General features: G+C 38.3%; 44 protein-coding genes and 3 pseudogenes. 30 read left to right on the top strand and 17 right to left on the bottom strand.

Annotated features, from left to right (window positions below; genetic code table 11):
• Positions 1 to 183: 183 nt before the first annotated feature.
• From PING_RS16155 to PING_RS16145, 3 genes and pseudogenes are all read right to left on the bottom strand, one after another.
• Complete coding sequence (locus PING_RS16155; protein WP_232279377.1) at positions 184 to 477, bottom strand: YfcL family protein; 294 nt, start codon at positions 475 to 477, stop codon at positions 184 to 186.
• 153 nt (positions 478 to 630) lie between these two features.
• Positions 631 to 1,763 (bottom strand): annotated as a pseudogene (locus PING_RS16150) (ATP-NAD kinase family protein).
• The gene (locus tag PING_RS16145) at positions 1,760 to 2,344 is read right to left on the bottom strand and encodes an elongation factor P hydroxylase (protein WP_011771382.1); all 585 of its coding nucleotides are present in this window, start codon (positions 2,342 to 2,344) and stop codon (positions 1,760 to 1,762) included. The pseudogene PING_RS16150 and the gene PING_RS16145 overlap by 4 nt, the downstream one beginning before the upstream one ends.
• A 129-nt stretch (positions 2,345 to 2,473) precedes the next feature.
• Between PING_RS16145 and PING_RS21495 the strand changes: the two are divergent.
• The 3 genes and pseudogenes from PING_RS21495 to PING_RS16130 all read left to right on the top strand — a co-directional run.
• Positions 2,474 to 2,656: pseudogene (locus PING_RS21495) on the top strand (acyl-CoA thioesterase); the annotation flags it as partial.
• A 95-nt stretch (positions 2,657 to 2,751) separates the two neighbouring features.
• Positions 2,752 to 2,973, top strand: coding sequence for a hypothetical protein (locus tag PING_RS16135; protein WP_041766619.1), 222 nt, complete (start codon positions 2,752 to 2,754; stop codon positions 2,971 to 2,973).
• Positions 2,974 to 3,209: 236 nt separating this feature from the next.
• The gene (locus tag PING_RS16130) at positions 3,210 to 3,713 is read left to right on the top strand and encodes a peptide-methionine (S)-S-oxide reductase (RefSeq protein ID WP_011771381.1); all 504 of its coding nucleotides are present in this window, start codon (positions 3,210 to 3,212) and stop codon (positions 3,711 to 3,713) included.
• Positions 3,714 to 3,756: 43 nt separating this feature from the next.
• Here the strand turns inward: PING_RS16130 and PING_RS16125 are convergent, their stop codons facing one another.
• Positions 3,757 to 4,635, bottom strand: a complete 879-nt coding sequence (locus PING_RS16125; RefSeq protein WP_011771380.1) for an EamA family transporter — start codon at positions 4,633 to 4,635, stop codon at positions 3,757 to 3,759.
• A 162-nt stretch (positions 4,636 to 4,797) separates the two neighbouring features.
• On the opposite strand from PING_RS16125, the pseudogene PING_RS21490 reads away from it, so the two are divergent.
• From PING_RS21490 to PING_RS16110, 3 genes and pseudogenes are all read left to right on the top strand, one after another.
• A pseudogene (locus PING_RS21490) lies at positions 4,798 to 5,196 on the top strand (hypothetical protein); the annotation flags it as partial.
• Positions 5,197 to 5,592: 396 nt separating this feature from the next.
• Complete coding sequence (locus tag PING_RS21645) at positions 5,593 to 5,814, top strand: cytochrome P450 (protein WP_157035469.1); 222 nt, start codon at positions 5,593 to 5,595, stop codon at positions 5,812 to 5,814.
• Positions 5,815 to 5,874: 60 nt separating this feature from the next.
• Positions 5,875 to 6,195 carry a 2Fe-2S iron-sulfur cluster-binding protein gene (locus tag PING_RS16110; protein WP_011771379.1) on the top strand — a complete coding sequence of 107 codons (321 nt, stop codon included), beginning with the start codon at positions 5,875 to 5,877 and terminating at the stop codon, positions 6,193 to 6,195.
• Between the two features lie 845 nt (positions 6,196 to 7,040).
• On the opposite strand, the gene PING_RS21485 is transcribed toward PING_RS16110, so the two are convergent.
• From PING_RS21485 to PING_RS16095, 4 genes are all read right to left on the bottom strand, one after another.
• Positions 7,041 to 7,196 (bottom strand): IS110 family transposase, encoded by a 156-nt coding sequence (locus tag PING_RS21485; protein WP_232279376.1) that lies wholly within the window; start codon positions 7,194 to 7,196, stop codon positions 7,041 to 7,043.
• 72 nt (positions 7,197 to 7,268) lie between these two features.
• Complete coding sequence (locus PING_RS21480; RefSeq protein WP_232279375.1) at positions 7,269 to 7,865, bottom strand: IS110 family transposase; 597 nt, start codon at positions 7,863 to 7,865, stop codon at positions 7,269 to 7,271.
• A gap of 430 nt (positions 7,866 to 8,295) precedes the next feature.
• Positions 8,296 to 10,629 (bottom strand): sensor domain-containing protein, encoded by a 2,334-nt coding sequence (locus PING_RS16100; protein WP_011771378.1) that lies wholly within the window; start codon positions 10,627 to 10,629, stop codon positions 8,296 to 8,298.
• Positions 10,626 to 13,148: a chemotaxis protein CheB gene (locus PING_RS16095; RefSeq protein ID WP_011771377.1), complete on the bottom strand. Its 2,523-nt coding sequence runs from the start codon at positions 13,146 to 13,148 to the stop codon at positions 10,626 to 10,628. The genes PING_RS16100 and PING_RS16095 overlap by 4 nt, the downstream gene beginning before the upstream one ends.
• Before the next feature lie 427 nt (positions 13,149 to 13,575).
• Here PING_RS16095 and PING_RS16090 point away from each other — a divergent pair, with 427 nt between their 5' ends.
• Positions 13,576 to 14,610, top strand: a complete 1,035-nt coding sequence (locus PING_RS16090; protein ID WP_011771376.1) for an IS110 family RNA-guided transposase — start codon at positions 13,576 to 13,578, stop codon at positions 14,608 to 14,610.
• A 660-nt stretch (positions 14,611 to 15,270) separates the two neighbouring features.
• Here PING_RS16090 and PING_RS16085 read toward each other — a convergent pair.
• The 3 genes from PING_RS16085 to PING_RS21120 form a co-directional block, all read right to left on the bottom strand.
• Positions 15,271 to 16,008, bottom strand: coding sequence for a hypothetical protein (locus tag PING_RS16085; RefSeq protein ID WP_332248859.1), 738 nt, complete (start codon positions 16,006 to 16,008; stop codon positions 15,271 to 15,273).
• A gap of 797 nt (positions 16,009 to 16,805) precedes the next feature.
• On the bottom strand, positions 16,806 to 18,134 hold the full coding sequence (locus tag PING_RS16080; protein ID WP_011771375.1) for an ATP-binding protein: 1,329 nt from the start codon (positions 18,132 to 18,134) through the stop codon (positions 16,806 to 16,808).
• A gap of 259 nt (positions 18,135 to 18,393) precedes the next feature.
• Positions 18,394 to 18,609: a hypothetical protein gene (locus PING_RS21120; RefSeq protein ID WP_049752995.1), complete on the bottom strand. Its 216-nt coding sequence runs from the start codon at positions 18,607 to 18,609 to the stop codon at positions 18,394 to 18,396.
• Between the two features lie 307 nt (positions 18,610 to 18,916).
• Between PING_RS21120 and dusA the strand changes: the two genes are divergently transcribed.
• Both dusA and PING_RS16065 read left to right on the top strand, forming a co-directional pair.
• Positions 18,917 to 19,909: a tRNA dihydrouridine(20/20a) synthase DusA gene (gene dusA / locus PING_RS16070; RefSeq protein ID WP_011771374.1), complete on the top strand. Its 993-nt coding sequence runs from the start codon at positions 18,917 to 18,919 to the stop codon at positions 19,907 to 19,909.
• 17 nt (positions 19,910 to 19,926) lie between these two features.
• A complete protein-coding gene (locus PING_RS16065) occupies positions 19,927 to 20,535 on the top strand; it encodes a DUF4136 domain-containing protein (protein WP_011771373.1) in 609 nt (202 codons plus the stop codon).
• Between the two features lie 90 nt (positions 20,536 to 20,625).
• Here the strand turns inward: PING_RS16065 and aroQ are convergent, their stop codons facing one another.
• Together aroQ and acs are read right to left on the bottom strand one after the other, a co-directional pair.
• Complete coding sequence (aroQ, locus tag PING_RS16060) at positions 20,626 to 21,075, bottom strand: type II 3-dehydroquinate dehydratase (protein WP_011771372.1); 450 nt, start codon at positions 21,073 to 21,075, stop codon at positions 20,626 to 20,628.
• An 87-nt stretch (positions 21,076 to 21,162) separates the two neighbouring features.
• Positions 21,163 to 23,112 carry an acetate--CoA ligase gene (gene acs, locus PING_RS16055; RefSeq protein ID WP_011771371.1) on the bottom strand — a complete coding sequence of 650 codons (1,950 nt, stop codon included), beginning with the start codon at positions 23,110 to 23,112 and terminating at the stop codon, positions 21,163 to 21,165.
• Positions 23,113 to 23,721: 609 nt separating this feature from the next.
• Between acs and PING_RS16050 the strand changes: the two genes are divergently transcribed.
• On the top strand, positions 23,722 to 25,074 hold the full coding sequence (locus PING_RS16050; protein ID WP_011771370.1) for a hypothetical protein: 1,353 nt from the start codon (positions 23,722 to 23,724) through the stop codon (positions 25,072 to 25,074).
• The gene (locus tag PING_RS16045) at positions 25,074 to 25,721 is read left to right on the top strand and encodes a type IV pilus modification PilV family protein (RefSeq protein ID WP_011771369.1); all 648 of its coding nucleotides are present in this window, start codon (positions 25,074 to 25,076) and stop codon (positions 25,719 to 25,721) included. The genes PING_RS16050 and PING_RS16045 overlap by 1 nt, the downstream gene beginning before the upstream one ends.
• Before the next feature lie 67 nt (positions 25,722 to 25,788).
• Here PING_RS16045 and PING_RS16040 read toward each other — a convergent pair whose 3' ends face one another.
• Positions 25,789 to 25,998 carry a SlyX family protein gene (locus tag PING_RS16040; RefSeq protein WP_011771368.1) on the bottom strand — a complete coding sequence of 70 codons (210 nt, stop codon included), beginning with the start codon at positions 25,996 to 25,998 and terminating at the stop codon, positions 25,789 to 25,791.
• Between the two features lie 504 nt (positions 25,999 to 26,502).
• Between PING_RS16040 and fkpA the strand changes: the two genes are divergently transcribed.
• The 13 genes from fkpA to PING_RS15975 all read left to right on the top strand — a co-directional run bounded on the left by fkpA (position 26,503) and on the right by PING_RS15975 (position 46,642).
• Positions 26,503 to 27,285 (top strand): FKBP-type peptidyl-prolyl cis-trans isomerase, encoded by a 783-nt coding sequence (fkpA, locus tag PING_RS16035; protein WP_011771367.1) that lies wholly within the window; start codon positions 26,503 to 26,505, stop codon positions 27,283 to 27,285.
• Between the two features lie 456 nt (positions 27,286 to 27,741).
• Entirely contained in the window at positions 27,742 to 28,944 is a 1,203-nt protein-coding gene (locus tag PING_RS16030) for a BaiN/RdsA family NAD(P)/FAD-dependent oxidoreductase (RefSeq protein WP_011771366.1), read from the top strand.
• 592 nt (positions 28,945 to 29,536) lie between these two features.
• Complete coding sequence (locus tag PING_RS16025) at positions 29,537 to 30,574, top strand: ComEC/Rec2 family competence protein (RefSeq protein ID WP_011771365.1); 1,038 nt, start codon at positions 29,537 to 29,539, stop codon at positions 30,572 to 30,574.
• A complete protein-coding gene (locus PING_RS16020; protein WP_011771364.1) occupies positions 30,558 to 32,063 on the top strand; it encodes a HamA C-terminal domain-containing protein in 1,506 nt (501 codons plus the stop codon). Before PING_RS16025 ends, PING_RS16020 begins: the two co-directional genes overlap by 17 nt.
• Positions 32,064 to 32,066: 3 nt before the next feature.
• Positions 32,067 to 34,553, top strand: coding sequence for a DEAD/DEAH box helicase (locus tag PING_RS16015; protein WP_011771363.1), 2,487 nt, complete (start codon positions 32,067 to 32,069; stop codon positions 34,551 to 34,553).
• A 555-nt stretch (positions 34,554 to 35,108) separates the two neighbouring features.
• The gene (locus PING_RS16010) at positions 35,109 to 37,250 is read left to right on the top strand and encodes a hypothetical protein (RefSeq protein WP_011771362.1); all 2,142 of its coding nucleotides are present in this window, start codon (positions 35,109 to 35,111) and stop codon (positions 37,248 to 37,250) included.
• A gap of 136 nt (positions 37,251 to 37,386) precedes the next feature.
• Positions 37,387 to 38,760, top strand: a complete 1,374-nt coding sequence (locus tag PING_RS16005) for an HNH endonuclease (protein ID WP_011771361.1) — start codon at positions 37,387 to 37,389, stop codon at positions 38,758 to 38,760.
• 630 nt (positions 38,761 to 39,390) lie between these two features.
• The gene (locus PING_RS16000; RefSeq protein WP_083761775.1) at positions 39,391 to 40,212 is read left to right on the top strand and encodes a TnsA endonuclease N-terminal domain-containing protein; all 822 of its coding nucleotides are present in this window, start codon (positions 39,391 to 39,393) and stop codon (positions 40,210 to 40,212) included.
• Positions 40,213 to 40,408: 196 nt separating this feature from the next.
• On the top strand, positions 40,409 to 42,409 hold the full coding sequence (locus tag PING_RS15995) for a hypothetical protein (RefSeq protein WP_157035388.1): 2,001 nt from the start codon (positions 40,409 to 40,411) through the stop codon (positions 42,407 to 42,409).
• Complete coding sequence (locus tag PING_RS15990) at positions 42,409 to 43,881, top strand: TniB family NTP-binding protein (protein WP_011771358.1); 1,473 nt, start codon at positions 42,409 to 42,411, stop codon at positions 43,879 to 43,881. Before PING_RS15995 ends, PING_RS15990 begins: the two co-directional genes overlap by 1 nt.
• Before the next feature lie 5 nt (positions 43,882 to 43,886).
• Positions 43,887 to 44,780 (top strand): TniQ family protein, encoded by an 894-nt coding sequence (locus PING_RS15985; protein ID WP_198134714.1) that lies wholly within the window; start codon positions 43,887 to 43,889, stop codon positions 44,778 to 44,780.
• Positions 44,777 to 46,384 (top strand): TnsD family Tn7-like transposition protein, encoded by a 1,608-nt coding sequence (locus PING_RS15980; protein WP_011771356.1) that lies wholly within the window; start codon positions 44,777 to 44,779, stop codon positions 46,382 to 46,384. The genes PING_RS15985 and PING_RS15980 overlap by 4 nt, the downstream gene beginning before the upstream one ends.
• 21 nt (positions 46,385 to 46,405) lie before the next feature.
• Entirely contained in the window at positions 46,406 to 46,642 is a 237-nt protein-coding gene (locus PING_RS15975) for an MbcA/ParS/Xre antitoxin family protein (protein WP_041766613.1), read from the top strand.
• Positions 46,643 to 46,683: 41 nt separating this feature from the next.
• Here the strand turns inward: PING_RS15975 and PING_RS15970 are convergent, their stop codons facing one another.
• Together PING_RS15970 and PING_RS15965 are read right to left on the bottom strand one after the other, a co-directional pair.
• Positions 46,684 to 47,157, bottom strand: a complete 474-nt coding sequence (locus PING_RS15970) for a hypothetical protein (protein WP_041766610.1) — start codon at positions 47,155 to 47,157, stop codon at positions 46,684 to 46,686.
• Positions 47,158 to 47,241: 84 nt separating this feature from the next.
• The gene (locus PING_RS15965) at positions 47,242 to 47,541 is read right to left on the bottom strand and encodes a hypothetical protein (protein ID WP_011771355.1); all 300 of its coding nucleotides are present in this window, start codon (positions 47,539 to 47,541) and stop codon (positions 47,242 to 47,244) included.
• Positions 47,542 to 47,907: 366 nt separating this feature from the next.
• Between PING_RS15965 and PING_RS20735 the strand changes: the two genes are divergently transcribed.
• Both PING_RS20735 and PING_RS15960 read left to right on the top strand, forming a co-directional pair.
• Entirely contained in the window at positions 47,908 to 48,057 is a 150-nt protein-coding gene (locus PING_RS20735; protein ID WP_157035387.1) for a hypothetical protein, read from the top strand.
• Positions 48,058 to 48,146: 89 nt separating this feature from the next.
• Complete coding sequence (locus PING_RS15960; protein WP_041766608.1) at positions 48,147 to 49,358, top strand: GIY-YIG nuclease family protein; 1,212 nt, start codon at positions 48,147 to 48,149, stop codon at positions 49,356 to 49,358.
• Between the two features lie 123 nt (positions 49,359 to 49,481).
• Here PING_RS15960 and PING_RS15955 read toward each other — a convergent pair whose 3' ends face one another.
• Positions 49,482 to 49,805, bottom strand: coding sequence for a hypothetical protein (locus tag PING_RS15955; protein ID WP_011771353.1), 324 nt, complete (start codon positions 49,803 to 49,805; stop codon positions 49,482 to 49,484).
• Between the two features lie 437 nt (positions 49,806 to 50,242).
• Between PING_RS15955 and PING_RS15950 the strand changes: the two genes are divergently transcribed.
• The 4 genes from PING_RS15950 to PING_RS21475 all read left to right on the top strand — a co-directional run bounded on the left by PING_RS15950 (position 50,243) and on the right by PING_RS21475 (position 57,502).
• Positions 50,243 to 50,392 (top strand): hypothetical protein, encoded by a 150-nt coding sequence (locus tag PING_RS15950; RefSeq protein ID WP_041766606.1) that lies wholly within the window; start codon positions 50,243 to 50,245, stop codon positions 50,390 to 50,392.
• Between the two features lie 173 nt (positions 50,393 to 50,565).
• The gene (locus PING_RS15945; RefSeq protein WP_011771352.1) at positions 50,566 to 51,498 is read left to right on the top strand and encodes a hypothetical protein; all 933 of its coding nucleotides are present in this window, start codon (positions 50,566 to 50,568) and stop codon (positions 51,496 to 51,498) included.
• A 1,476-nt stretch (positions 51,499 to 52,974) separates the two neighbouring features.
• Complete coding sequence (locus PING_RS15940; protein WP_011771351.1) at positions 52,975 to 56,271, top strand: tetratricopeptide repeat protein; 3,297 nt, start codon at positions 52,975 to 52,977, stop codon at positions 56,269 to 56,271.
• Between the two features lie 919 nt (positions 56,272 to 57,190).
• Complete coding sequence (locus PING_RS21475; RefSeq protein ID WP_232279374.1) at positions 57,191 to 57,502, top strand: hypothetical protein; 312 nt, start codon at positions 57,191 to 57,193, stop codon at positions 57,500 to 57,502.
• Positions 57,503 to 57,671: the final 169 nt, after the last annotated feature.

Here is a 57,671-nt window from a genome sequence, read left to right as displayed (position 1 = left end):
TTGGACTGACCATCGAACAACCAGACAAACTGAGTAGCAATAACAAGCTGAGAAGAAAAACAGCATAAGATGCAAATAAATTTTTCAAAACAATTTCTCACAAAGTGGCAAACTCTTGTATTTGCATGAAGGTTTGCAAGAAGAGTTCCACTTTGCAGAAATTTATTTCATCGTTGATAAAAATTATAATATGAATAGAGAATTAAACAATGCGGTAACTTGTCCAGCATCTTCAGTGCTGAGTTCGTTATTATCGAACGCTTCTTGTAATTGTGCATCAAGCGTCGCTTGTAAAGTCGAAATCGGGCTAGCTTCACCCCTTTCAATCAATTTTTCAACATTCGCAACCGCAACATCAAAATGACCATGTAAATAACTTGCTATAAACAGCTCATGATCACTACCATCAGCGATGAATGAATTCAAATGTGCCTGCATTTTGTTGGATTTTTCGATGAAAATCGAATCTTTACTCAAACCTTTCTCCTTTTTGTATTAACGAATGTTGTGAATAAATACATAGTGTCTATTAACTATTATCAGAACTGGCTGAAACTCATTACAACGAAAACATGTTCTCGCATCAAGTATCAAACCGCAATGGACAATCGCAAAGTATCTTTTGTTCTCTTAAACAGACCCAACTGAATATAATACTAAGTCATGAAAACCCATAATGACCGGAATTGGGCCTACTAACATATCATCTAACGCAGCGTCGCCAGAGTCAGAAACTAAAGGCCTACCATCTAAACTCTATAATTTTGATTTTGTAGCAACGACTAAAATATTTGGTTTTCCAACCATTTTAATTAAAGCCGGTGATAGTTGCTGATTACCACGGCCAAGAATATGACCCTGCCCGCCAATAAGTGTGAGCACTACTTTAACTTGGTTATTTGCGCATAGCTCAAGCAACGACGCAGCGGTAAGACCATTAGCGATCAATTGCTGGCCTCTGACTAAATCAACACCTAATAACGTATTTGTAAGACCTATTTCCTGCATAATACTGTCAACTGTAGAGCCTGAACCCATCACAAATAACGTATCCGGCTCATCCCCCATCAATTCAATAACATGCGCAGCAATATCTGAAAGCACCAGTTCATCTGACTCTTTACCACCCATTTTAACCGCTTGAATATAACTTAATTCTTCCAGCACGAGCATTTCACCATAATGTTTTGCTATGACTCGACGGGCTCTAAATTCAGATTCGTCAATGTCTTTTACTTCGCCAGACATCAAACTCACCAGCTCGCCATTAATAACTTGTGCCACAACTTTACCTGCCACTTTTGGTGTTATCGCATAAACGCCGCTATGTATCTTACAACCTGCAGGCACACCTACAACTGGACATTGATTTTCAACAACTTCGCAAATATTCCTTGCCGTCCCATCGCCTCCTGCAAACAAAATCAAATCTACTGTTTGTGCCATCAGCTCAATTACAGCAGCTTTTGTATCAGTTGATTCAGTTTGTTGTGCTTGATGTTGATAAACAACAACATGATTAAAGCCCATTGATGAAAGGATATCTTCTCCTATTTCACCAGATGCTGTAAAAATACATAGTTGGTTTTTGAGAGGTAGTAAGGCTTGTAAAGCAATAGCCATTTTTTACCTGATAACTTTGCAGCACCTCTCATTAATGCCTGTTGACGTATATCCGGACCATCACTTCCTTTTAATGCCAGTGCTCCAGCAATACCTGAATAAGGGTTAATTACTCGGCCTAGTTGAAATAATCGTTTCAACCTTGCGCTCCATAGTCAGAATTGCTCTGTTTGGAATTAAATGTTGTTAAAGAAGGTGTATTGTAAAAATCATGTAGCGCATTTAAAAACAGTTGAGTCCTCGGGTTGAAACCCGATTGAATAAATATTGCCAATTGATTGTCGACAGTTCGCTCAAATGTGTCACTAGATGACTGTTCGTTTTCTAAATTATCTATACTTACTCTAAACTTAATGTCCGAGGCCAATGAGAAAGCATGTTCTATTGCTTGTGGTTTTACTTCTGCGGCTTCGAATTTTGCTTGCTGATAAGGGTCGCGACCATCTGGATGATACCAATAAGCATAATCAACATGACTTCTACGCTTTTTGCCAGCGATGCACCAATGCGCAATTTCATGTAAGGCGCTAGAAAAGTAATCACGTGTAAAAATAACGTGATTATACTGACAATTATCACTGGCAGGCTCATAAATAGGTTCCTCAGCGCCGCCAACTAAAATCGTATTTTCAGTATTCGCGAAACAATAGTTAAATAGCTTCACTAAATCTTCAGCTTGTTTAATAGTGCCCGATTTATTTGGAAATGGTAAAGTTTTCAAAAATACAAACTCGTTGAATTAACAGAATGTTCACAAACGGATTCCTATTATACTGCAAATCGAGTTAATCTGGGGATTGGTTTGAAATTTTTTGTACAAAGACAGGAAGCAAAGTTGAACAAACATATACTGAATGTTAGCGATCAACGCTTATTTGCATTGGCGTGGCAGAGAACCCTCCCGTTTGTCACCACTTGGTGCATTCAAGAACCACACATCGATCATTATGAGCATGTCAACAATGTGGCGTACGTATCACAGCTTGGAACGCTCGCTTGGCAACATTTCAATTATTTGGGGTTAAGCATTCAATAATATAAACAGCAGGTTTTCTTGAGCGTGAGGGGTTATTCGTAAGAGATATAGAAAATGACTACTTGTCTTTGAATGGGCTAGAAGAAGATCCCATGTTGCAAATTCACGGGTATTCAATTACCTACCGTATAGCGACAGGTTCACAGCAGGGGCGAAAGGTATTTACGCTGCAAACCATTGCTCCTAAGATAGACCAAGGTGTTGAATCAGACCGTGTTGTAAATGTAGCAGGGTTCAATCTTCATGCGGGTGTAATGAGTGACGCTCAGGATAGGAATAAACTCGAAAGACTTAAATATGAAGTTATGAACTAAAGTAGATTTTAGATTTAATGAAAAATGACGTTTATTCTATTTATCCTCAGGTAATATGTGGAGTAGCGTTATGATCAAGATCATATTGGGCGTATAGACTCATATCAAAACAACTGTTTGCTCCATTAACCCAGTGTTATAGTGGCTTATATTAAAATCGACTATCACTTCGAAATATCCTTCGCGTTAAAGTCAAAAATAAAATTTTTAATAATGTATCGAGGTTAATTTAAATTATGGAAACAATCTATTTTTCTGGAGGCTGTCTCTGGGGGGTGCAAGAATTTATGAAGTACTTACCTGGAGTGGAGAGAACTCAGGTAGGAAGAGTAAATGGTGCGACTCATTCAACCAAAACCGCTTATGATGGTTATGGTGAATGCGTGAAAATGGAATTTAATCCAGCTATTGTTTCACTTGAAACCTTGATTGACTATCTTTTCGAAATTATTGACCCCTATAGTATAAACAAACAAGGGAACGATGTAGGTGAGAAATATAGAACAGGTATTTACAGTAAAGAGACTAATCACTTACTAAAAGCAAAATGCCATATTGAACGGTTAGAAAATGCATTAAATGATAAAAATAAAACAAGAAAAAAAGTGGTAGTTGAAGTATTACCCCTCACCAATTACATTCCGAGTGATAATGAGCATCAAGACAGACTAACGTTATTTCCTGATGATTATTGTCATATTCCTTTAAGGCTACTTCATAAGTATAAAAAGAAAACCTAAAAATAAAAGATTTTCTTTTTATACAGGTAAATGAATCCATAACTTATTGTGGGCTAGCAATATGATTTTTTTTGTTGATGTATTCATTAAATGCAAGCGATGCGAAAATTAATCCTCCACCAATTAATATCTTCGTAATATCAGCTTCTTTATTCCAAATAACAAGATTTACAATAAGTCCTGCAGGAATCAAAGCATTGTTCATAATAGCCAGAGATCCTGTATTTATTTTAGCTGCACCTTGATTCCAAGCAAAGTATCCAACCCCTGACGCCATCGTACCTAAATAAATCAAAATTCCCCACTGTATCGATGTAGTAGGCATTTTATCTGTAGATCCAAGCACTAGAAAAGCAATAAATGCAACAAGGAAAGCACCGATAAAAAACAATCCAAAGATAGAGTGTTTTGGTTGTTTTTCTAGTTCGGGTGTAGATTTTAGTAAGTATTTGTAACCTACTTGCCCAATTGCAAAGCAAAAATTAGCACCTTGGGTAATCATAAAACCCAAAAGTACATGTTCACTGATACTTGAATATTGAATATAAGCTGCACCTAAGACGGCCACTAACGTTGTTAACAAGTTTGCTCTATGAAACTTCTTACTTAAAATATCATTTAGTAAGGTGATATATATCGGTGTAAACACACTAAATAAAAGGACTTCAGGGACAGTAAGGTAAAGAAATGATTGATAATAAAAGCAATACATCAACCCCAATTGTACAGCGCCAATTGCAATTAACTTAATTATTGTGTCAATTTTAATTCCTTTTAATCTTAAAAAAGGTAAAAAAATCAAGGTCGCAATACCTATGCGTAATAAAACTGAAAACCATGCGTCTACATGACCTGAAAGGTATACACCAATTAAGCTAAATGAAAAAGCCCACATAATTGTAACGCTAGATAAATACCACATGAAAAAGCCTTTATTAAAAAATGAAATGCAATCTTACACAAAAAAATTCTAGAATCAATTCAACTCTAACGGCTCGTTTTTTGTATTAATTACACCTTGATTTAAATGTTACCCCTACCCCCTTTAATTTCATATGTGGAATCAATAAGCAAAATAATTAAGCATCGTGATGGTACCACCCATGTGATCTTTGAACCGCTCGATTTTATCACCCGTTTAGCTGCCTTGGTACCTAAACCCCGAGTAAACCTCACCAGGTTAGATGAGAAACATCCCTATTTCTCATCCTAAGGGCAACCGTAGGTTGTCCTAATTCATTCCCGATGAATTAGTCATAGTGTTTTTGTGCCAAATAGCAAAAACAGAGCTGAGATCTCTCCCAATAAGGCTAAACAAAGAAAGCAGGGTACACATTGAAAACTGGATAGCACTAGCCAAAAAAAAACCAGTGAAAAACGTAAATCAATGACCTGGGCGCAAAGGCTCAAACGGGTTTTTGGGATAGATATTGAAACCTGTCATCAATGTGGTGGTGTGGTTAAGATCATTGCAAGCATTGACAACTCAGCAGGAAAGCCAATTTGCACAGCGAATGCTGCCCCGCAGGCGGTAGACACAGGGATGTGTCTAATGAACTCCAGTAGTGATAACAAAGATACTAAGTCATCTGAATAAAAAAAATGACGAAATTTTTTGTCAGGAAAGTAGAGCACCTCCTCAGGCAAGTCTATTTGAATAAACAAAAGTTCATCATAAAAAAAAGTAATATTCAGAGCTGGTTTGCACAACAGTGGGACGCACTTGCCCTTTACCTAAAATTTTGTGAAAACGGGTGAGTATATGAGAGAAATATCTGACTTTCGTCGCTTCATTAAGATGAAAAAGAAGTTATGAACTAAAGTCGATTTTAGATCTAATGAAAAATGACGTTTATTCTACTTATCCTCCAATGATTTTATTATTGATCGCAAAAATGCTCGCCATCATTTATCCTTTGGTTTCGGTATCCATCCTTGCATGGGTAATCGTTTGGCCGAAATGCAAATTCGTATTGTTTGGGAAGAGCTCATGGCACGTTTTCATAGCGTCCAGGTAATGGGTGAACCCACGTATATACTGTCTTCTTTCGTTAAAGGCGATGCGCACCTTCCGGTAAAACTGGTGCCACTAGAATATTGAATTAATACCATTTAAACTCACTAGCTTACATAACTACTATTTGTCGACACCGAGGACTCTATGCCAAAAATAACATTTATTGAACACAGTGGTGAAAAACACGAAATTGAAGCTGATACCGGTATATCTGTGATGGAAGTTGCTATTAATAATGGCGTTCCGGGGATTGATGCAGATTGTGGCGGCGCTTGTTCTTGTGGCACTTGCCATGTCATGGTGGAAGGCAGCTGGTTTGAAAAACTGCCTGAAATTGACGAAATGGAAGAGTCTATGCTGGGTTTGAATACCATGCGCGAGGCTAATTCACGCCTATCATGTCAGTTAGATTGTACCGACGAACTTGACGGTATCGTTCTTCAGCTACCTGAATTTCAAGGGTAGATTGAGGACCTGCTCAGGCAGTTGCTATCGTATTCGACGGCAATTGTCTAAGCAGAATTGTGTTCTGTAACGCGAATAAGCTTAACTACAAAGCGTATGAGAAACTGCTGTACACAACGGTTTTTGCCAAAAATAACGCCCGCCATTCACCCCAAATTCAAGCAGTTTTATTTACAGTGCAACCCTGCCGATAACCGTCGATGACTTCTTACAACAGAGGGCTGAGGGCCACCCATTAGTAAGTTCTGGTCAAGCTGGTATGCAAGTTTCCTTGGTTTTTTTAACCAAGTATTAAATCGTACATGAACCACTAATTTATTGCTTATTAATACACACCTAAAAATCACAATGTTGGTGTCAATATGCACCAGTCACCCATCTGCATTTTTATTATGGGGAAGTAAGCTGTGTAGACATGCAATTTTGTATGACTACTTCTCTTGGCTTTATAAGCCTCAGTAATTATTTAGTGCCAACGTTAATCCAGTTCTTTGCAGAATTTTCTGCAACTTAACAAGTCTATGGATCGGCCTTGTTCAAACCGTCCAACCCGTTATGGCTTTAACGCTGGGCAACTCTTTTTACAACAAATAAGATGGTATCGTTCAAGGTTTAATCAAGTCTGATGGTTATACTAACCCTCGGTGTAACTCATGAACGATGCCAAATTATTAACAAAATGCTTTTTCAACGGTAAACGGTACTTTATCTCGTAACACATAAAAACAAGCCCTTGCTAATTTATGCGCCACTGTCTTAATGGCAATTGTTTGATTAGTTTTAGCTAGCTTTCGTTGATAGTAACTTTTAACGGTTTTATTATAACGAATGGCGAAATTGGCGGCTTAGACAAATGCCCAGGCTAAGTACTTGTTGCCATTCTTTGAATTGGTTTTACCTTTCTTTTTTCCGTTGTTATAACGGGCACCACTGACACAACGACAATAAGAAGCATAATTCCCAATTTTATCAAAACGACTAATATCACCCGTTTCTAGCATGATAGTGAGTGCGAGAATATTGCCGATACCATCAATGGTGATCAGTTGTTGAAAATCTTTAGTTAATTTAACTTATGTTAATACGATTTTTCCTAATAGTTTGATTTGATCTTTTAGACATTTCATCACGGCCAGATTACAAATTGTTGCTTGCGCCGTGTTTGCAGATGAGAAATGAGTCATTATAACTGCTGGCGTTAACTGTTTTATCTTATTGTTACTCATTTTGTAACTTAAATGACGCATGTATAGTCCTTGAATGGACAAAAGATTGAGAGTGGCTTGCTGAACAAGCTGCATGCGTTTACGCATTAAATCACGGACAGTTCGTTGCTCTTTAGGGTAAATATAACCTTCAGGTAAGACACCTAATCGCAGCATTTCTGCAAGCCAGTCAGCATCGCTGTTATCATCAGCATATTTCAAACCAGAGTATTGCTGAATAGCCGTCGTATTAGCGAGATGCACCTGGTAGTTAGCGTCGTTTAATGCATCAACTAGCCAATACCAGTTGAACGTAGACCCAACGACTAAGCCAGTCAATTGCGGCTTGAATGGGGCAAGAAACAGGAAAATTTGTTTTATATCGTTAGGTAATTTACGTCGAGCTATAACATCACCCGTTTCATCTTTAATTGAAAAAAACGCTGTTATTTGAATGTAAGTCAATGCCACCATATAGTTTTATTTTAAAGCCCTCGTTTTAGCTATGTGTATAACATACACTCTAGGCTTGAACGTGAATCGTAGGAACTTGCTATATGATTATCAAGTCTTTCATTTTGCAGTTTTTTAATAATTAGTCTCTATTCTAAGGCGCAAAGGGGCACAAACTGCCTTAGTTTTTTATTCCAGATTATCAATTTTTCTTTTTTAATGTAATGGTTTAAAAAAAAGGGCTAGATGTCCTGCATTTTTCCTCGTGCTCAAGAAAACTAGCCACACGTTGGCTAATGTGGTGAGTAAGACCATTCAGTTCACTTTTTGTAGGCGCTTTTTTTTGGTGGGAACGGCTAGTAAAAGCTAACCTGTAAGCTTGGCATATAAAACGCAATTCATGCTCTTTTCTTTCACTTACTCCTTTTTGAACGATTAGCAATCAGCCTTTCTTAAGCAAGACTTCAAACTCATTAATCGGCACGGGCTTACTAAACAGATAGCCTTGATAATGCGTACAGCCGTTATCCAACAAGTATTGTCTTTCCTCTACTGTCTCGACACCCTCGGCAATAACGCTAATATCTAAGCTATGCGACATGGTAATGATGGTGCGTACAATCGCTCTGTCACTGGCATCCGTAATAAGGTCGCGCACAAATGACTGGTCTATCTTTATTTGATTGAGAGGCAATTTTTTTAGATATTGTAAAGAAGAATAACCCGTCCCAAAGTCATCTAATGAGAATGAAATACCTATTTTGCTCAGAATATTCATTTTGGTAATGATGTCGCTGATATTTTCGACCAACATACTTTCGGTTAGTTCTAGCTTGAGTCGTGCAGGGTTAATATCATGCCGTTTTAGGGTAGCTTTGACCTGTTCTACAAAGTCTTCTTGATGAAGTTGCTTAGCACTGATATTGACGGCGAGTACAAGGTCTTGTGTCAGTGGGTTTTTTTGCCATGCTTTAAGCTGAGCGCAGGCCGAGTCTAATACCCATTGTCCTATCGGTAAAATAAGTCCTGTTTCTTCGGCTAAAGGAATGAAGTTAAAGGGTGAAACCTGACCACGCTCTGGATGTTGCCAACGGATTAAGGCTTCAGCCCCTAATGTTTGGCCAGAACTGCTTACCTGGGCTTGATAATGTAGCTGGAATTGATTGTCTTCAATCGCTTTGCGTAGATCCCGCTCCATGTCTGCACGGGCAATGATAGATTCTTGCATCGTTTTATTAAAGAAATGCCAGGTGTTGCGTCCTGCGGCCTTGGATTGATACATAGCAATGTCTGCTTGCTTTAACAGCTCCTCTATTCCCGTTTCATTCCCACTGAATATTGTCACGCCGATACTGGTGGTGCTGTGATACCTGTGCATATTGAGCTGATAGTATTGAGCCAGTTCAAATATGATTTTTTTGGCCACCTTTTTCGCTTTGTTGGCCGCTTCAATCGCTTGTAGGCTCAGGTTTTCTAATAACACCACAAACTCATCACCGCCTAATCGGGCGACGATATCGCCTTCTCTTACACAGTCAGTTAAGCGAGTAGCTACTTGTTGTAAGAGTAAATCTCCCACATCGTGACCAAGGGTGTCGTTAAGGGTTTTAAAGTTGTCTAAATCAAGAAATAGTAATGCACAATGCTGATTGCTGCGGGCACTGATAGTTAGGACGTGTCTAAGACTATCAAGCAGCATGCGACGATTTGGCAACTGAGTGAGCGGGTCAAAGTAGGCGAGGTTATTGATTTTTTCAGAAGCAGCTTTGCTTGTTGTAATATCTCTAAACGTGGCAACATAATTAGAGACCACCCCTTTTCCGTCTCTCACTGCCGTAATAGTGAGATTCTTTGCATAGATGTCACCGCTTTTGCTGCGATTCGAGACTTCACCTCTCCATGCATCGGTGGTGTTGATACTGTTCCACATCTCCTTATAGAACGCTTTGTCTTGGCGGCCTGAGTTAAATAGCTTAGGTGACTGCCCAATAACCTCTTCTCCACTGTAACCTGAAATATTGGTAAAGGCTTTATTCACACGAAGAATACACAGATTAGCATCTGTGACAAACATACCTTCTTGAGTTTCAAATACGGTGGCGGCAACACGAAGTTCACCAACCCGCTTTTCTTTTTCTGCATTTTGAAAGAACAGTTCTTTATTAGCTATGACTAACTCATCAGTCCGCTTTCCTTTTTCATCATTTTGAAAAAGCAGTTCTTCATCGGCGCGTTTACGGTCGGTAATGTCAATCACCGCCGCAAGACAGTCTGTTTCGGTAATGCCGAGATTGGCTTCAATATTCAGCCAACACTTATGCTTGCCAACCTGTGCTAAGACCTCAAAGGATTGTATGCCATCACCCGCAAATGCTTTTGCCAGACAACGGTTGAATTTATTACGATCTTGGGCTGTTAGGCAGTTTGAAAACTGTTTTCCTACCAAGTTAGCGCGTTCAATATCCAATAGGCTCGCCCCGCGTAAATTAACCTGATTGATGACGCCCTTCAGATTAAAAGAAAAGTAGCCAATCGGTGCAAATTCAAATAATTCGGTATAGCGATAATGTAATTTTTCAGCTATCCGTGCTTGCTTTAACTCCTCATTCTGCATTTCTAGTTCAATCTGATGAACCTGCAATTCGTGTATCATCTTTTTGGCTGCATAGTCGCTAGGAATAGTTTGTTTGATTTCTGTTTGTGTTTTCAGTTGTGCTTCCGCGCGCCGGCGTAACGTTTTGCTGGATAGCTTGGTTGACTTTGCAGGTGTCTTCATGTTTTGCACCTCGTCTTGCGTAATTCTGACTCAAGCAGTTTGGCTTCACTAATATTGGTGAAGGTTATCACCACGCCGTCAATCACATTCTCTTGGGTACGATAAGGCATGATCCGGACTTTGAAGCAGCGTTCATTGTTAGCCGTTATCTCTTTTTCTACGAAGGCCAGTCTCTTCAATACCTCCTTCGCATCTTTTTGCAGATCTTTATAGTCCAGATCCGTAACAATGTCGGACAATAGTCGGCCCACATCCCCTTCAATCAGCTTGAATAAGTGAGTTGCATGGTTGGTGAAGCGCCGTATATGCAGTCCTTTGTCCAGAAAAATGGTGGCAATTTCTGTACTGTTAAGCAGGTTCTCCATGTCATTGTTGACCCATGACAAATCATCAACGTTGGATTGCAGTTCGGTGTTGACGGTTTGCAACTCTTCGTTCATTGACTGCATCTCTTCTTTAGAGGTCGTCAATTCTTCATTGGTGGATTGCAACTCTTCATTCGTTGATTGCAACTCTTCATTGGCGGACTTTAGTTCCTCATGAGAGGATTGCATTTGTTCGCGGAGGGATTTTATTTCATCATGCGCCATTTGTAGTTCGGCCTGACTTTCTTGCTCCACTGCCCCCAGTTTTTTGCGTCGCCGCCTGGTCGGTCTCACTACTTCAGTAAACACCACCATTATTAAGCCAAGCAGCTCTTTTGGCTTGATAATGGCTTGTACCGTCAAATTGACACTGTGTCCATCTACTGTGATATTTTCAATCGTCACTGGCTCTACCTGGATCTGTGCTTTCTTGATAGCGAGCTCAAGCTGATGTTGTAGTTCTTCACGTGCCATTACGTGAATGTTCCAGTTGGCTTTGCCCGCAGCAGGCTCTAAATATTTTCCGGTACGACCATTGATATAGATAATGTCGCCTGCCGCATTGACTAACACCGCTGCTGGCGAATAGTTTTGCAACAGAATTTGATCTGCCTGCGTTTGTAGATTGCTAATATTTTTCGTCATCTTACGGGTTCCCTCATGTTCATTTTCTGCCAGGGGCATAATCGGAAATATCTTAGTAGGAAAGTTGACTTCCATCTGTTGTCCAGGCCTGTCAATGCGCGTGTAAATCCGGGTGTTTTCTTTGATTTCTGAGAACAATGAGGTGGCATTACCAATCGTTTCGGAATGGCCCAGAATCAAAAGCCCATGAGAAGTTAATGTGTAGTGGAACAGTGGCAGTAACTTTTTTTGTAATTCCGGTGCAAAATAAATCAGAAGATTACGACAGGTGAGAATATCTAATCGAGTGAAAGGGGGATCCATAATGATGTTCTGTGGTGCGAAGATCACCATGTCACGAATTTTCTTGTTTATGCGGTAACCACTGCCATCTTTAATAAAATAACGCTGCAATTGCTGTGCGGACATGTCAGCCTCAATGCCTGCCGGATAATAGCCTTTCCTTGCAATATTGATGGCATCCTGATTAAGATCGGTAGCAAAAATTTGTAATGTAAAATGCCCTTTGGGCTTAATTTCATCCAATACATCCATTACCGTTATTGCGAGAGAGTAAGCCTCTTCACCAGATGAGCAAGCGGTTACCCATGCCCGCAGTTCTTTACCTTCAGGATAATTGGCCAGTAGTGCTGGCAGTGAGGTTGACTTGAGCTGCGCCCAAACGTCTTTATCACGAAAGAAATTGGTTACCCCAATTAACAGCTCCTTGAATAACAGGTCTTGTTCTTGCGGATTATCACGTAGATAACGGGCATAGAGCGAGATGGTTTTAAGCTGATGCAGACCCATACGCCGTTCAATACGACGATCTATGGTATTTGTCTTGTACAGTGAGAAGTCGTTTCCATTGCGTTCACGCAGTATCATCATGATCTGCGCTAGTGCGCTTATTGACTTGCGTTTCACTATCGGTTCAAGTTTGTTTGGAACACCTCGTCGGCCATGTTCGAGAAACGCTATAATCCTTTCCGGTAGTTCTTCAGCAGGGGCTGTGATGTCAGCTAGCCCGGCATTAATAGCACTTTGAGGCATTGAATCAAATTTAGCTGACTCAGGCGACTGTACTAGAGACAGTCCGGCATTTTCTTTAATGGCGCGTAAACCAATCGTGCCATCGGATCCCATGCCTGACAAAATAACACCCACAGCGCGTTCATGCTGATCAGCGGCCAAAGATTGAAAGAATGAATCAATGGGTAACCGAATCGTGTGCTTAACCACCGGTTCTAACAGAAATAATACCCCGTGAAGGACTGATAAATCTTTGTCAGGTGGGATCACATACACGCAGTTGGGCTTTACCTTCATATTGTTGCGAGCTTGTTTTACTTTCATCGTTGTGTCGCGTTGCAACAGCTCAGGCATCATCCCTTTGTGAGTGGGGTCAAGATGCTGGATGACAACAAATGCGATATTACAAGGTGTTAGCACATGAGAGAAGAATTCTTCCAATGCTTCAAAGCCGCCAGCAGAAGCCCCTATGCCGACAATAACGGGGGTATTAATCACTACCAATCTACAGGAATCCAAGGAGATTTAGGCAATGCTTTGCTTTGTTTTTTCATAGGGTATATTGCTTAATAAGTTATCAAATAATTGCAGATACAATTGTATCCTGTTGAACCGATTCCGGACATGTTTTTATAAAATGTCTCGTTCTCCTGCTGCGGTATTAATCTGACTTTAGCATATATTATAAAGAGTTACGCGCCATCGGAATGCAATTTAAACCACAAAATAGTCATGTGATGACGTTGTTGATTACTTTTTCTGATTTTTTAGCGAACAACAGCGACCTATAATGCTCGCTGCTTCCCGAAAGCCAGCATCGTCGTTCCAAGTGAATTTGGCCACTGTTTTTTTGTAAGGCGATGTATGGACTCCACAACGCTAGCAATTAGCCTAGAGTTGCGGTAACCATTAAGGAGATCATACAATGTTGCAATCTAATATCATTGGAATCGATTTAGCTAAAAATATTCTTCAAATTTGCCATATCAGTAAACACGGTGAACTAATCAGTAATAAAGCAGTTAGCCGACAAAAACTAAAACAGATCCTAGCGAATCAGCAACCTGCGGTTGTTGCTATTGAAGGCTGTGGTAGCAGTCATTATTGGGGGAGATATGCAGAAGAATTTGGTCATGATGTACGGATCATTAGCCCTAAGAAAGTGAAAGGGTTTTTACAAGGGCATAAAACGGATGCTAACGATGCTTTGGCCATTGCAAACGCATCGCTACAGATAGGATTAAAAACAAGCAAACCCAAAAATGAAGAACAGCAAACCTTACAAACATTAGAAACCAGCCAGCTTTTTTTGTCTCGTGGCATTACATCTTTGAGCAACCATCTCCGAGCATTGTTATATGAATATGGCATTGTCAGTACTGTCGGTGTCAAAGGATTAACTAAGGCCGTGCTGGAGACGCTTGATGAAGCAAGCTTATTACCAGAGTGTTTACGGTCAACCGTCAATCAACTTTGGATAATATATTTAAACTTAAAAACAGAGTTAGCCCAGTTAATAAAAACCAAAAATGGTCTGGTTCGTCAATTACAGCCCTGTAAAGCATTAATGGGTTTAGAAAGTGTTGCTGAAGTATGTGCAGGTATGCTGTATTCATCAATTGGTGATGGGAAGCAGTTTAAAAATGGGCGGGAGGCATCAGCGTTTATCGGGTTAACACCTAAGCAACATAGCTCAGGTGGTAAAGTATTTATGACAGGAATTGATCGAGCTGGCGGAATTAAAGAATTGAGATCGGCTTTATACCAAGGCGCACTGTCTTATATATGCCGATTGGCGGATGAACCCAAAACGGCCAAACAAGCATGGTTGATAAAACTGGTTCAACGCGCGGGTATTAAACGATCCTGTATTGCTTTAGCGAACAAAACAGTTAGAACCGCCTGGGCAATGCTACGGTATGAGAATAAATATAAGCAACAACCACTATTGGCAATATAATAAACACGATAAAGAATAACAATAAGCAAAATTTTTACAATAATGATGAAGCATAAACGGTAAGACCAACCTGTTAAAAACCTGTCCATTGCGAAAGTCATTAAGACTGTTAAGGCGAAGAGGATAGCAGGTGCGCAAACATCATAGGCTAGAAAGTAGCTCTTTCAACAAAAGCCGTATATACGACCGCATCTTAATGTTTATGAAAAGTCATATTGTAAAATACGTGGAGTCCATATACGCTTTGGGGTCGAAAGCGATATGGCCCCTAAGCGCCATAGAAAGCTAACTCGCTAACACCCTCCATTGCGAGTTAGCAGTCGACAAAGTAGTGTCCAATATACTCACCCAGCACCATTTTAAAAGCCAATCAAATAGATTTTTTTTCTAGCTTTTCACGCAATTTATCATGTAATTTTTCAGGGAATAACTGAGTGTAAACCTGCCATAGAATATTCAAATTTCTATGGCAGGTTACTTGGGCCACTTCTTCAATAGAAAACCCAATTCAAATAATCGGCTTGCACCTTCTCGCCTTAAGTCGTGATAGCGTAAGTCTTCAATACCTAACTCATTACGAACGCGCTGAAAACCTGCTGTCACACTGCGCGAGTTATAAGGGAATATCAGTGTGTTATTTTTTGTTGTCGCTTAACAATGTCAAATGACCCAGCTAAAAGCGGGACTACCATGTGATTTCCTTCTTTTTTTACGTGGGTATTTTCTGTCTCGAACAATAATAGTTTTATGATCTTTGTTTAAATCATCCCAACGTAATGCGCACACTTGTCCAATCCGCATGCACGTTAAAATACTAAAATCCAAAATATCAATAAACGAAATACGTATTTGTCCATTCGCACGCATATTCTGCCGCTTAAGTAACCCTTCTTTTAATCGTTCAATCTCATTGCTAGTAGGGCGCCTGGTGCGCTTGTTACTTTTACCCACTAACTTTATATCAATAAGCACAGGAACCGCTTCTTCAAAAATTTCAAAATTGGCTTTTATATTAAAAACGGGAAGCGCATCTTTTATCACCGAACGAAGGTAGGCAATATCATGGTAAATCGTTTGCGGTTTAGCGCCTGCAGCGAGTCTATTTTTGCGATACTCAATAATATCGCTGGTTCTCAGTGAGTCAGTTTGGATCTTAGCAATGTCACAATCACTAAGCATCTTAATTACATATTGCTTAGTTCTCCCTGTGTTATCCCAAAGAGAGCGATCATTAATAAATTTATCAAGCAGGTCACCAATCAAACAGGTTTTCTGCTTGTTAACGCCAAACTCTTCCAGCTCTTGGGTTTTGTTTTTCGCCCAGGTTTGGGCCAGTTCTTTCTTTTTGAAATTTTGGGCTTCTCTGTGTATCATTGCTCCATTCTTTTTAACAATCACGCTTGCCTTAAAACGAGCTTCACCATTTGCGAGCGTGCGTATTTGTATTGAAAATGATGCCATTCATCCTACTCCAATGAGGGGGACGAATGGCGTGCCGTACAACGAAACGATGATAATTCAACGCAATTCAACGTAAAACCAGTATATAGAAAAGTGAGCAATACCAATGACAAACCCAGACACCACCTGCATTTACCCATCAAATCGTTTTTCCATTGCCCCGATGCTCGATTGGACGGATTTTCAAGCTATATAAGTCTTTGTGAGGGTAGGGGCGTACTATAGGTGTACCATTATTTTTTATATTTAAGTTTAAAGCTAAAAGGCGTACCGAGGCGAGTTGCTTATAGTTATCCACCCAATTATCTGCATGATGGATTAATCATTTAGCAAATGTTTCCTATCTGTAAACGCGCAATTAAGCATTTCTTGATACATATACATATACATATACATATACATATACGCGATAACGAATAAATGTTCGTTGCTCTTCTAATAAAATGTTGGGGCCACGTAGTAATACCAATCCGCATAACTATCTGACCTATCTTACTTGTTAAAATTAACGCTAGCTTCGTTGTTTTCAATCTCAATAGCCAGCTATTGCTCAATCAAACGTCTTGCTATCATTACTTTTTCCTTCGCAATTTTAGACCATTTACTTATGCGGATTGGTATAATACCTTTTTTACCAAGCGCTACCGTTATGTATGTGTAATGATTTGATAACTTAGGATCTGCTTTGAACCCCCATTTGATATCGTCGTTTAAGATTTAAATACTGGCATAACTTATTGGCTCGATTTTAGGTACTGGCTAACAGCATACTGGGTATAGTAAAGAGGCAAAACGATATTCACTTTTTCTAATGGTGAAGAGCCCTGTGTTCCTGATAGTTTGATTGTTTTATGGGGTTGGCACTTGGTTATATAAGACTGCAACGACTTAGCTCGCGTGCGTTTTCCACTTTTCACTTCTATAGGGATAATTTTCCCTTCATCATTTGTTGCGATAAACTCAATCTCTGCTCGTGCATCTCCCCATGAGAAGGTTGGATCAAGTCCTTGTGCGGCAAATTCCTGCTGCACAAAATTCTCTGCAATGTAGCCCTTATATTCAAAGTTTTGTTGTTTAATCTCTTTGTAACTGCTCCCTAACATATGGTTGAGTAATCCTACATCGAATAGGAAAAGTTTAACCCTGTTTTCCTTTTGGTAGGCAGCTAAAGGACTACGTGGCATACCATCTGTGGGGTAGTTCTTCAGTATTAATCGGCATTTATCTAACCAAGTAATAGCACTTTCAAAATCGCCATAGCGAGATTTGCGTTGATGCACGCCTTTAAATTTAAATCGTTTTACCGATTCATCCATAACAGAAGCAAGTTGAGGAGGAACATTACGAAAGACAGACTCGATCAAGCCAGCATCTATTTTCCCTGAGTACTTTCCAAAGTCGCGTAAGTAACCTGCAATCAGATTTGCATGGATATTTTCTATTGCCTCAACACGCTCTAATATGCTTTTATTTTTTAATTCAAACCAAGTGCTGACAGCTTCTGGCATGCCGCCAGTAAAGTAATAGTCAGTTAATTTATCAAACAACTTAGTATGGGCAGGCGCTGAGTTGGCTTGAGTTTCAAAAGCTTTAATTAATGGAGCTTCCCCCGATGCGAGTAAAAACTCATAGAATGTTAGCGGGCGAAGGTTGATCTGTTCAACTTTTCCTACAGGGAATGAATTTAATAACCCAATGTTAGAGCCACTCGCTGCTACGTACATCTCTGGTGCTTTTTCTGCAAAGTATTTAAGAGAGGTCACTGCTCTTTGGCACTCACCGATTTCATCTAAAATCAGCAAATCAGTATCAGGGTTAAATACTTCATTTGTTAACAGTTCAATATTTGAAAGTATATTTTCTGGTGCCAATGATCCTGAGAAAGCTTCGGTCATTTCAGGTGATTCAAGAAAGTCGATGCGCAAGACATGATTAAAGCTTTCACCGAATAAACTTTGCAGAAGGTAGGTTTTACCTGTCTGGCGCGCTCCGTCTATAAGTAAAGGCTTGCGGCTTTTCTTTGCTTTCCACTCCATCAATTTTTTTATTCGCGATCTTTGCATCTTTATCTCTCAAGTCAATTAACTGGTCTTATTACACTTTAATGCGCAGTAAAATGAATGTCAAAACATTTTTATGCGCATAAAAATGTTTTTTAGCTCGTTTTTATGCGCATAAAAAGTTGGTTATTGATCATGATGTTGAAGATTTCATTTGTATATTGAGAAGCAAGAGGACTTTCACACTCTAGCCTACCAAAAGTTGGCTTTTATATTAAAAACGGGAAGCGCTTTTTTCATCACCGAACGAAGGTAGGCAATGTCATGGTAAATGGTAAATGGTAAATGGTTTGCGGTTTAGCGCCTGCAGCGAGTCTATTTTTGCAATGCTCAATAATGTCGCTGATTTCAGTGAGTCAGTTTGGATATTCGCAATGTCACAATCACTAAGCATCTTAATCACATATTGCTTAGTTTGCCCGGTGTTATCCCAAAGAGAGCTATCATTGATAAACTTATCAAGCAGATCACCAATCAAACAGGTTTTCTGCTTGTTAACGCCAAACTCTTCTAGCTCTTGGGTTTTGTTTCTTCCCCAGGTTCGGGCCAGTTCTTTTTTTTGAAAGTCTTAGACTCTCTGTGTATGATAGCCCCCTTATTTTTAACGATTATTACAGCTTTAAATCGTTACTCTTTATTCGCTAATTTCCGAGTTTCAATTGAGAGAGATGCCATGAATCCTACTTTTTGAGGGGGACTATAGGAATACTATAAGTAAGGCAAAATTAACGATAATTAAACGCAATTAAACGCAAAACCAGTATATAGAAAAGTGAGCAATAGCAATGATAAACCCAGATACAGCCTGCATTTACCCAAGCAACCGCTTCTCCATAGCACCGATGCTCGATTGGACGGACAGGCACTGCCGATACTTTCATCGTGTTATGAGTAAAAATACTTTGCTCTATAGTGAGATGGTAACGACTGGCGCTATCTTATATGGCAAAGGGGATTACCTGCAAAAAGATGCGGCTGAACATCCGGTTTGTCTGCAATTAGGCGGATCAGCACCGGTTGATTTAGCCACCTCGGCACTGGCAGGTAAAGAACGCGGCTTTGATGAGATTAATTTAAATGTTGGCTGCCCATCGGATCGTGTGCAAAACGGTCGCTTTGGTGCTTGTCTGATGTCGGAAGGTGAGTTGGTTGGTGATGCCATAAAAGCCATGAAAGATGCAACGGGTTTACCCGTCTCGGTGAAAACACGGATCGGCATTGATGATTTAGACTCCTACGCTTTTTTATGTGACTTTGTTGGTAAGGTTGCGGAAAAAGGCTGTGATACTTTTGTCGTGCATGCACGTAAAGCCTGGTTGAGTGGTTTAAGCCCTAAACAAAACCGTGATGTACCACCACTTGATTATGAGCGTGTATACCAACTAAAAAAAGATTTTCCGCAGTTGACCATTGCTATCAATGGCGGTATTAAAACGCTTGATGAATGTGAAACTCATCTACAATATCTTGATGGTGTTATGTTGGGCAGAGAAATTTACACTAATCCTTATTTATTAAGTTCTGTTGATCAGCGCTTGTTTGCCGGCAATGAAAAAATATTAACCCGCTTTGAGGTGTTAGAAAAGATGTATCCCTATATTGAGCAGCAACTCAGCAATGGGGCGTATTTTAAGCATGTTGCCCGTCATATGTTGGGATTATTCCAAGGTCTGCCGGGTGCGCGGGCTTGGCGTCGCCATCTGAGTGAAAACGGCCACTTGCCGGGAGCTGGCATTGAAGTGATGGAAAAAGCGGCGGCATTTGTTGTTGAGGGTTAATTTTTAGTGGAGATAATATGAGAAAAACAGTTTTACTGGTTGGTTTTTTGGTTGCCTGGTTAAGCCTTAGCGGGTGTACTGCCTTATCCCCAGAAGCCAAATTACAACAGGCGGAAATACAGAAAGAAGTGCAGCGTATCACGCTGGTCAGTAGCGCGAACCCTAAAAATGTATTACCTGCCTTTACGGATTTTACTTGGAATAATGAATATAACCTGGTTTTATCAGCTGTTGATAGTAAAAGAGAACAACAGCTTAAGGTCTATATTCGCAGCGAAATAATTCGTTATTTAGCGATTAAAGGTTATGTCTATCAACCTGATCCTGTGCAGGCTGATGTTGTGATTGGTTTTTTATTTGCACTGGAAGATCAGCGCGCCGATGGGGCGATTCAACAAAATTTTGGTTTATTACCCCGATTGCACGGCGCCAAAGTCAATTTTCCCGGTTATAAACAGGGAACAGTGATGCTTAATGTGCTCAGTGCGGATTTGAAAAAGGTCTACTGGCGCTCTGCTATGCAAGGTATTAAGGATTTGGAAAAAATGCAGGATGATCCAACGGGCAAGAAAATACAATCTATTTTGGGCATTATGATGGGTAATTTTCCACCGGCAGGCCACTAGTTCTTTTGTTTAGTATTAAAAGCCCTAATAGTAAACCATGGGGCTTTTAATTATCACAAGCCATATTCAATCATCACCATCAACATTCAATCAAATATTGCGTAATTTACCAATCGCGCTCTGCAGGGCAAAAGAGTAACCTTTTGCGCCTAAACCACAAATAACACCCTGTGCAATATCAGATAAGTATGAGTGATGACGAAAACTTTCACGTGCATGTACGTTGGAAAGGTGTACTTCTATAAAAGGAATATTAACCCCTAATAGCGCATCACGAAGCGCAACACTCGTATGCGTAAATGCCGCCGGATTAATAATAATAAAATCAATTTTCTCAAAGGCGTCGTGGATTTTTTCAATCAGCTCGTATTCACGGTTTGATTGCAGGTGTGATAATGCAACATTCTGCAGCGCAGCTTCATCGGTTAACGCTTTAATGATGTCATCAAGCGTCTTACTGCCGTAGACCTCGGGTTCACGTTGCCCTAATAAATTAAGGTTAGGCCCATTTAAAACTAATAACTTTATTTGTTGTGTCATAAAAAAAAGACTCCCAGAAACAATGTTCTGGAAGTCTATCTGCTCTGCTGGCCGCATGCCAGTAGAAATGTTGCTAAAGTGAGCGGACTAGCTCGTTTCGCGATTCTCTTTAATAAGTTGCTCAACAACACTTGGATCGGCCAGTGTTGAAATATCACCTAAAGAATCACTTTCACCCGTTGCTATTTTACGTAAAATACGACGCATAATTTTACCTGAGCGTGTTTTAGGTAAACCTTCTGCCCAATGTAAAATATCAGGTGTTGCAATTGCGCCAATCTCCTTACGTACCCATTGTTTAACTTCAGCGTACAATTCAGGAGAAGGGTACTCACCTTCATTTAAAGTGACATAAGCATAAATACCCTGACCCTTAATTTCGTGTGGTACGCCAACAACAGCGGCTTCCGCTATTTTAGGGTGAGAAACTAACGCACTTTCTATTTCAGCGGTGCCCATACGGTGACCTGAAACATTTAGTACGTCATCAACACGTCCTGTTATCCAGTAATATCCATCGCTGTCACGACGCGCGCCATCACCGGTAAAGTACATCCCCTTAAAGGTGCTGAAATAAGTTTGTTCGAAACGGTCATGGTTGTTATAAAGTGTCCGCATCTGTCCTGGCCAGCTATCTAGCATCACTAAGTTACCTGCAGCTTCACCCTCTAAAACGACCCCTTCACTATCAACAATAGCGGGTTGAACACCAAAGAATGGACGGGTTGCAGAACCTGGTTTCAGATCGGTCGCACCAGGAAGCGGACTAATTAATATGCCGCCAGTTTCAGTTTGCCACCAGGTATCAACGATAGGACAGCGTTCATCACCTATTTTGTTGTAGTACCATTCCCATGCTTCAGGATTAATTGGTTCTCCAACCGAGCCTAAAATACGCAATGAAGAACGGTGTGTCCCTTCAATCGCCTGATCACCTTTTGCCATTAGTGCGCGGATTGCCGTTGGTGCAGTATAAAGAATAGAAACTTTGTGTTTATCAACAACTTCACTCATGCGTGCAGGTGTAGGGTAATTGGGTACACCCTCAAATATTAATGATGTTGCGCCATTAGCAAGCGGGCCATAAACTGAATAAGTGTGCCCGGTGATCCAGCCTACATCGGCAGTACACCAGTAAATATCACCTTCCTGGTAATCAAATACATATTTAAACGTCATGGCTGCGTAAACCAGATAACCGCCGGTAGTATGCAGTACACCTTTAGGCGTACCTGTGGAGCCCGAAGTATAGAGAATGAAAAGCGGATCTTCAGCATTCATCGCTTCTGGTTCACATTCACTTGATTCATCAGCACAAACTGATTCCCAGTCAAGATCTCGACCGACAACCCAGTTGACTTCTCCACCAGTATTTTTAAAGACAATCACACTTTTTACGCAGTCTGTGCCGTCTTTTGTCAGTGCTTCATCAACATTCGCTTTAAGCGGTACAACACGTCCACCACGACGACCTTCATCTGCGGTAATAACTATTTTTGCACTACTGTCAACAATACGTCCGGCAATCGCATCGGGCGAGAAACCACCAAAAACAATTGAATGAACCGCACCGATACGTGTACAGGCAAGCATGGCAACGGCCGCTTCCGGCGTCATTGGCATATATAAACAAACAACATCACCCTTTCTAACACCTTGGGATTTTAATACATTGGCAAACTGACAAACACGTTGATGCAGCTGCTTATAGGTGATTTTTTCATCTTTATCCGCTGTATCACCTTCCCAAAGAATGGCAACCTGGTCACCTTTAGTGGCAAGGTGACGATCGATACAGTTAGCTGAAACGTTAAGTTTTCCGTCTTCAAACCATTTAATGCTGACATGACCTGAATCGAAGGAGCTATTTTTGACTTTTGTATAAGGTTTAATCCAATCTAAAATTTTACCTTTTTCACCCCAAAATGCGCTCGGATCGCTAATTGAAGCTTGATATTGTGTTAAATACTCTTCATTAGTCAGTAAGCTATTTTTTGCTAGGTTATCTGTTACGGGGTAAATGTGCTCTTCACTCATTGTTTAACTCCATTTTTTAAAATAAACCAATCACCTGCTAATGAGGAAATGATTGTAATTGCTGATTAATTCGGAAGAGAGTGTAAAGCAGAGCCGATGACTAAATTGTGAGGTAGCTAAAATTTGTTGCATAAATGTAAATTAAGGCCGTGATTAAAACTTGTTCTGCGATCTGTATCAATAGCAGTGGTGGTGATCTTTTTTGTTGCGCGATTAAAGGTTATGGTTTTTTTTATAATTATTTCATTTTTATGCTGGCTTTCCTAAACTGAACTGGAGAAAAGTAAATTTTTTACTATTCTCTAAATGGGTAGATTTAAAGCACCTGAAAGTATGGATTTGAAAATATGACAAGGATGCTCACAACCTCAACATGGTTTTTACCTCCCTTTATTAGTTTCAATTCATTGTAAGTGATTACAAAATTGAACGTTAATATCCATCCGGCAGAAGGTTATAGGAAAATTTCATATCGCTTTAAAGTTACTGAAAAAGTAAAAGAGAATATCTAATGAGGCTTTTTACCTTAGTCCTCCGGATTGGCCTATTTCATATTGATAAGGTATTTCAATTTTGATCTATCTTAAATGACTTTTCTGGAGTCTAGTAATGAACTCTATTAACCAAAATAAAGGATTTGTGGTGTTAACCACGACGGTTTTGTTAAGTATCGCCAGCATTGCATTTACAGCACAGATGGCATCGACTCAACTACTTGACAATAAAATTGTGGCTAATGATTACCGTAATAATGAGGCCTTTGTTAATGCGGAATCGGGTATCAATTTACTGCTGAGTAGACTTGATGATCCAATCCGCGGGCCTGAGATTTTCACTCGTGCAACTTATGATGACAGTACAACTTATACTGACAGCTCAACAGATAACCCCTATAGAGTGACACTCACTTGGCTTAATGCCAATACGCTGGAATTGGTCTCAACGGGTAAATCTATGGATGGCAGTGCACAGCGAATCATTTCTCTGCAAATTACTCCTGAAATGAGTTTTAATCTTCCCCAAGCAGCTGTTTCATTCAATGGAAGAGTGAATCTGGATGAATTGGCTATGGTTAATAATGGTTGTGAGGGGTTTAGTGCCGCGGATTGTGAATCTCCGGGTAATTTTGCAGATTATCAACTGGTCAGTCATCCTGAAAATCCAACCGCAATGGGTTTATGCCCCGGATCGGTTGATAACAAGGCTTTTTATGAACCGATAACGGCGGATAACTCGCTGGAAGTAGGCTCGTCTGATACTCACGGTAATACTATTAAATGGCCAAATAATGTACCTGCCAATTCTTATTTTTTTGAAACACTCGCAGGTGGTTCAGAGCCCACTTCACTGTTTGAAAGCACCTTTGGAGTGAGTAAAGCTGCGGGTGTCACTGCATTAAACGATGCTGCTGATAAAACGGCTGCTGGTGATGTTGTGAATACTAAAGTGGCGAAAGTTGTTGGCGGGGAAGGCTGCTCGAGCCGCTTACAGGCCTTAGGAGACGAGATAAATGCTATTTATATCACTGGAGATTGTGAGATAGACCCAAGTGATACGGAAAATAAATATTTTTATATCGGTACAGTGAATGATCCCAAAATGGTCTTTATAGAAGGTGGAACCTTTACCGGTCCATCCGGCACTGACATTTCAGCCAACAGAGTCGCATCTGTTAGTGGCATGCTGTATTTCCTTCCTGGCAAGCACGATGTTTTGGATGCCGATGGGAATGTGGTGGCTACCGAGGAAGATTCAATTGTTGATATGCAGGGAGTAAGGGTTAACGGCACAGTGTTAAGTGAATACAGTTGTTCATATGATCAAGCCGAGCATAGGACTAAGCAACCATTTTCTGTACGTTATGATAAAGCAGTACTTGATACATTATACGGAAATATAGATCGGAACCGCCTTACCTATAACGGTTATAGTATTGTGCAGGGGTCATGGAGGGATTTTTAATGTTTAAAAAAACAGCTCAAAATGGTTTTTTACTGGTTGAAATATTAGTGTCATTATTAATAGTCAGTTTAACCGCTGTAAATATAACCGGTTTACAAAAACTGATTGTTGAGCAAAATCGCGATAATGTGGCGCATACTGAAGTGATTGCCCTGGCAAACCAGAAAATGAATGAATTACTCAGCTATAACAATGCCACCAGTCTCGATGCGCTTGTTGATATTACGGAGACACCCGGCCTGACAACCTTTAATCTGGAATGGACAGTCATTTCCGATTCTGCTTCCGATCCCGATGAAAGTGTCAATATTCGTACCGTCACACTGAATATAAAGTGGGATAATTCAAAAGGAAGTGAGCAAACCTATACCTATTCAGAAAAAATTAACTTAACACCGTCAAGGGCCAATATTGAATCTGTTTTTGAAACCAATAATTTCAGCTATTTCAACCCTAAAAAAACATACAACAACAAGGACTTTGTTATTTATAATAGCGAATTATTTCAATTTTCTGCTGGCAATAGTCATCCTCGTGATGTTAATAACCCTGAAACTGTTTCCGATGGTTGGACAAGTTATGGTTTAATCAATAATAAAGACCTGAAAAATAATTCGGATTTAGACACCTTATTTTCACCCCCTTAATCTGCAGCGCGTTTACCACCAAAATATTGAAGCTTTTTCAGTATTCAAAAGCTTCAATATTACCTTACTAATAATGAGGAGGTGCCATCTCTTCTTTTTCCGATGCAAGTTGGTTGGGCTGGGCATCTTTTAATTTTATTGCCAGCACCGCAAGTTGTTCGCTAATTAATTGTAATTTGCGTTGTTGTTGAAAGATTTCTTCATTTAAGGTCTCAATATTGTCTTCATGAAAGGCGACTTTCATTTCCAGTTGTTCAATGCGTTTTTCCTTATCCATTCTGCTTCCTATCTTTTAGGGCAATAAAGCGTTTTTTAACTAAGCCATTTTTTAACTAAGTCTTTAAGTATACTACTTCTGCTTTAAGAGATGTTTTTTTTCTATCTATAAATAAAGATGAACTACTTCGGTGTTTACCTGTCAATAAACGGTGCGTTATAGTGTGCACTGGGAAAAATAGATTTCAGAATTTATTGGCAAGAAAAATCTTATTATTAGACATCGTAAGTGTTAGCTTTGGCAATTTCTGTTGCCCGCAGCCTTATGTCGACCAGTATTACTGGTGTTAATAAAAAAATTCTAAAATAAGATGCAATAACAAAACAACTATTTGATAGTATTAACTTAAGGCGCTGTAATAAATTATATCGTTAATTGAATTTCCTTATCATTAGCGCTAGAGTTGTGAAAATCTGAAAATTTTAATCCTCGTTTTTTCTCTTTTTAAGAAAGAGAAAACAAAAAAACAGTTAATTTAATAATAAGAAACAATTTGGAGTAACAATGAAAAATGTATTTAAAGTTTCGTTATTAGCCGCTGCGGTAGCATTTACTGTAGGGTGTGAAGACAAACCAGAGCCCGTCGCTCAAGAAAAAGTACAAGAAGAAGTTGTAGAAAAAGTAGCTTTCGAAAATGATGCTGAGAAAGCTGCCTATGCAATTGGTGCCTCATTTTCAACACAGATTAAAGCGGGTGTTGCTAAACAAGCTGAATTCGGATTAGAGACCCTTGATACAGAAGCTATTATTGCCGGTGTTACTGATTCGCTACGTGGTAATTCTAAGTTAACCGAGGAAGAGGTGGTTGCAACCGTCAATGCTTATGGTAAACAAGTACAAGCTGCCGCAGAAACTAAAATGAAAGAAGAAGGCGAAAAGATGGCTGCACAAGCAGCACTATTTTTAACTGAAAATGCCAAGGCCGAGGGTGTTACCGTGACTGACTCTGGTTTACAGTACTCAGTAATGACTGCAGCAGAAGGGCCTAAACCTCAAGCTGAAGATACAGTAACAGTACATTATGTAGGAACCTTGGTTGACGGAACTGAATTTGATAGCTCAATCAGTCGTGGTGAACCTGCTAAGTTCCCGCTTAACCGCGTTATTCCTGGTTGGACGGAAGGTGTGCAGTTGATGAGTGTTGGCGAAAAATACAAGTTTGTTATCCCAGCTGAATTAGCTTACGGAGAGCAAGGTGCAGGTTCAATTCCTCCTGGTGCAACTCTGATTTTTGAAGTTGAATTATTAGATCTCGAAGCTCCTAAAGCCGCGGTTTCTCCAGAATAATAACTAGCATCAAGTGTTAATATCAAGGCCGCTTTAGTGGCCTTTTTTTTGGGCTATTTATTTTACAGCTTCCTATTTTACGCGATCATCAATTTCCATTTATCAGCTTCCATTTCTATTTTATCGATAAGCAAATACCAGACCAAGACTGCGCTGCAAGACTTTTCCCTGCTAGTGACCCATCATGCATTTTTCCTGCGCCCAAATAGAACACTCTGATCGGTTAAATGGGGTAATTGATCCGTTTTATATTTTTAAGACCAGTTTTAAATGCACCCTATCAATAGGGGAGTTGAAGACATACCATCCAAAAAAATATAAATTTAATCTAATTAATGTAAAGTTAATGTTAACTGCTAACAATGGACTGTTTTTAAGTTTCTTTGCGGTAGTGAATGCTTGTCGAACTCCCCTTTAAATAGTGTATCCTTAGCGCATTAATTGATGGGGTGAAATATGTGGGATGTAATTATCATAGGTGCAGGTGCATCGGGGCTGATGTGTGCGATTGAAGCGGGCAAGCGCGGGCGTAAGGTTTTAGTACTTGAACATGCTAAGCGAGCAGGTCAAAAAATAATTATGAGTGGTGGTGGACGTTGTAATTTCACCAATCTCTATACGGAGCCGGCTAATTTCCTTTGTGATAATCCGCATTTTGTCAAATCGGCATTAAGCCGTTATACCCAGTGGGATTTTATTGCGCTGGTAGATAAACACAAAATAAGCTGGAATGAACGCGATCACGGACAACTATTCTGTGATGATAGTGCCAAGCAAATTGTCGCCATGTTACTTAATGAGGCTAAAGAGGCAGGGGTACAAGTCCAAGTTCAATGTGAAATATTCAGTCATGCCAAATTAGCAGATAACCATTTCTCCGTACAAACTAAATTAGGCGATTATGAATGCCACTCATTGGTGGTTGCTACGGGGGGGTTATCTTTACCTAAAATGGGGGCAACACCGCTGGCTTATAAAATTGCCGACCAATATGAAATACCAGTTAAAGCGACCCGGGCAGGCTTAGTCCCTTTCACCCTGCAGCCGAGCCAAAAAGAAAAATTTGCTGAATTATCCGGTATTGGTCTACCAGCACGGGCAACTTGCCAGGTAACCAGCGGTAAAAAAAGCAAAGATATAAGCTTTAGCGAAGCGCTGTTATTTACCCATCGTGGGTTAAGCGGCCCAGTTATTTTGCAAATATCAAATTACTGGCAGGTGGGTGAGAAAATCAGCTTAGATCTTCTACCTGACCTGGATCTTTTTGCTGAGCTGTTACATGCCCAGAAAAATCATCCCGATCAAGCCTTGAAAACAGTGTTAGCGCAACAGTTACCCAAACGTGTTGTTGAGTGTTTATTAGCATTTTCAGAGATCGAAAGCTTACCGCTTAAACAGTATCACGAAAAGCAGCTTCAGGAGATCACCCAACTCTTTCAGCACTGGTCCCCAGAAATTAACGGTACAGAGGGCTATCGCACCGCAGAAGTCACCCTTGGTGGTATCGATACCGATTTTGTCTCATCAAAAACCTTTGCCTGCAAAAGTGTGGCTGGTTTGTATTTTATCGGCGAAGCATTAGATGTGACCGGTTGGCTGGGAGGATTTAATTTCCAATGGGCATGGGCATGTGGCTGGGCAGCAGGGCAAGAGGTTTAATGTAATCATGGAATTAGAACGAAGACTATTTGAACTCAACGAAGACAATCTTTTTCCATATTCAAGGTAAGTTTCTGTATTTAAAGGAAATAGATTGTCTTCGTTTGGAAGTGAACACCAGAAACGCCTTAAGTAATTTTACGTTTATGGTGGTGGAAATCTGTTCTGTAGATGTCCTCCTGTTGATGACTGGTAATGAAGTTTGTGACTAACTAGGGTCAAAATATTTTGAAAGGCGAATCTTTATAATTGAGGATTCGCATTTTTTATTTTCTTAATTAACAACTGAATACAGAGTATTTAAGAGATATTCTCAAAGCTTGGCATTCTCAGTTCGATAGTTCAGCCATAGTGTTAACATAGCTCTCCGGCTATCAAACATCCGCGCTTTCACTATATGTACTTCCTACATAGTCTCCTGTGCATTAACAGGTTATCTTCAAGTGCTCTTAACCTAATTTATATCAATTATTTGTGTGTGTGAAAGTAAGTGTAACTCTTTGACTTAATAGTCCTTTAATCTATGTCACATTAAAATCATGTTTGATTGTGTTAGAGTACACTATCCAAGTGCATAATTGTTGTTTACGTAATGTCTCAACTTAAAATTCAATTCATAAATGCAGGCGTAGGTGATTGTACTCTCATCACTGATCTAGTCTCCAATAAGAAAATATTAATAGACTCAGGTCCGAGTAAGGGCGTTGGCAGATTGACGGTTACGAGTGTACTAACGCGTATCTTAGGTGGTAATAAAGATATTGATTTAGCTATACTTACTCACAACGATGACGATCACATTGGTGGGTTTACAGGTTTGATCACCAATAATATTGTTAAAATTAACAAGATTATTTTTAACACGGTAGCTGAACTAGAAGACGATCAATTTGTAGATTCTGGAAAAGCATCATATCGACAAGACTTGAACTTATATAAAACCGTCAAGGATACAAATATTGATATAGAGAGCCTTGTAGTTCATGAGGGTAGTTTAAACACTATAGAACTTGGGGATATTACTCTTCGGTTTATTTCACCAAATATATCTAAAATGAGTAAGCTAAAAAGCTGGGCTATTAGAGAAGAGAAGGTGGCAGTAAAAAAAGAAGAAGAACGTTTGGCTAAAAGTAAAAAGGCATCTAAAAATGTCAATTATACTTGTCTTGACGACGCTTTAGACGCTATCAATTTAGAAGATACATTCGAGCCAGATACTAGAGAGCCTAACGGTTCCTCTTTTGCTTTCATATTAGAATATGGCGATAATCGTTTATTATTTCTTGGTGATTGCCATATGGATATTGTGGAAGCCTATCTAGCGGATCAGGATAAACCACAAATTTTTGACCTTGTTAAACTGTCACATCACTCTAGCGAACATAATAATAGTCAGGAATTTTTTAACCAAATTGATTGTGAGAATTTTGTTGTTTGCAGCGATGGCTATAATACTCATGGTCACCCTTCAATGAAAACTATCGCCAGACTTACCAAAAGATTTCCTGAGTCATTTATACACTTTACCTCGGAGAGCGACAGGATCAAAACTTTTACACAATCATTTGAAGACAGATGCCATTTCCCATTGGATAATGCCTTAGAGTTCACATATGACCTATCAAAATAATATTGTATCTATAAAAGTTGGAGCACCTGAGAGCACTGGGTTTGCTTTCAAAAGTGCTTGTGGAAAAAGCAAGTATGTTATTACTTCAAAGCATAGTATTTGCATTGATAAGCCAAGTTGTAAGCTTATATCTTCAGGAGTAAATGCATGTAGGAGTTGTCCTGCAAACATTGATAATTCACAAATTACAATCAAATTTCAAGATCGAGAACCAGTTAAAGCTATAGCTTCTTTTAAATCAGACAAATCAGATGTTGCTCTGTTAGAACTAGAAAGTGAACAACCTGGCTTAGAATTATTGAAGTGCTCTTTTGATGATGCTAATGATTATTTGATGTGGAAACATGACAAAGCTTGTATTCTCTTAGATAATAAGAGAGTAAAAGAACAGTCGTATGTTTTATATAATTTGAAAAGTTCAACTTTCTCTGATTTTTTACCTAAGAGTCAAGTTATACCTGGGTATTCTGGAACACCAATATTTTCAATTGACACAAATAACACTCCAACTATTCACGCGATTCTGACTGATAACGAGGAAAACAACGATATTGGTGCAGAATTAATTACTCGTGAGCTACTCCATGAACTTTCCTTAAAATCATCTATTACAATAAACTATAACTTTAGTTTATTGTCTAAAAATATAAGTACTTCATTTATTGATACTTGTTTTGATTTTTATTACGAACATAATCTAGAAAATAATAATAAAATCAAAGTATATTCACTTCCATTTTCTGATTCTAACAAGTTTGATTTATCAAAAATTGTTGACTATTTGACTGAAAATATGAGTAGAAGTGTATTTCCACCCAGAGAAGTTGAATTGTCGCAAGGTGATCAAATGAAAGTGTTTGAAGCCTTCAATAAATTCCTATCTGAGCCTCAAGATATATATAGTAAGCCAGCATTACTACAAAATTTGGTTGAGTCCGATCTTTTAGCCCCAACGTTATATAAATCAACGAAACAGAATGAATTCAGCTCCATTCATATCAGAGAGTTCCTTCCTGAAAAATTTGAATTCGTGATGACTAAATTCTTTAGTGATAGCGATCTTGTTGAAGCGGTTGATAAATGTGCCAACTCCTTAATTGATGCTAACAATAATGCAAGTGGAAGCTCCTTGCTACTTGAGCAAAGCTTCGTTCAGCAATCAGTATCAATTAAATATGCAGATTTAATTTCTAAGTTAATACTGCCAGAAAATGAAATGCATGTTGAATATAACTTTGGCTTATTAAGTACTTACAGATTAGATATTGATTCTGATGTCTATAGTGTAAGAAACTTGAATGATAAGAAGCAAGCGATAAAAGATAACATAATGGTTCACTTAAAAGATAAGCATGCAATGATTTCTTCTATATTTGATGAACATCTATTTATGGGGAAAACATGTTATCTGTACTTGATTCCGATCAATGAGGTCGGAGAGTTAAATAAATTGATGCATGCTAAAATCAATTCAAATATAAACGGTTGATATATGAGTGCTAATATAACTTTAATAGATAAATTAACCACAGACTCAATTAAAAGCGTTCATTTTAATGCTTTATATCAAACACTTTCGATTGCTTACGCAGATAGCAAGCTTAAAATTCCGTCGTTTATAACATCAAAAAAAACTGATGATTTATGTAGATATGCGGATATCTTTAGTCTGTCAGAAGAATCTGAGTATAGAGTATTAGCTTATCGTATTATTGTAAAATTACTTGGAGTCTCGGAGAAAAAGCCTGCTTTGGGTAGTATGGCTAGGTCTATTTTCACCAAGCTTGGCCTGTTTTTTTCCGAATCAAGATTTGATAAGGATGAACATCCGTTGCCTTACGAGCGTGAAGTTAGCAACATTCTAAAAAGAGATAGACAGAAGTTGCCTTTCGGGAATGAAGTGTTTACAGACTCACAGTATGAAGTTTTTACTAGTTTAACTGAGCTTGATAACTTTAGTTTTTCAGGTCCAACGTCATTTGGCAAGTCATTTATAATTAGAAGCTATATATTTGACTGTATCAGTAATAAAAAAAATGTAGTTATTTTAGTACCTACCAAAGTACTCATTGAAGAATATATAAGGGAAATCAGAAAGACAATAAAAGTTGAAGGCTGGGGTAATGTAAATTTATCAAAGAATGCACAATCCTATATTGAAGATAAGATAAATATCTTAATTTTAACTCCTGAACGATTCAATAATTTAATTTATACCGACTTAGAACTATCAATTGATGTATTGGTTGTTGATGAAGCACACAAACTTGGTGATGATGATGAGCGATCAATGACATCCTTTAAAGTTATTCAAGAAACTAGAAAAAGATTGCCTACTTGTAAAGTAATCTTTAGTTCTCCTGTTATAAGTAATCCTTCAGTATTCTTAGAATCGTTTGGGCTAGATGGTCGAAATTCAATTGAAGCAATAGAAGGTCCAGTAACACAGAATTTGTTTTTTATCGATTTATTGAATAATAGTAGTCAGTTTTATAATGAAGTAAGTAAAGAATTTTATACACATACAAAAGAGTTGAAAATTGAAGATATGTTTAGCTTCATTCGGAGCGTTACTTCTAAATCCTCACTAATCTACTGTACTTCTAAATCAGGCTCAGTAAGTGATGCTGTATTATTTGCTGAGGACTTACCTTTATTAACGAATCCAAAATTAGTTGCAGCATCTAAAAATATTAAAGAATTGATTCATGAAGAGTATTTCCTTTCTGATTTATTGTTAAAAGGCGTTGCATTTCATAATGCTGACTTACCAAAAAATGTACGAAGTATTATCGAAAGTCTTTATCAATCTCGTGAAATAGCTTACTTGTTTTGCACATCAACTTTATTAGAAGGTGTTAATTTACCAACAGGTAATTTGTTTTTAAGATCGTTTAAAACTAGAGGCAAAATTACTAACAAAACAAAGTTAGATTTTTGGAATCTAGCGGGGCGTGCCGGAAGATATACCAAAGAGTTAGATGGCAACATTTTTTGTATGCGAGACACTTCAAGTAGTTGGGGAAACATCTCAACTCTTGTTGAGAAAAAGAATGAAGTGAAAGCTGACACATCTGCATTAAAACGCTTAATGCGTGGTCGAAAGATTATTAATGTACTAAAGGATGGTCCATTAAATGAGGAGAAACAAGAAAGAATTATGGATCAAATATCTAACATGATTCTTTCAGACTATATGGAGAATAAACAAAAAAATCATCCTTCAAGTTTGATGAACTTAGTACCAAAAAAGTTCCATAGTGGATTATTTAAAGTGTTAGAGGACAAACTTAGAGATAGTGGGATCAATGAAGTACCACGGCAGTTATTTGCTATTGGGCATAATATATCCATTGAGCGACATATAAACGTTCTTTCCGATATTAAAGAACAGCCAGTAATATTGAGTTCATTAAACGGTAGCGATACTTATCCGTTGTTTGAAAGGGTCTGCAAAGTTTATAAGTTAAAGTTCTCAACAGCTCAAATTAATAGGCTTTACCGCATTGCTCAACAATGGATTCATGGTTTTTCATTAAAGGATATTATTAATAATTCTTTGGATAATTGTTCAACTGTGGTTATTTATAGAGGAGGGCCTATCGAAAACTTCGACCGGACAAATAAGGCTCATGTTAACGCTATAATCAATGGGGTCATCTCTTCTATAGAGCATGATATTGGTTATGAATTGGAGTTATACATAAACCATTATTATCAACATCTAGTTAACTCTTTGGGGAGCGAGGGGGCAGGTATCAATCTTTCAACCTATCTAGAGTTAGGAACAAATGACAAGTTTGAAATATCACTACAAAATTATGGATTTAGTAGATCTGTTGCATCAGAGCTGATCAAGTTCTATAAGGAATTTATAAAATTTGATGATGAGAACGTTGTTGTATCTATCGACACTGTAAATCTTCTCGCAAGATTAGGTAAGAATAGTATTGCTTTTACAGAAGTTGGTAATGTTTAGTTAGTATCTATCCAATAGTTAATCTCATTCAGATAGAACTTACTTAGCCACCCATTGGAACTAGCCTTACATACACACCCATAATAATTGGCGAATATTTACCCACTGCAATTAGATAGCCACCCATTACCAATTACATAGCCACCCATTGGGGGCACGGGGCCAGGTCTTTCATTTTGCATTATCTTGTTTTTTTACTCGCAGCTACAATACGACTTAATGATGAACAATAAGGGGACTGGGGTCTTTCTTTTTGCTTTTTTAATAATTTTGGTCATGCCATTCGAGCAAAACGCAAAACCTGACGCGAATGATACATAATATAGAGAAGTTAAGAAACAGCCTGCATTAAATCAAGGGTGAAGCCCTAATATTAAATAATCCGCCCTACACCCCCAATAAACCAATTTACCACTCAATTTAATCAGTCACTTATTAAAATTTGAATGATCCGTTGAATATCAAGTAAATATAAATTACCTTGGTTTTTATTTTAAGCGGATAGGCTGAAAATGAGAAATTCTACAGCCTCGTTATGCATTTCTAGGAAGTTTTATGTTAACAACAACATTAAGGCACATTATAGTAGTGCCAGAGAACATTTCTGATGAGAACTGTACGTTCTTTCAAAGATACTCTCATGAGATAGCAACTAGTTATCAGTGGGTATTTGATGCGTTGTCGACAGTTCCTCATGATGTGCTAGAACCATTTTTAGACAGCGTAAGTTATGCGAAATCAAAAGTGGCAGGCTCATCACTTGATGTGTATATGATTAAGTCAGATTTATTGCGAGAATCACACATCGATTTTGACAGAGAGTTTAATATTCTGTGGAGCTCTGAGGAAACATTTTTACAAGTAAAAGCCTCAGAAGAGCTTTTTAAGTATAAGCCGCTTCATATAACCAGCTATAAAACTAAAGAGGCTGAATTTATAGGAAACTTTAGTCCAGAATCTTTAAATGAGACAATAAACGACTTCATTTATCGAGTACTATCGGAGATGGATAAAAGTCAAACCGTTGATGATATATTGTCTATTGTTTCATCTGAAAGTAAAAAAAATCACACTAAATTTAAGTTTGAGCCTCTAAATCATAATTGTACTAGACCACTCTATAAAACCTTAACCGGTTATGGTTTCTATGCCGAGAAATGCGAAGATATCAAACCTAGCAATAATATAGAACAACATGTAAAGGGCATGACAAATTTATCAAAATTGATTGATGATATAAGAAGTGAATTACAAATACCAAGTCATATGATAAAAAATGATGCAATAATATATTGTATGTCTATGTGCTCATTTTTATATAAACAAAATAGTAGTTTATGGAATGAGATTTATAGGAAGTTAGATAAACCTAAGAGAGATTTCCTAAAAAATGCAATTATTAGAAATAAACTATTTTCAAATTTTACCATATCAAATGCAGAAGTTTTCAATCCTTATGATGATCCGATTATATCGGGGCTATTAAGAGAAAGGCAGACAGAACTAAACTTGTTTGCAAGCGTAGCTACTATTGTAGGTGTCAATCAGTTTGCACCTGCTCTCCGATTACCAAATGGAGTAATGCTTCATCATGATTTATTAAAAAATATATTATCATTAATTTGTAATCCAAGCCGGAAATCTCATCGTAATCTAAATGCGAAGCTAAAAAACTATAGTGAAACACTAAAGAAGGAAATTGGGCAGGAATTACTTGATGCATCTCTTAAAAATAAGAACAAGATACTTACAATGTGTGACTTTCCCATCGAATGGATAAATATAGATGGGTTTCCTATTATGTTTACGCATGAAATATCAAGAATTCCGACAACTCCGGGTAACTTGTGCTCTCAATTAGCATTAACAGGGCAGAGGATCATACTCCCATATGATGCATTTAAAGATATATTGATTATCAGCTCTTTTAAGAGTTTCGACCCGATAAAAGGTCACCTTAACTCATCTCTTGAATATTTTAAATCAAATGGTTTTTACGACAATCTAAATATTGTGGAAGTTAATGTTGACTCAGAATCTGAATTAATAAGTGAGTTAAATAAGTTCCAAGGTAATATTGTTATATTTGATTGTCACGGAAATCATGGTGGCGAGAAGGAACATGGCTGGTTATGTATAGGAGACGAAAAAGTTGATGTTTGGTCGTTAGCAAATAAGAGTCGGATCCCTCCAATAATAATTTTAAGTGCTTGTAGCACTCACCCTATTGACGGTTCACATGCATCGGTTGCTAATGGGTTATTTCGTTGTGGAGCTGTGAGTGTGATAGGAACGTACGCTCCAATACGAGCAGATCATGCAGGGCAATTTGTAGCAAGGCTATTGCATAGGGTAGCAGTGTTCATACCATTTATTGTGAAAAATCGAACTATTACTTGGCGTGAAGTAATTAGTGGATTTTTAAAAATGTCATATTCTACGGATGTACTTAGCTACATGGCAGAAGATATGAAAATGCTAACAAAAGAACAATATAGAGATATACATAACCAAGCGAATTACATCATCAATAGTAATGCTCCAGAATGGACAAGCAAATTTATTAGTCTTATTTCTGAGAAAATTGGCAAAGATGAAAGTGAAGTCAAAGAGTTAATAGCAGACAATTTTCAGTTTGTAGAAACGATGTTGTATTCTCAATTAGGAAGACCAGAAAATATAATAATTTGCGAATAAAATGCATTAGTTGCTGCACGCTGACTCGATACAGTTGTCGCAGTTTTTGCTAAAAGAAAAAGCAGCACCAACTTACTCGCCGGTGAGTAAGTTGCCTAGCTCCTCTTATAATTAAAAATCTAATTTGGTTAGAAATATGAAGAACTGTTATTTTTGTAAAAAAGAATTCGATACTGTTAATGTTAGAATGCATGATGAGCACATAATACAAAATTCAATTGGTGGTAAATTGACGTCATCAGATATCCTTTGTGAAAAATGTGGTGGGGTTTTAGGACAAAATGTTGATGAAGCTTTTACTCGTAATCTTTCTCCTCTTTCTGTTCTGTTGGATTTAGCAAGGGATCGCGGTGAAAGCTCAAAATCAAGAATTAGAATTGTTATGAATGATGGCTCAGTGTTAAATGATGATAATGTAACGTTTGAGTTAAAAAATGACTTCTCCATAATACCATCAAGACCAGTTTATATTCTCAATGAGGATGAAAAAACATTAAATATTTTTGGGGCTACGCTTAAACAAATCAATCAATTCGAAAAAAGCAAAGTCATAAAAAAACTAATTAATGAGGGATATAAGGTAAAGAAAGAGGTAAATGTAGCGTCTTATGTCAATTCTGCTGTATTAGATATTAACTATGAATCACCTGATATTCTTAGAGGTATATTAAAAGCTGCTATAGGTTTCGCTTCTCACCATGGTGTTCCTAATAAGTATTTATCTCAACTGACTAATGTTTCAAAGTTGATTGACAGTGATAATTTTATACATAATCGCGTTTGGCAGTATTATCCAACAACAGATGAAGAAAAAATCTATGAAACTAATAAAGAAAAGCATGAGGATTGGTACCCAAATCATCAAATTTATTTATTTAATATAGGTGAAAATTTATATTGTTACGTAGAGTTATTTGGCGTCATACAAAAATACGTTCATTTGACTGATAGTTATGATGGAGATGAAATAAGAGAAAAATACCTACAAAAAACGACTAAGTGGGAGTTTAATGAAGAAGATTGGAAACCGAGACGTTTAAGTGACTTGCAAATATTAGCTCAACAATTTGATGTACCATATAGCAATGAAAAGATTGACGATATAGGAAAAACTATTTTGCAAAGAGCAAGATCAAGATCTTATATTATAGATTCTGAGTCACAAACTGAAAAGGTTGAAAAAATAATGCAAAGTATAATTTTGTATACAACCTCAGATATAAGAGGATATGCTATTGTTGATGAGCTACACGATAAGGCTGATATGGCAAAATCAAAGTTTAATTTTTCGCTTGTAGATAAGATAAAGAATAACCCATTGAGTGCTATGCAATTGATGCATAAAGATTATTCTGACTTTAGAATTGGTGATGTTAATAATAGCTGTCCTCTAAAATCTAAAAGTTTATCTGAAAATGCAAAAAACAAATATGTGGCTTATAAAGCGTTTGAGTTATTATCTAGCTTAAATCTTGAAAATAAAATTGAATTTAAAGTTATTGACCCGTAAAGAGCTATAAGTTAATCAACAAGGACAAAATACGGCTGGCTATCTCGCTGTGCTCGTATTTTAGCCAACCGCATTTTGCCTGTTATTAAGTAATAAAAGTGCATCCATACCTTATCTACTTTTAAATCATCACATTAAAGAAAATACCATCCCTTACTCAACTAAAAATTAATTTTTTAAGCATTAAATCTCCAATTACCCCTCGTACGACAAAACTAAATAACCCCTTCAATTTCTATGCTATCTGATTGTTTTAATATAAAAAACCATTTCAAACCAAGTGAACAAATGAAATTTATCATTCCGGGATAATGACATTTGGCGATTACTGACATATTAATTTTTTTGTGAAAAATAATGAACATCTTTATTTAACAACCAATGAGTTAATCGTTTTTTTGTTGTTGTAAAGTGGTGGTTTATTGCCATTTATATCGGTCTTGATATAATAAGTCATTGATTTTATTGATAATATTTTCTTGATCTGTTTTCGTTTTAGTACTAGTCTACCTATTGTGTATTCACTCAATAAGGTAAAGTTAAATGAATAATCAAACTCAAAATTTCAAACAGAAAAAAAATCACCGAGTCGATGTTACCGCATTGATGATTTCGTATGAGTAGATAGTTGTGGCAAAAAAAACTCAACGAATGGATTTGCAGCGTCAGCATAATTGGTATGTAGCTCACCGACTGAGTCTCGAATTTGAAGAAATTATGTATGACCCGTTCTGGCGCGTGGAAGACGTCCGAAGTTCGGGTATAAAAACCAAAATCGCACATTTTTCGACACCAGGGAGGGTAATGCATCTGCTGTCGCAGAATGAATTGTGGATGTATTTAGATTTGGCACAAAACTCAGATATTGTTGAAACCTATGAGCAGTTTGCCATCCCGCTCGATTTTTCTCTTCCTATAGCCAAGGAATTAGGGGTAAAGCATCCCGTTTACATCGGCAGTCAAAATGTTCCGATTATTCAAACCATCGATTTTGTTTCTATCCGCGATGATGGCACTCGAGTGGCCCATCCTGTGAAACAGGAATCTGATGCGTTACGTGAGCGCACCATGGAAAAATTGGCGATACAGGAGGCTTATTGCGAACTGGAATACATTGATTATCAGTTAACGACTAGTACTGAACTGCGCACTGTAAAAAGTGAAAGTCTTGAAGCCATGTATCGTCATCGTAATGTAAATCCATTTTTAAAATCCGCGTTTGAGGTTTGGCTTTCTAATTTTTTGGGGTGCCTATCAGATGACAGACATGATCGCGCTTCCAACATTCTTGAGCGCTCTGCTCTGATAAGTGGCGTCGAATATCAACAAGCAGCTTCATTTTTTTACTGTGCTCTTTGGAATGATCGCCTTCAGATGGATTGGAAAAAGCGATTAAAGCTCGAGTTACCCGCATCGGATCTGGGGATACACGAACATGTCCTTGTCGCTTAATCCTAAACGCTCAGCAGAGCTTAAGTTAAATTCTGGATTTGGTCCCTCTGAAGAGGCTTTATTACCCGTTTATATCGGAGAATATGAAATCTCTGAAGACTACCTTATTGTTTTTGTTGATCTTTCAATTAATGTGTTGTGCGCCATCAATCTGGACTCTACTGCTCGATTTCCGATAAAACTGAATTATAAGGAGGTGTTAGCGCAGTTAGAAACTGAGCAGATTCTTTTATTTGAGATGGATTGGCCCAAAGAAGCGTTGCAGGACATTGATAGTCAACCAGAGTGGAGGCGGGAAAAATGTATCGCGCGCTATGCACTGATTGGACCGTTAGTAGATGACTTAGAAAATGTACTAAGGAATGATTATGGTCAGGGGTGTTTTCAAAGCATTATTAAAGAAACAGGTAAGAGTAAGCAGACCGTCTATGATTGCTTTTACGCATTTTTGCGCATGGGAAGACGTAAATCGGGTCTTTCTTTTCCGATCGGAAAAAATTCAAATCACATTCCCAAGCAAAGAAAGCAGTATGTTAAGCCAGGTCGTCCAAGTAGAGGAATCGCCAGAGGTAAGTTATTAAATGAAAGAGATTTCGATATTTTTAAAAAAGGTTTGCGCTGGTACGGACAGAGGAATGGCCCATCTATACTCTACGTTTATAACAAGATTTTGCGAAAACATTACCATAAATCACGTGTAAAGAATGACTTTCTGACAGCAGAAAAAACAGGGGAGCGCTTTAAAGTCGTGCTGCTTCCTCCTGATGAAATACCGTCTTATAACCAGTTTTATTACTGGTTGGTAAAACAGTTTGGCGGCAACCTACCTAAACGAGACAAAAGTCGCCAAAACGCCATTGAAAATAAAAAAGACAACGCGGGCAGAACGGGAAATGCATATATGCATGTTATCGGTCCAGGGCAAGTTTTCGAACTGGATGAAACCCCTTTTACAGAGGAACTGGTATCGGTTTTTGACCCTTCTCGGTCAACAAAAATCGGCAAAGGGACACTCTATTTCATCATCGATGTGTTCACAAAGCTAATTGTCGGCCTGTTTATTACCACCGAAAATCCATCCTATAACACGGTAAAGCAAGCCATTTTTAATGCAGGCCGAGACAAGCAAGGATGGTTTGATGAACTGGGGTTTAACTTTAATGCTAAATACTGGCCTCAGTCTGGGGTACCAACAATTATTTTTGTGGATAAAGCGGAATTTCATAATAAAGTTTCCGAGGGACCTATTGCAGACCTGCCTGTGGTGTTGAAGTTTTCCCGTTCGGGACGCGGTGATGACAAACCAAATATTGAGCAGTTATTTCATATTTTTCTACGTTATTTTATGGGAGTAAGTCAGGGGAATCAAACAAAGTCTCAGCAAGATATTGCACGGCAAGTTGCACGTAAAAATGCGTGTTTAACTATTCCTGAACTTTATCAAATTGCGATTGTTTACGTGCTTTATCACAACAATAATCGAAAATTACCAAAATATCCTTTAGAGCGTGAAATGGTGCGTGACAAGGTACCTGCTATTCCAGTCAAACTGTGGGAATGGGGGATGAAAAATAGACCCGGTTATTTGATTAATGTCCCCGAGGATGAGCTTTATATGAAATTACTCGCCAAGGGTGAAATGACTGTTCATAAGTATGGTTTGTTCTTGAAGGATAAGGGACTTTTGTATAACTGTGACTGGACCTTAGCCTCGGGTATACAGGAACGTAAGCTTAAAAATCAAAGGTGTCTAACGCTTGCATGTCGTTATAACGCGGAGCTTGTTGATATTATCTTAATTTGTACCGATGACGGCCTTAAGCTCGCCACGCTGGATCACAAAGATAACCGTTTTGCAGGGCTCTCTTTCGCCCAAGTCGCACAACAAAAAGATAAAGAATTCAAAGAAGATGCGTTAGCTGCGGAGGAAGAGATTCAATATCTACTCGGAGTTGATGAATTTATAGAGCAGAAACTGTTACAAGCAAATAAAGAAAAAGTGTCGGGTTCTGTTCCTAATATCTCCAAGATTAAAGACAACCGAAAATTTGAGGCATTGCTTAATCGACACCAAGATATGCACCGTTTTCTGCAAGTCACACAACAGCAGGTTTTACCCCAGATAAAAAATCCCCCTTATGATCAAGATGTTTCTGAACACAAGGGATACGCAGAATTTGATGAGGATGATGAATAATGGCTATTAAGAATAAAAAATTACCAGTGACAATAACCCCCGCGCAATACCGCGATACGGAAGTTGAAGCATATAAAAACAACCCATTGATACTTGGGTTACCCAATAGAGTCGATCCAAAGCGATTTAGGCAAGTGTTAAGTCAAAGAGTTCCTTCTCCTGAATTCAGCCATCTTTTGGATTCTGACCGGGTTGAAGTGATAAAGCAATTGCGTAAAACCCGTATTATTACGACTGAACATTTAGATTTGTATAACGAATTGTATGATGCGCTTAGTCATGGCTATGTTGATCGGAATCCCAGCAGGCCGGAGGTAGTCGCATGGAGCTATGATATAGCCGACAATACTATTCCATTAGAGAATATAGAAAGGCCTTATTTAGATGCAATATCGGCTCAAACAACGGCTGATGCTATATTTGTAACAGGGTTCACTGGTAATGGTAAATCAACCATTAATAATCTCATTATGACGGCGCTCTTTCCAATGGTTATTGAACATCACTGGGAGGGGTTTAATGAGCCTCAGATTGTGTTTATTAAGGTAGACATGCCCCATAACGGCAGTCGTGCGGTCCTTATTGAACGAATATTACAAGAGGTTGATAGAGCGTTAGCGGAGACAAGCTTTGGCAAAACAAATTATGCTGCGACTTGTAAAACTAAGGGTGGAAAATATACAGATATCTCCAGTATGGAAGGGGTCTTATTAACAGTATTAAATCGCCATCATGTTGGACTGCTTATTATTGATGAATTTCAAAACCTACAAGTCGCCTCTGTTAGGTTTAGAAACGAAATGCTGCAATTTTTCGACACCTTAATTAATCAGCTCGCGGTGCCAAATATTAAAATAGGTACACCCGACACCATATTGTTATTCGACTCCCAAGGCCGCCACAAGCGGCGAATTGGAATGGTGCTTGAACTTATGCGCTTTGAAGGCGAAAAGGATTGGGACCGCGCGATGAAAGCTATTTTCGGCTTTCAGCCTATTGATAAGCCTATTAAACGCAATGAAAATATTGAAGCGCTTCTCCACGATTTAAGCGCAGGAGTCCCCTCTATATTAATGGCATTATGGGAGGGCTGCCTGATTGAAGCTGTACGCTCTGGTTGTGAAACAGTTACTCAAGCGCTAATTAAGCGTGTTTTTAAAAAGCGTTTCCCGCTTATGCGCTCTGTAACTCGTAATATTAACAAAGGTACTAAAGGTCGGCATTCTGATTTATTGACAGTGCAACAATATTTAGACGCAGGCAATCGCACGCTTGCCTTAAAACATTTGAACCACTTTGCTGTGAACGTTCAAGGGCCGGCGGCACAAGCGGTTAAGCAAGATATTGATGCGCTTATCGAACAGCAAGAGTTCTCGCTAGCTCAATTGAAAAAATTGGATGCCATCAAATTAGGGTTAAAAAAGAATGCTACCGGTCATCGAGAGCCGCAAACCTTAGAGCACAATGAATGATGCGAATGCCTGATTTGATGTGCGATGAGCATCTTTATAGCGGCTTTATTCGAGGTCGATTTTTAAGTGGGCAGATGCATTTAAGTGTTAAGCGATTTTTTGATTTGAATAATATTAAATATCATTTGTTACGCTCACAGGTTCCTCTTTGCTCAAATTTGCGCAGTGTGGTTGAGGCGATGGCATCTGAAAAAACAGAGCAGTTTGCGTTGCGTTTAGCACACACTCCGTTTGCTCCTTGGTTACTAAGTTCTGAAGATGGAATGTTACCTGAAGATCTGACTGCTGCGGGGAATCGGAATAACCTAGAAGAAAATCCGTATTCGGTAGATAGGCGATGGAAGTTTTGCCCTGAGTGCGCAATAGGTGAACGGAAGCGCTTGGGGTTTTCTTTCTGGCATGCAAGCCATCAGCTACTTGGAGCTAGAATATGCCCAACCCACCAAGTAGCTCTGCACAGCCACGATGAGCTGCGCTATTTAAATTTCACCCTGCCATACCATTGGCTAGGTAAATCGGAGGCCTTGAGCTGCACTGCGTGGCAATTGGAATGGCAGGCATTTATCTATGCAGTATCAAGCGCCATTGAGGCCGATATTGAGTGGGCAACGCGCGTTAAAATAGCGATTAGAGAGGAACTCAATATTACTGATGGGGTCAAACAAAGCGATAAAGTGACGTTTGATAAGCTATTTGAAATAATGAAAAGTGATTTGGGGCAAGACTGCCTGGTTGGTCTTTTCACCGCTTTTGCCCCTCACCGGAAAATTCGGACAAATATTTTATGGGTTACGTTATCTGGCCATAGTCAGGCAAAAGGACTACGTCATCCCTTATATTGGTTAGTTATTATCTTTTGGTTGCGTGATAAATTGCCTGAATGTAGTGAGTTGCTATGAAATCACTCGAACCGCTTGCTCATGAAAGTATTTATAGCTGGGTGGTTCGCTATCATCTTCAAATAGGCGTTGGGCATGAAAAAAACACTTACCGACAGCTTTTTAATTATGAAAAAATACGTATTCATCCTTATCTGCCAAATCATGTTCAGTGCCTAGATAAGCTCGGTGGTAATACGGCTGATGTCTGGCTTGAAGATCATACGTTATATCCACTATTTAAGTTTTTTGGCCATGATCTTAATAACAAGCTCAAGCAGGCGATGCTGACACACACCGGGAATACAGTCTCTGCGGCAAATATTGCCCAGTCTAGACTGTGTTTCGAATATGGTCATAAGTATTGTCCTGTATGCCTCAAAGAACATTTAGAGCAGACTGGCATACCACGCTATGACATTCGCTATCAAATCCCTGGGATGACTGTCTGCCCCAGACATAATTGCGAACTTAACATAATAAAATGTGGCGATATTGGTCTGGATAGGCGGCTCACGTTTCCTAAATCATTTGCCGTGATACCAACATTCAATCCGCTTTTAATAATCTTCGCACAATTTTGCATGGATGTATTCGCCATAACAAAGCAACTTCCGTGTGATCCTTTGTTATTGCATCGTCTGTATTGGCATCATCTTGAAAAGCGAAATTTAGTCACTTTAGGCAAACAGTTAAGAATGAGCCTATTGGTGCTAGAGCTTGATAATTTCTATCAAGGTTTTGCATTTACCGCCGGATTAGAGTCATTAAGTTCATTTCATTTTTTAGGTCCATTACTCCGCTATAGGGCTCATAAACCCAGTCATCCTATAAAGCATTTAATATTTGCATTTTGGTTATTCGATAAAGACGCTTCACTTTTTCAATCTGAGCAAGATAGTCAGCCACAGCAGGTTGAGTGCAGCGAGCAAATACAGGCTAAACCAGATGAAACAGGTATTATCGCCATGCTCAGAAAAGGTCTCAGCATGGCCCATATAGAAAAAATAACGGGGAAAAGTCGCTGCTATATTCGTCGGTTGTCAGAGATTAATGGGATTGAGCATAAATCAAATCTGCAAGCGTTCTCAAATCGTATTAGGGTTATGGTTATTTTAAAAGCAAAGCTTGGTTGGCATAGAAAGGCTATTGCAGAAGCGTTAAATGTAGGTTTAGGTTACGTAGAACAAGTGATATCCAATACAAAAAATCTCGTCTTATGGCGCAAGAAACTCCATGAGTTAAAAAATATAAATGCAGCTTTAAAGGAGCTGAGAAGGGCGAAAGTATTGCACCCGAGTTGGCTCCGCAAAGATTTCAAAGCTCAGCATAACAAAGCCTTTTTTTACCTTTACCGCCATGACCGAGAACTCCTTGAGTCCACTCTCCCTGTAAAGACAAAGCCTCATGTGCTGCGGCATGATTGGTCTATGGAGGACGAAAGGCTTTCTCAAGCAATTTCCAACTTAGCGCCGGATGATAATATGTCGCTCACGGCAATTGCTCAACTGGTTCATGACAGGGGGCACTTGAAAAGAAAGCTTGATCATCTCCCTAAAACCAAAGCGTTGTTGATTGAATTGGGGAAAGTGGCTAAGCCCCCCCAAAAAAACACCAGTAGATGAATTCTAAAGTGAGGGGATCTTATGGGATGTAGTGACGAAATATTCGACTTTCTTTTAAAACAGCATAGTGAAAAAGAAGTTGAACCGTTTATTTTATGCATCGCTGTATATGCCGATCCGCATTTCGCGAATATAGAAACCTTTGAGTCTTGGTGGAATATTGAAAATTTAGCGTTAGGTGGGAAAAAGCCAAAGGCGCTAGCTCAAACAAAAAGTGGCATAGAGCAAGTATTGCAATACCTCGTGCAGCTCGAATGACAAGCCAGTTAGATCGCCTTTATCAGTTTGTAAAATCGGTGTTATAATAAATTATTGCTTAAATCTACTAGATAGTTAGCTCGATCAAAATCATATTTATAATCACAATGGCATTCACAATGGCATTCACAATGGCATTCACAATTACATCTGCAATATACTTGAATACGTTCCAATGATTCTGGGCTTTTATTCAATTCTATATTTGTTTCTTCCACTACATTGAGTATATCTAAATTAGAATTCCGTGCTTTACGAATCAAATGACATTTTATTATCTGAGATTCCTCCTCGGAAAGATCAGAACAAACTACCGAGTTTTTAGAGCGTCCGTTATGTTTAAGAGTTGCTTCGATTAAACGCCATGATTTTCCATTCCTTTTAAGTCTCCTTACCCAGTTCAGACTTGCAGTTGGAGTTCCTGGAGGCTCTTTCTTAGCTGAATAGAAAATAGATCCATCTGGAAACTCAGATTTAAAAACTGAGTTCTCATGTTGATGTTCAATTTTAGACATTTTAGTTCCTTTTTCTTAGATAAGATTGACTGAAGATTGGTTATGTATGCTTTATAATATGCAGTACATTACTTTTCTGTGTATCTATATCTTCTGGTTTGATTTTTTAAGAACTATACGACGATTAAGAACACGGTAACTTTTAGATCTCATTTTATCTGCTATTTCGTGAAGATCATCTACATGCGAAACTTTTCCTGTATCGAAAGTAAAGTCATCTTGAGCTGCCATCGCATTTAATTCTTCTTGCATGTCAGGTTTGCGATTCCATGTCTGGATATCGCGCTTAAATCCCGCAATAGTCATTCCTTCAAAGCTTACATGAGTGCTAATAAAGCAGGTTTTAGTTGTTGCTGACTGTAAAACCCAAACGTTGTATTCCATCGCATACCTCTTTTATAGTTCTTATGATTCTTATGGTTCTTATGGTTCTTATGTTTCTTATGGTAGTTTTAGTTTTGTTTTTTTTCAAGTATTTAATTACCGAAAAATGAATAATTTTATGTTGCAGATATTTTTAACAGCCAATTTATGCTGCTTATGACACTCTCCATACACATAATTAGTGCTCATGTTAAATGAGCAAGTTTGCTGGTGGAAATGATGCTTAGGCGGGGATGTGAGACGTTAGTTGTTATTTTTGACGGTTATTAGTTCTAAACCCCATCTGTTATCCCTTGAAAGTTTACTACAGTATTAGGGGATGATTGGTCACGAAAGTGGTCTTTTTAGTTTGAGGGGGATTTAGCGGTGAAAGCGGTGTTTGATTATCTCGATTCATCTTTGCCAATGCTGCAACGAATGTATCAAAAAAGGGCTAAAGGCTATGCCGCTATGGGATATACCATTACAGAAAAAGCTGATGAATTATTGCAAGCTAATTTGGAATTAGGCTCCTAGAAATAGGGAAACTAAATTATTTCTCACAAATACAACTCCAGTATGCTATGTCATATTGATATTAAGAACAATTAATCAAGGTGTCTCATTTGGAATACGTATACCAATTTTGGAAAGGTAATGAAGTGATTTATGTAGGAATTACTAACAACATGAAAAGTAGAATTCAATCACATATTAGCAACTATGAGTGGGCCTCTACGGAAGCTAAAATAACTTACTGCAAAATGCCTAATCGCAAGGTTTCAAAAATATATGAAACCTATTTAATTAACACACTTGCCCCTCAATATAATAAATCTGAAAACGATGCTGATGATATGAGCTTGTTATCCTTTGATGATTCAAATATTGAGTGGCTAAAATATAATTTTATTGATGAGAAGAAAAGCATTCAACGAGCTAAAAATACTCAAAAAACACCTAAGAAGAAAAAGAAAGAAAATTTACCAACCATTGATTATTTTTACGATTTTATAAGAAGAAATAAGAACAATATTATTGAGTTATTTTATGATAAATATCAGGGGTTAAGCATTTCTATAATAGTGGCCGTTTCAAAAGAAGAAATGGACATGTTGTTTTCATCATCGCGAAATGCTGCGCCAGAAAGTTCATGGGCCACCCTCTCCTCGATGTCTTTTAGAATAGATGCTTCAGGCCAACCAAAAACCACAATACATTTTGTCTCTGCGATAGAAGATAATGTTGAATTTCAACCTTTCTTTAAAAAACTATTTTCACTTCTAGAGGCCGATATTAGTAAATTAGATAAAAATGAAGGCGTAAAAAAAGACCTTCAACGTATCCAAGAAATAAATGAGTATTTCGAAGGTTGGCTTTCAAAAAAACATCCATTAATTGTACTGGACATGATTAACGACAAAAAAAGTAGCATAGCAATCAAGGGAGTCATTAATGGCTTAAATAAAGTATATAATGCTGGGTGTGGATACTATACATTGATTTATAAAAGAAAAAAAAGAAGACTCTATTACGATACTTTTGATGTCGATTCTAATGATCTAAATGGTTTTTCTTCCGTCCAAGAAAAAAAAGAATGGCTAACAAAATATGCCTGGTTTAAAAACGAAAATGATGGATTGGCTATGGCTTTTTCTTCAGAAACCCAATTTTACTACCTTTTGTTTCTAATACAGAAATTTGAGATAGCCTTTACTATTGATGAATATGAAGATGAAGTTGTCTCCTCTATACGAAAAAACAACTTTGGCGAATGGACCTTAGCCGAACTAAAAAAGGTAGATACTATCAATAAGGCTAGCATTCGTATCGAGTAAGTGCATCGCAGATCCTGTAAATAATTCTGTGTAACAGCATTTTAAAACGTATTTTTTAAGATGGTCTTCAAATGTTTTTATAAAACGATTCAAGGCCGTTTTTCACGACTCCTACTTAACTCATTATAATTGATCAACAATTAATGGAATTAAATCAAAATGGAGTTCAACACAAGGTTTATCCCCGTACTTAGTTGAGCTATTTCGGTCTCTAACTAATCTTTTATCAGCAGATAGTTTGCTTGGTATCCATCCCCCATCCTTTCTAACTATATAGCCGTGCTTTTCTAGAAATTTATTAACTTTAATTGCACTAAGCTTTGTAGTGAACTCTTTGCCTAAATCTGCTGCATTAAACCACTCCTTATGTTTTTTAAGCCACTCTTGGTAAAGGGATTCAGGCTCTGTATCAGTATCACCAAAAGACGCAGACTTTCCTGAAAGCAACTCCCAAACCTGATCATCATTTGCAACTAATATAATCCATACTCATTTTTGCCAATATATGTATGCTCACTTTTTTCAATAAGTTGTTGAACATACCCTTCAATATCTTCAATTAACTCAGATGTACATCTATGCTGCAAATACCGCTGTATTTTAGACCAATGTAATTTAAATATATCTGTTGATTTATCATATCCAGATATTATTCTTTCCCTATCAGTGAATATAGATAGTTATATTACTTAACATTATAATATTCATGCTATTTTAACTGTAATATTGCGATAGTCATTGAGAATCAGATGCTATTTACACACTATAATTCACTCGTTCACCAACATTCACTTAAGTTCAGTAAACGTTCACCATCCGTTCACTAGAGCTTAATCTAATTGTTTTTTATACTTTCCACTCATTAATTAAAAAGGAAAGTAGTTATGTCCAACAACAATCATAAAACAAATCAAGCCAATAAAAACACTGGAACGTCAGGTACTAATAAGGAATACCAGAAGGTACTAGATAACCGCAGTGGACAGTTAAATCCAAATAATTCGAAATACCCAAGTAACAAGAAGGATAAATAATTATGTCAGATGAAGAACTAGACCTTTGGTCTGATATCAATAACCCTAACAATGAAAGTGATATGGACGATTGGGCTGATGGGCATAATCCGAATAATGATGATTATTTAGATTGAAATAAAAATCATGTGCCAGATGGCCGAACACTGGCACATTCAATTAAGTAGATATTTATGAAAAAAGAAACCTCTTCAAAATATAAGTATACAAAGCAAATACTAAAGTTAGCCCACCAAGATGGTATGAGCTACGCAGATATTGCAGTGAAAGCGGGAATATCTGCGAACAGTAAAAACCAAGTTAATAAATGGATTACGGGTAAATCCCTTGCGACTCAAAGACAAATGCAATTTTTCATAAATGCTTATAGTTCAGCTCTTAAGCGGAAAATGGAACATCTTTTTTATAGTAATATAAATAGAATTGAGATCACAGAAAAGCTGCTTACTACCATAAAACATCTTCAGATAGATGCTGAAATTAACATACCTAGCGACATCTCCGATAAAAATAGCTCTCTTAAAAAATGCAATTTAGCAATTCTGACAACCGAACAAAAAGATTATTTACTTAACGGAATCCTTCCTAATGAATTATCCCGAAGAATTTCAGATTCGATTATTCAAGCTATAAAAAGTAATGAAATTAGCCGTTCTAGCAGTGGCCTACAGTTCCGCCCAAATTTTTTCAAATTAAATGGAGAAGTTGTCTTCAAACATACAATCTATTTACGAGAAACAATTAGCCATAACAAAACACCTAAAATTGCTCATAAACGTCTTTTATTATTACAAGCTGATAATTTATTTCACCTGATTTATCAAGACCGAATCGAAGGCTTCAAAAATCAACCAATATGTTCTTCAAATGAAGATTCTATGTGGGATAGCTCAGCAACAACTTTCATCGAATTAAATTATGTTTTGCAATTAATTGATCAATTTACAACTACCTTACTAATTGAGGAATATAGGCGATATTTAGGTGATTCAATCACAATACCATTCATTGCTAGACAAGCGTTGTTAAAGCAAGGCTTCCCTATTCCAGATGTTATTGACCTATCTGCTAAAAGTGAGATAATCAAAGAACCCCAAAAGGGCTAGAAGCTCCTTAAGCTTCTCATCGAGTTGGATACACAACTCATTATAAATGTTTATCCTGAAATGGAGCACCGCAATAATAAAACCTACTATGTACGTTTATTGCTGTGTACAGGCATTTGGAGATACAGTCATTTTGCTTTTAAGCTAGGTGAAAGGTACGCTAAGTAGCTGAACTAAGTGATTGTTGACACGGGTAAGGGTGGGTACGAAACCGAGCCATTTTTTAATAGAAATCGCTCGGTTTCACTTTTATCACACGAGCTTCAATCTACCTGTTTCTTTGGTAGCTTTCACATAATGTCGATTAACTCTTTTCAATTTCAGCTCTTCAGGAAAAGGTTCTGTTATATCAAAACGAAACTCTTTTAGGAGGATATCCCTATGCTTCTTAATGGTTGATTTTGACTATCAAAATGGAACTCCCCAGAAGTAATCATGTGCAGTGTTTTTGTATGTGTGCTTTAAGCTAGATCTATTTATACGATACATAGGATGGCTATCTGAATATGGTTTTACGTTGGGATCATCTACCCATTTGAGTTCGGTAACAATGTGGAGTTTGTAAACGTTTCTTTGTTTATTCTTGTTCAACCATAAATCGAAAAACTCAATGGCTCCTTGCTTGGTAATAAACTAAGCAGCATTCTGGTATTTACAATGTCTCCATTCTTAGAAATAAATTGCCCTTCACAAAAAAATGCCATGGATATTGATCACCTATATCACTATTATAAACACCACAATAATAAAATTTTTTCTGTACTTCCATGTCACCCTCTTCGATATAACTGCAATCTTTGTAATATATAAACAGGATAAATTAATGCAAGAAAAGCCTATGGTAACTACGCCAACGGTCTATTTTGAAATTTCATTTAGCTTATCCAGTTTAACAAAGTGTGAAAACCCTCTCAAAGCCTTCTTTAGACTCAGCTGGAGCTATAGGGCTTTTATCTGCAAAGTAATGTGTTCCCTCGGCCCTCCAATTAATAAAATATTACACTAGAACAATATGTGGGACGAATACAAAGTCAGTTTGAGGGGAAAGACTATGCCGCTATGGGGTATACCATCACAGAAAAAGCTGATGAATTATTACAGGCTAATTTGGACTTGGATACATACACCTAGAGTATGAGTGCCTAAATAAAAAGGGTTAATTTCTGTTGTAAATAAGTCTGCTAGTGGCAACTAAATCGGAAAATCTACGCTCGCTTCAGGAAAAGCATGTTAATTAAGCCAGCCCGCAATCGCTTTATAAACTGCAAATTTGTGGCTAAATATACTTGGACACTCCACTTGCTTGTACCAATACTGCTCACTCAAAAATACTGGGTTTGGAATTCCTAGCACCTTACAAGCCAATCATTTTTTATATGACTCTTTTTAACTAATTGTTTTATCAAGTAAAACTATTAAAAAACTATATATAAATGTTAGTATATTTTTCCACAGTTATTCATCAAGGATTGATAAATGCCTAATCTAAAGCTAGCTAATAATTACCAAGCAGATCTCGTTAAGTCTCAAAATACCCCACTGCTTATTGAACTAAACAAAAACGATATCAGTAATTTTGATAATCAACTCGACAACAGCATAAAAGCCAAATTCCCTTTTCTTGTGGCACAAAAAATCTATGATGATGAATTAAGTAATAATACAACAAATATCATTGCCATTGATTGTGATAGTTATCAGCAAGATGCTCGATTTTATCTGTTAGAAGCACTACTAGACCAACTTAGCCTTGAACTAAAAGACATTAAAAACATTATCACATTAAAAGAAGTACTCAAAACGGGCGCATCGGTTGCCACCGGGGGATTACTTACCGAGTTTGTTGGTACCTATCTTGATAAAGGTGTGGATTATGTTTTTGAGGAAGTCGGTGATTATTTCTCTAAACTATTGGTGGATACTGTGACTGAGAACATTAATGTATCCAATTTAGTTATAGGTAGCATAGAAGGTTTTATTCAAGAGACAACAGGTGACTCACTGGGGGATTTTATTGGTAACACAAGTGATCACCAATTACAGTTATCAGCAACAGCAAAAACAGAATTAAACACCTTATCAAAGGCGTTTGCTGAAAGTGCGAAGCACGATGTTTTTCAACTAACCTTTAAAATATTATTAGCCATTAGCCTTGATTCGCCCAAGCTTATCTATATCAACAATCCGCATAAATTGGACAATAATTCCTTAGCAATACTCTCATTATTGCTTTCTTATGCAAAACACCAAAAAGATGCCGATAAACATGTGGGACTTTCAGTCGTTTATACCTATAACGATCAAACCTTTCAGCCCTATTGTGAAGTCGCCGATGACCTAAAGCAAAAACAAAGATTACTTGATGACCAGCGTCGTTTTTCACAACGCTACGCGATGCTTGAACGTCCAAGCAGTGACATTCCCAAAGTGGCGGTGAAATCCTCTTTGTTTGTGGGACGAACCAACGAACTAGCTCAGTTACAAGCAAATTTTGAGCAGTGTGATGGATTAACAGTATCAGTGGTATCGGGTGAACCAGGTATCGGTAAAACGGCATTGGTTAACAAACACCTTGAGCAGATAGAAGAAAGTAAAATGATAAGGCTGACACTGTTGAATGAAGTAGGTCATAGCTCATCAAATACCGGGCTAAGCTCCTTAGAAAAAAGTATTTTAGAGGAGGCCACTCGCTTAGAGTTGTTAAAAGGCTGGCGAGACAAAGGCGTTGGTTTTTTTAAAGCTCTTGCAACAAAAGACAATGCCGTCAAAGCAATCGGCACTATTTTTAATGGCGCAGAGAAAGCCCTAAACATAGCGATGACAGGACATGAACGTTTAATGGTCGACAGCAATATAGACTCCATGAAGCGAGGTGGCGTTGGAGACTTAGATAACAAAAAAAGCAACCAAAAAGAGCAGCAGTTTAACAACCTAGATAAAGCAATTAACACGTTACTACCACTGAGTGATCAAAACCTGCCATTAGTGCTCTTTATTGATGATTGTCAGTGGATAGATAATAGCGCATGCGAATATATCCTGACCTGCTTAGCAAAAAAAGTGCAGTTGTATATTGTCAGCACCATTCGCCCTAGTGATGCTGCCACCCTCTTAAAACAGCTTTTAGAAAACCCAGCATTGCACGAATATAGCATCGCATTATTAAAAGCGATTGAAACAAATGGACATCAAGCAATAACCACTACAATAGACACTTCATTCCTTACACACTCTACCATTAACCTAACAGGCTTTGATAAAAAAGCACTTAACGAGCTCATTTCACAGGTAATCAAAGGTAAAACTGCACAACTTGATGCACTAACCAATACAATTTTTAGTGAAATTGCAGGACACGATGCAATGGCGATAAATACCCTGTTTGCCATTGAAAGCATTAACATGCTCTGTGATGACAAGCTATATAGTGAGAATGAAACTACTCGGCTTATTGTTGATAATCCATTACGTATCAATAGTGAAATAACGGATGTAAGCGAGGCTATTAAAGAGACCTTTGCCATCCTGCAAAGTAAATACAAAGATTCACTCAGTCATTATGAAAAATCAGCTGGCCAAGATAGCTTTAATTTAATGGCCTATGCGGTATTAGAAGAACGACTGCATCTATTGAAATTATACTTTGGAGGGCATGGTAATGCGGCGTTAAATACCCTGCTGTTTTCATCATTATTAGGCGCACCTTTCTCATCAACTATTGTAACAAAAGTGCTGGAAGCATTAGCAGAAACAGAAGAACCATTGCTTGACCCACTGAAAGCCCATATCAATCAAAGCCAACAGGAAGTTGGCTTAACATCTGAGCATTACGCCATTATTGATGAGGTTTATGAAATATTAAGTCGCTATACACCTAATGACGATAAATACAAATACCGGCATGCGTTACTACATATCTTCCTCGATAAGCAGCTTGAGCATTTGTTAGATACTTTACTAACAGAGAAAACAACGCAAGCAAAAGAGCAGATGCTTGAATTAATGCTGGAAGTCATTAACCAAGAAGAAAAACAGCAACGCTTTTATGATAAACCAGAGCAAAGCCTGAATACCACTGATTACGAGTTGATGTTGTTTTTTAAAAATGCACAGCAAAACATCCTCAGAAAAGGGTTTGAAATTAATGCTGACACGTGGGCAGAGCGTTACACCGCTAGCCTAAAGGAGTCGATGGGCCTCACCAAAGGCTTATACCGACAAAATCCAGTGGTGTGGGCTGAGCGTTATAGCTCTAGCCTAAGCAACTTGGCAATGAGTTATAAAGACAACAACCAGCTGCCCCAGGCCATTACACTTCAAGAGGAATTGCTGTGCATCACAAAAGCTTTGTACCAGAACAATGCAACGGTGTGGGCTGAGCGTTATACAATAAGAAGAAACAACCTGGCAATGAGCTATAAAAACAACAACCAGCAGCCTCAGGCCATTGCACTTCAAGATGATGAGTTGCTTAGCACCGCCAAAGCCTTGCCCCTGCAAAATCCCACGGTCTGTGCTACAGCTTACACCTCTGGCCTAAACAACTCGGCAGTGAGCTATAAAAAGAACAACCAGCTGCCCCAGGCTATTACACTTGAAGAGGAATCGCTGAGCATCACAAAAGCCTTGTTCCAACAAAATCCAAAGGTGTGGGTAGCAGATTACACCACTAGCCTAAACAACTTGGCAATGAGCTATAAAAACAACAACCAGCTGCCCCAGGCTATTGCACTTGAAGAGGAATCGCTGAGTATCACCAAAGCCTTGCGCTAAAAAAATCAACTGCCCGAGTCATTGTAGTGGCTCGAAATTTATTTAGCCCAAAGTATAGCTCTGCTTGTACGCCTGACTGTAGGGGTAGTTTGTCTGCCGCTGTATAAGCACCTTGAAAGGGGGATATGTTTAGAGCTAAGATCTAATTTTTGCTCTATCAGTAGTGAATTGAATAGGATGCATTACCTATACGATAGCAAATTCCCAATATGATAAATTGTGGACTTGCTATCTAACATATTACAACATTTCAGTTTATTGGCAGCAGCTCTGGTAGTGAAGACTTAAGCTTTCATTATTCTTGCTTTTCCCGTTTGCGAGCGTTGTTGGAGTAACGGAAAAATAGGGTGGCACCCTGTAAATACCCCTATATAGATCAAATCTCAGTAGAGTGTCCTCGGTTGTACAGTTCAGATTGTAATCGCTAAAAGTTGACGATACTGGCAGCAAGCCGCAGATGGCTGTTTCTGTTATTAATTACCGAGCGGAATAGGTGGAGGTAATTGAGGTTAGCAAAATGGGGGAATCGACTATTAACAGTTAAATCATTCGCTTATAATTGTCTTCGTTCGAGTTTCATCAAACTGTTGATTTTGGAGTTGATTGAGTATGGCTTCGTGGGCATACTTTGTCTTCGTTTAAATTTTACGGTTACATTAATCCGATGATATCCAGAAAAATTATACTGATAGCACTTTGGTGCTCGAAATCCCGACGTGTTACTACACTAACCCTCCTCGCGATGCTAACGCTATGTGGGCCATCCGCCATCGCAGGTGATGGACCATGGCCGTCGTTTACAGCGACGACGCTTAGCGGTGAAAAAGTTCACAGTGACAAGCTGTTAGGCCAACCGACACTGCTCATACTTACACCATCTCGTAATGCAGCAGAATCCACTCGGAAGTGGGTTAACGCATTGCGATCAAAGATAGATCAAAGTAAATATCTGGTTCGCGACGTGCTAGCCGTCGATTTACCGTTCTTTATGTCGGAAGAAGACGCCATTGGTCTAGCCAAGGAGAAGGTATCGACGCGGTACCACGATCAAACCTGGATTCTGAACTCCCAGATCATAGAAGAAGCGCTAGGTGTGGTGTCCGATAGCGAGGAAGCAGTCATTGTTGTTCTGGATAAGAACGGTAACCTGGTATCGCAGGTTCACGGTATGGTGACGATGGCGCGGATGAGTGAGATCACCGACGCCTTACAGAGTCTTTCTACCGACTAAAGACGCGCTGGCGCTTGCTTTTGGGAGCAAGCGAGCATAAATAGGGTGGCACCCTGTAAATACTTCGATATAGAGCAAATATCAGTAGAGTATCCTTGTTTGTACAGTTCAGATTGTAATCGCTAAAAGTTGTCGATACTGGCAGCAAGCCATAGATGGCTGTTTTTGT

Source organism: Psychromonas ingrahamii 37 (genome assembly GCF_000015285.1).
GTDB classification, from domain to species: domain Bacteria; phylum Pseudomonadota; class Gammaproteobacteria; order Enterobacterales; family Psychromonadaceae; genus Psychromonas; species Psychromonas ingrahamii.
This window is presented reverse-complemented; position numbering and strand designations above follow the sequence as displayed.

Bases quoted from the DNA above. Each gene is read 5' to 3' on its own strand.
- PING_RS16135 (WP_041766619.1), top strand. From the start codon at position 2,752: ATGTTGCAAATTCACGGGTATTCAATTACCTACCGTATAGCGACAGGT.
- PING_RS16130 (WP_011771381.1), top strand. From the start codon at position 3,210: ATGGAAACAATCTATTTTTCTGGAGGCTGTCTCTGGGGGGTGCAAGAA.
- PING_RS16125 (WP_011771380.1), bottom strand. From the start codon at position 4,635: ATGTGGTATTTATCTAGCGTTACAATTATGTGGGCTTTTTCATTTAGC.
- PING_RS16110 (WP_011771379.1), top strand. From the start codon at position 5,875: ATGCCAAAAATAACATTTATTGAACACAGTGGTGAAAAACACGAAATT.
- PING_RS21485 (WP_232279376.1), bottom strand. From the start codon at position 7,196: ATGCTAGAAACGGGTGATATTAGTCGTTTTGATAAAATTGGGAATTAT.
- PING_RS16100 (WP_011771378.1), bottom strand. From the start codon at position 10,629: ATGAAGACACCTGCAAAGTCAACCAAGCTATCCAGCAAAACGTTACGC.
- PING_RS16090 (WP_011771376.1), top strand. From the start codon at position 13,576: ATGTTGCAATCTAATATCATTGGAATCGATTTAGCTAAAAATATTCTT.
- PING_RS16080 (WP_011771375.1), bottom strand. From the start codon at position 18,134: ATGCAAAGATCGCGAATAAAAAAATTGATGGAGTGGAAAGCAAAGAAA.
- dusA (WP_011771374.1), top strand. From the start codon at position 18,917: ATGATAAACCCAGATACAGCCTGCATTTACCCAAGCAACCGCTTCTCC.
- PING_RS16065 (WP_011771373.1), top strand. From the start codon at position 19,927: ATGAGAAAAACAGTTTTACTGGTTGGTTTTTTGGTTGCCTGGTTAAGC.
- aroQ (WP_011771372.1), bottom strand. From the start codon at position 21,075: ATGACACAACAAATAAAGTTATTAGTTTTAAATGGGCCTAACCTTAAT.
- acs (WP_011771371.1), bottom strand. From the start codon at position 23,112: ATGAGTGAAGAGCACATTTACCCCGTAACAGATAACCTAGCAAAAAAT.
- PING_RS16050 (WP_011771370.1), top strand. From the start codon at position 23,722: ATGAACTCTATTAACCAAAATAAAGGATTTGTGGTGTTAACCACGACG.
- PING_RS16045 (WP_011771369.1), top strand. From the start codon at position 25,074: ATGTTTAAAAAAACAGCTCAAAATGGTTTTTTACTGGTTGAAATATTA.
- PING_RS16040 (WP_011771368.1), bottom strand. From the start codon at position 25,998: ATGGATAAGGAAAAACGCATTGAACAACTGGAAATGAAAGTCGCCTTT.
- fkpA (WP_011771367.1), top strand. From the start codon at position 26,503: ATGAAAAATGTATTTAAAGTTTCGTTATTAGCCGCTGCGGTAGCATTT.
- PING_RS16030 (WP_011771366.1), top strand. From the start codon at position 27,742: ATGTGGGATGTAATTATCATAGGTGCAGGTGCATCGGGGCTGATGTGT.
- PING_RS16025 (WP_011771365.1), top strand. From the start codon at position 29,537: ATGTCTCAACTTAAAATTCAATTCATAAATGCAGGCGTAGGTGATTGT.
- PING_RS16020 (WP_011771364.1), top strand. From the start codon at position 30,558: ATGACCTATCAAAATAATATTGTATCTATAAAAGTTGGAGCACCTGAG.
- PING_RS16015 (WP_011771363.1), top strand. From the start codon at position 32,067: ATGAGTGCTAATATAACTTTAATAGATAAATTAACCACAGACTCAATT.
- PING_RS16010 (WP_011771362.1), top strand. From the start codon at position 35,109: ATGTTAACAACAACATTAAGGCACATTATAGTAGTGCCAGAGAACATT.
- PING_RS16005 (WP_011771361.1), top strand. From the start codon at position 37,387: ATGAAGAACTGTTATTTTTGTAAAAAAGAATTCGATACTGTTAATGTT.
- PING_RS15990 (WP_011771358.1), top strand. From the start codon at position 42,409: ATGGCTATTAAGAATAAAAAATTACCAGTGACAATAACCCCCGCGCAA.
- PING_RS15985 (WP_198134714.1), top strand. From the start codon at position 43,887: ATGCCTGATTTGATGTGCGATGAGCATCTTTATAGCGGCTTTATTCGA.
- PING_RS15980 (WP_011771356.1), top strand. From the start codon at position 44,777: ATGAAATCACTCGAACCGCTTGCTCATGAAAGTATTTATAGCTGGGTG.
- PING_RS15975 (WP_041766613.1), top strand. From the start codon at position 46,406: ATGGGATGTAGTGACGAAATATTCGACTTTCTTTTAAAACAGCATAGT.
- PING_RS15970 (WP_041766610.1), bottom strand. From the start codon at position 47,157: ATGTCTAAAATTGAACATCAACATGAGAACTCAGTTTTTAAATCTGAG.
- PING_RS15965 (WP_011771355.1), bottom strand. From the start codon at position 47,541: ATGGAATACAACGTTTGGGTTTTACAGTCAGCAACAACTAAAACCTGC.
- PING_RS15950 (WP_041766606.1), top strand. From the start codon at position 50,243: ATGTCCAACAACAATCATAAAACAAATCAAGCCAATAAAAACACTGGA.
- PING_RS15945 (WP_011771352.1), top strand. From the start codon at position 50,566: ATGAAAAAAGAAACCTCTTCAAAATATAAGTATACAAAGCAAATACTA.
- PING_RS15940 (WP_011771351.1), top strand. From the start codon at position 52,975: ATGCCTAATCTAAAGCTAGCTAATAATTACCAAGCAGATCTCGTTAAG.